The organism is Acinetobacter sp. V89_7, from assembly GCF_029967895.1.
GTDB classification, from domain to species: domain Bacteria; phylum Pseudomonadota; class Gammaproteobacteria; order Pseudomonadales; family Moraxellaceae; genus Acinetobacter; species Acinetobacter soli.
This window is the reverse complement of the sequence record NZ_JASCAJ010000025.1, coordinates 1-57,671: the sequence shown is the minus strand read 5'-3', so window position 1 is coordinate 57,671 and position 57,671 is coordinate 1. Positions and strand designations below refer to the sequence as shown.

Below are 57,671 nucleotides of genomic sequence, written 5' to 3'. Positions count from 1 at the left end.
GCAGTCTGTGCATACCTAGAAACGTGGCACCTCGACATCGAAGAATTCCTAGAGCTTCGTAAGAACACGGGTGATGACCGCCGTCGTACACACGACATGAACACGGCCAACTGGGTACCAGACCTGTTTATGCAGCGTGTGTTTGAAGATGCAGAATGGACGTTGTTTACGCCATCTGAAGTACCAGACCTACACGACTTGACTGGCGAAGCATTTGCAGAGCGTTATGCGCACTATGAAGCGATTGCTAAAGAACAAGAGCTGTTGCACAAAAAAGTCCGTGCGCAAGACTTGTGGCGTAAAATGCTGTCGATGCTGTTTGAAACAGGCCATCCGTGGATTACATTTAAAGATGTATGTAACTTACGTTCGCCACAACAACACGCAGGCGTGGTTCACTCGTCAAACTTGTGTACAGAAATTACGCTCAACACCAGCGAAGATGAAATTGCAGTATGTAACTTAGGTTCGATCAACCTTGTTCAGCACGTACAAGGTGGTTCACTTGACCGTGAGAAACTGGCACGTACCATCAAAACTGCTGTGCGTATGCTCGACAACGTTATCGACATCAACTACTACGCAGTGCCACAAGCGAAAAACTCGAACTTGAAGCACCGCCCTGTGGGCATGGGCATCATGGGCTTCCAAGATGCACTATATGAATTGGGTCTTGCTTACGGTTCTGATGCAGCGGTTGATTTTGCAGATGAATCGATGGAAGTTATCAGCTACTACGCGATTCAAACCTCAAGCGACTTGGCGGTTGAACGTGGTGTGTACTCAACCTTTAAAGGTTCACTCTGGGATCAGGGTATTTTGCCAATCGACTCACTTGATATCGTGGCAAAATCACGTCCGGAGCGTATGTTTGAAGTAGACCGCACCCAACGCCTAGACTGGGATACTCTACGTGCTAAAGTGCAAAAAGACGGTATGCGTAACTCAAATGTGATGGCGATTGCACCAACCGCCACCATCTCGAACATTTGTGGCGTTTCACAGTCGATTGAGCCAACCTTCCAAAACCTGTATGTAAAATCGAACTTGTCGGGTGAATTTACGGTCATCAACCCATACCTTGTACGCGCTTTGAAAGAACGCGACCTGTGGGACACCGTGATGGTTAACGACCTGAAACACTTTGAAGGTTCGGTACAAAAAATTGCGCGTATTCCTGAAGAATTAAAAGCAATTTTTGCTACAGCATTTGAAGTTGAGCCACGCTGGATTGTTGATGCAGCCTCTCGTCGTCAAAAATGGATCGATCAAGCGCAATCGCTGAACTTGTACATTGCAGGTGCAAACGGTAAGAAACTTGACATTACCTATAAAATGGCATGGTTGCGTGGCCTCAAAACGACGTATTACCTCCGTGCATTAGGTGCCACTTCTGCCGAGAAGTCGACTATTAACACTGGCGCATTAAACGCAGTTAAAGCTACCGCGACTGCAGCACCAGTGGCAGCAGTTGCGCCAGAAGTAAAAGCAGAAACCACTGAAGATGGCTTTACACAAGCTGCTCCAGTGCCAATGGCTTGCTCAATCGATAATCCTGACTGCGAAGCGTGTCAGTAAAACATCCCTTCAGGAACGTTTCGGTTTGAGGCGTTCCTGATTGAACATGAGGACAACACAATGTGGCATCTGACTCACAACTATATGCTTGGTTTGGCGGTGCTCATTGTGGCCTCAATTGTGTTCTACACGCCCTTGGTTTACGCGTTTTTGAAAATTCGTGAACAACAGCGTAATCAAAATAAGTCGTAGGGATATTTGTTCTATTCAGTAATTTTAGAGCAGTTATCGATAAAACTTAATTTTGCTTACACAGAATAAGCGTATAGTAAAGATATCTTCCAAAAGATATCGAAAACGATATTAACAACGAAGAGAGAATTGATATGTCTATCCTGAGTTGGGACGATTTAGAAGATGATTCGCAAAAACCGGCTGCACATGAACACCAGTCTGCGCCCGTCGATACGAAAGAAGCGCCAACTACGCCGTTGGTATCTGCTACAGAGCCATCATCGCCGAGTGTGGCAAATGTACAATCCACTGGAACCGATTCCGTGCGATCAACAGATCCAACCGATCCGGTGGCTCGAGCATCTGAATCCCTAAAGCATCTGGACATCAGTGCCGGTTTGCAAGAGATCGAAACAGGTGCAGCGCGTGTACAGGTTGACGACAAGGCAATGATCAACTGCCGTGCAGACTTAAACCAGCTTGTGCCGTTTAAATACGAATGGGCTTGGCAGAAGTACCTAGACGGATGTGCCAATCACTGGATGCCACAAGAAGTTAACATGAACCATGACATCGCGCTTTGGAAGTCTGAAAATGGCTTGACTGAAGACGAGCGTGTGATTGTTAAACGTAACTTGGGCTTCTTTTCGACTGCCGACTCTTTGGTCGCGAATAATCTGGTTTTGGCGATTTACCGTTTGATTACCAACCCAGAGTGCCGTCAGTACATTTTACGTCAGGCGTTTGAAGAAGCTATTCACACTCATGCTTACCAGTACTGTATCGAATCGTTGGGTATGGATGAAGGCGAAATCTTCAACATGTATCACGAGATTCCAAGTGTCGCGCGTAAAGCGGCATGGGGCCTTAAGTATACACAATCGCTTAGCGACCCTACTTTCCAAACAGGTACACCTGAAACCGATCAGCAGTTACTGCGTAACCTGATTGCGTTTTACTGTGTTCTTGAAGGGATTTTCTTCTACTGTGGCTTTACCCAAATTTTGAGTATGGGCCGCCGTAACAAGATGAACGGTGTATCTGAACAGTTCCAGTACATTTTGCGTGACGAATCGATGCACGTAAACTTCGGTATCGACATGATCAACCAGATCAAGATTGAAAACCCAAGTTTATGGACTGCCGAATTCCAGCAAGAAGTGATTCAGATGATTGTGGAAGGTACTTTGCTTGAAATCGAATATGCTCGTGACACGATGCCACGCGGTGTATTGGGCATGAATGCGGCCATGATGGAAGAGTATTTGAAGTTTATCTGTAACCGTCGTTTGGCACAGCTTGGCTTACCAGAGCAATACCCTGGTGTGAACAACCCGTTCCAGTGGATGTCGGAGATGATGGACTTGCGTAAAGAGAAGAACTTCTTTGAAACGCGTGTGACAGATTACCAAACTGGTGGTGCGTTGAGCTGGTAAAGGCTGAATGCAATATCAAAAGTAAACCGCTCATCGTAGCGGTTTATTTTTACTCTTAAAACGTTAACTCAATCTTCCAATACTTCTTACACCCATTTTCACTCCCTTCACAGCGTCAAATCTTTCACTGTTGTACTGCTGCCATTATTTTTAACCGATTCAATGCCTTTATCACGTGAGGCTTCAGAAGCATAAAACTGACTGCTGCCTATAATTTGATGATTGGCTGCTTTTAAATTGAAATAAGGTTTACCATTTTTTGCTTTTAAGCGATCATAGCGTGCATCATCTGGGCTATTTTTTGTACCGATGCAATACCATTTTCTGCCGATGCCTTAGCCTTATAAAGCTCGCTAGTCAAAATAATTTCACCATTGCCTGCTTTAAGCACAAAACGATATTGACCATCATTTGCCTGACTCAGTTCATACCAACCCGCCATATCTCCTTGCCTCGTATTTTTAATTTTGCTTGTTGATTTATTGTTCAATCAATATAAGACACTTCAAGCAACTTGGGTAGATTGTTTTTTATACATTTTATTGCGAAGATTTGTCGGTTTTATTAAAAGCAGACATCAAATATTACGATTAAAATTTACGAAAAATCACCTCTCCACTAAAGTAAATACAGTCTTCTACGCGCTGGCGCTGAACAGCACTCAATTGCTCAAGATCATGGTAAGCAAAATCGGAATGCTCATGACTCAAGATAATGTCGGCTGCGGCATCTAGATGACAACGAAAAATACTTACATGCGCGTTAATTTCAGCATGCAAATAAACACCCGTGAGTGCTTCAACCTCAATCTCGACACCAAGTTCTTCACGGCATTCGCGCTTTAAACCTTCTAAAATGGTTTCATCAGGGTCGATCCCACCACCCGGTAAGCCCCATGCAAAATCGCCATAAGTGGCTTTGAGCAATAACACTTGACCTGTGCGATTGGTAATCACCGCATGTGCCCCCACGCGGTAAACATCTGAAAATGCCATAGATCCTCACTAAAAAAGGGAGTAAAAAATACTCCCTTTTAACATTATGCTTTTTTTACAAACTCGGATTTGAGCTTGATTTGTCCAATACCTTCAATTTTACAATCGATATTATGTCCATCGGACGAGCCTGCAACCAAACGAATATTTTTGACTTTAGTTCCCACTTTGACCACAGATGATGACCCTTTAATTTTTAGATCTTTCATTACTGTGACGAGATCGCCATCTGCCAGAATATTTCCATGCGCATCTTTAATGGTTTCATTTTCATCGGATGGTGCACTTTCCCCTTCTTTCCACTCATAGGCACATTCTGGGCAAATCAATAAGTCATTCTCTTGATAGGTATATTCTGACTGACACTTGGGACAATGCGGTAAAGACATAAAAAAACTCGAAAAGCTGTATTATGCCGTGAATGCACTGTTTTTAAAAATCTGGATGCCTTGTTAAAACGGAATTTTGATATCGACCAGTTTCCAAGACCATCCCGAGCGGTGCAATATAAACTGGACTTCTTTGTCTTGCTGGGTTTGTAGCGTGACTTCAAAAGCATTCCAAGCTTCGTAATGGCCCGAGTAGCGCATAGCAGGTTGTTCTTCAGCAGTGGTCGCTTTGGGGGCATCCGATTCGGGGTTAGAATGCATATCTTGATTCAAATTTTGCTCAAGGTACGAACGCTCAAAGCGTTCTTTCAGTGCTTTGCCTTGTAACAGCAACATCATACCCTCGGGAGTCAGCGCAACTTCGACCAATCGATCCATTAAGCTTGATGCCACCAAGGCACCTAAAGCATTTGCAGGGCCATTTTGTTGATCTTGCAAATCACCCAAACGAATGTGGATGCGTTCTTTTAAATGTGTCTGAACGCTCGGAAAATCGATATAGCGAGATAGCGTCTGTGCATCATTTTTTTGCACAGCATTCTGGATTTGATAAACCACCCAATACGGCGATGCAACCACATACCCCAGAATAACCAGCACCAGAAGTATAAGAAGATATTTAAGCGTTTTCATTGAGTGTGCCAATATCTCCTTTTACTACATGATACTGGTAAAGTCTTATGACTCAGCATAAAACAGAAGCATAGGTTTGAAATACGAATGAACATCCGACTGCTTAATTATGAAGCTGTTCGTCGTCTTCTTCGTATTCGTACAAGTAGCTCATGCAGCCCCAGCCGTCGTAATCGCCGTTAAATTCCTGCCCGATACGCGTAAACCACTGCTCTAGATCTTCAATATCTTCATATTCTGGAATCATGGTGACATGAATGTTGAGCACCCATAAATCTGAGCCTTCAATATGCTGATCTTCTTGAAAAAAAGACACTTTTTGTTCTTGGTGCAACAAATGTATTGCGCATTTTTCAAGATCGGCCTGCTCTTTAAATACAATCGAAAATTCAAACTCGTGTGGCTCTTTCAGGTCATTGCCATCTTCAACCATCTGCCAGAGCACATTGCCATTGTCGTCGTCTGGAAATAATTCGTAATTTCGGCTCATTCTTTTATCCTTGTTGTGATGGTGCAAAAGTCTGTTTTTAGCTTAGCTTACTTTTATGTCAATTTTAGCGTCGGATACGTTTTATTACTCAATTTTATGTCATGGTATCCAGAGCATATACCAGAATTAAAACGGCACAGTCGAACTCAATTCGAGCGCTAAACCTGTGATCGGATGAATCAAACTAAGACGTGTGGCGTGTAGTGCCATACGACCAAGTGCAAAATTCTGCGGTTGCGGATGGTACAGTTTGTCGCCCAGAATCGGATGACCAATATGCATGAGATGCACACGGAGCTGATGCGAACGCCCAGTGACGGGTTCAAGCCGCATACGGCTTTGCTGAGTAGCAGCACAATATTCCAGACGCGCATATAGGGTTTTGGCAGATTTACCCGTTTCAAAATCAATTTTCTGCTTGGGGCGGTTTGGCCAATCGGTGATGAGTGGTGCTTCGATACAGCCTTGGGTGTCTGGGCATCCTTGCACCAACGCAGTGTATTCTTTTTTGATTCGGCGCAATTGAAAGAGTTTGCTGATGGCCACTTCCGCGTCACGATGCTTGGCAAACATGAGTAAGCCGGAGGTGGCCATATCCAGTCGATGTGTCACCCTCGCCTCTGGATACATCGTCAGCACACGTAAATAGGCACTGTCTTGATGCTCAGGCAGACGGCCCATCACCGACAATAATCCCGCAGGTTTATCCACCACAATCAGGTCATGATCTTCAAAGATAATATCGAGTGGATGTTGGGGCGGATTATAAATAAAGCCTGAGCGCATACAGCTGGTGTGTCTTTTACTGGAAACTGGCTGCGCACCATATCAAGCACATTTTTAACTGTCAATTGGGGTGTAAAACTGCTTTTATTTAGAAACAGATGAGACACAAACAATCTGTAAAAGCTGATTTTTTTGATGAAATAGCGCAGAATAGTTAGCATATTTTTATAGAACTCAGGTTAGAAGTTTTATGAGCGATGTCGCTTTTACTGCATTTTCATTGATTGGTGTCGATGCACAAAAATTTTTGCAAGGCCAAGTGTTATTGCATGTCGAACGCTTAGCCGAAAACACCACCCGCTATACCGGAATTTGCGATTTAAAAGGCCGTATTCATTTCGGTCTATGGATCACCAAGTTGAACCCTGAAGAGTTTATTTTGGTCACCACACACGATCAGGGTGAAGAATTTGCCAAGCACATCAAAAAGTACGGTGCATTTTCTAAAATGAAACTGGACACACTCGGCCCGGTTTTCCCTACCATTCAAGACAGCTCGACCGTATTTTCAAATGCCGAGACAGATGTTGCCGCTTGGCAGCTTGCGGCCATTGAGTCGGGTCAAGCATGGATTTCTCAGGCCACCGAGCATGTGTTTCAACCGCAAGAGTTACGCTTGCATCAACGCCTTGGTGTGGACTACGACAAAGGCTGTTATTTAGGTCAGGAAGTGGTTGCCCGCCTCTGGTTTAAAGCCAAACCTAAGCGCTGGTTACACTTGGTGGCAGGTCAAGGTGATGTACCTGCCGCAGGTCAGCAACTGCATGCAGATGTTGAGGTGGTCAACAGTATCGCCACAGCCACAGGCTTTACCGCTCTGGTGGTGGCCAAGCCAGAAGCATTAGAACAAGCAGCACTTGAGCTACATGAATTACCTGCACATTTAAGTGGTGACGTTGCACGCCCACAAAGTTAAAGCAAAGCATAAAGGGCTCAAATACCGGCGTCGGTGTTTGAGTCTTTGTTTTTTATACCTTAGCGCTGCATTAATCACATTTTGTAACCAAAACTACGCCATTATTTCGGCATTATGCTTAAAGCATTTTTGTTTGGAATTTTTATGAAACTTTGGCTTCATACATTGGTTTTAAGTTTAGCGGGCATGGGTTTGGCACATGCCGATGTAAACACGGTACAACAAAATTTAAAAAAGAATTATCCAGATATTGCGGTCAGCTCGGTCACCCCGACGCCCGTCAAAGGTATTTATGAAGTATTGACGCAGGGTCAAATTGTTTATACCAGTGACGATGCTCAGTACTTTTTAGTCGGTAACTTGGTTGATCCGAAAAATCAGCGCAACCTCACCGCAGAGCGTATGCAGCAAGCCAATAAAATCAACGTGGCAGATTTGCCGTTAAATCAGGCCATCAAACATGTCAAAGGCAATGGCAAACGGGTGCTGTATGTTTTTAGCGATCCTGATTGTCCATACTGCAAACGCCTTGAAAAAGAGCTGAGTCAAATCGACAATGTGACCATTTATACCTTTCTTTATCCATTAAAGAGCTTGCATCCAAATGCCGAAAAGATTGCAGCTCAAATCTGGTGCTCAAAAAATCCGTATCAGGCATGGCAAGATTACCTGATTCGCGATCAAGCACCGACTGCCTCTGCACAGTGCGCAACGCCTATCCAGAAGAATCTGGCCTTGGGTGAAAAGCTCAACATTTCAGGCACACCGACAATGTTTTTGAAAAACGGCGAACGTCTTGCCGGTGCGATGGATGCCGCAAGTTTGAATACCGTGCTAGATCAGGCCAAATAAGCAGGTTGCTCAGTTTTGGGGTTATTTCGATAATGGATAATCGTAATCACCCCATTTGCTGGTCTGGATTCCCATACCATGTAAACCTTCAATCAGTTTCACCGCACAACGCACACCATCGATAATCGGAATGCCAATTTCCTGACTCACACGATCGGCCATTTCGGCCATACCACCACAGCCCAGCACAATGGCGCCAATTCCGTCTTGCATTTTGGCCTGCTGACAGCTTTCGAGCAGTTTGATATAGGCATATTCCTTGTCATTTTCTAGGGCGAGAACCGGCAAATCGATACAGCGAATTTTGGCACAGTGCCCTTCAAAGCCATATTGTTGTAATAAATGCTCGGCAATAATTCGGGTACGTGACAAGGTGGTGACAATCGAAAATTTGGTCGCCACCAAAGTCGCCATATGAAACGCCGCTTCGGCAATACCAATTACAGGAGCTTTTGCCAGCTCACGTGCAGCATGTAATGCAGGATCACCGAAACAGGCAATAATGTGCCCATGCACCCCCTGCTCGCGTCCTTCTCGAATTAAATCGAGTACACCAATGGCCGAAATCGCCTCATCGTAGTGACCCTCAATGGACGGCACGCCTGTTTTTGGATTTTGCGCAATAATCTGGGTAGAAGCTGCGGCCACTTGCTCAGCGGCGAGACCAATAGAGTGCGTCATTTCTTCACATGTATTCGGATTAATCACTTGAATGCGTGTATTTATTGCTTCATTTTTGCGCACGATGCTCTTCCATTTTGCTCGAGATATTGCCCGATTCTCGCATGTAAATTTTAAAAGACACAAGACATCCTCAATAAAATCATCACTTTCATTATTTTTGATGATGACACGGTGGAATTGGCGTGAATCCTGCATGACTGGTCTGAACAGTTCATCCGCATGATGTAGCACTATGACAGACAATTCAAATTACAGTCCAAAATTGACCAATGAAGATTTGGCACCCGCTAAACAAAACTGGTCGTGGTATAACATTTTTTCATTCTGGATGGCCGACGTACACAGTATGGGTGGCTATATTGTTGCAGCCAGCCTGTTTGCACTCGGGCTGGCAAGCTGGCAGGTTTTTCTGGCATTAATTGTGGGTATTGTGATCGTTCAGATCTGCGCCAATTTGGTTGCCAAACCAAGCCAAGTGTCAGGCGTACCGTATGCCGTTATTTCCCGACAAGCCTTTGGGGTCTATGGTGCCAATATCCCGGCATTGATTCGAGGGTTAATTGCCATTTCTTGGTACGGTATTCAAACTTGGTTGGCATCGAATGCGCTCATGCTTATTTTGCTCAAATTTTTTCCAAGTCTGCAACCCCTCACGCTCAATAGCTTTGCTGGCTTAAGTAGCATTGGCTGGATCTGTTTTGGCTTTATGTGGGTATTACAGGCCTTAGTATTTTGGAAAGGCATGAATGCCATTCGGGTATTTATCGACTGGGCAGGCCCGCTGGTATACGTGGTAATGTTTATTTTGGCAGCGTATCTGGTCTACAAAGCAGGCTGGAGCAATATCTCATTTAGTTTAAGCGAAAAAAATCTCACGACTGGTCAGCAAATTACCCAAACATTTGTAGCCATTGCGTTGGTGGTTTCTTATTTCTCTGGGCCACTTCTTAATTTTGGTGATTTCGCCCGTTATGGCCAAAACATGCAACAAGTGAAAAAAGGCAATTTCTGGGGTTTGCCATTTAACTTCATTTTCTTCTCTCTGATCACCGTGGTTACTGTCTCGGCGACTTACAGCGTATTTGGCAAAATGGTGACCGATCCGCTGGAAACCGTTGCCATGATTGACAGCACGGTGGCCGTGGTATTGGGCCTGATTACTGTACTTACAGCCACTATTGGCATTAATATTGTGGCGAACTTTGTGTCTGCCGGATTCGATTTTTCTAATATTTTCCCACAAAAACTGAGCTTTCGTGGCGCAGGGATGATTGCCGCCTTAGGCTCGGTACTCATTACTCCATGGAATTTGTTTAACTCACCAGAGCTGATTCATTACACCTTAGATGTGCTGGCCGCATTTATTGGCCCGCTCTTTGGTATCTTGATTGCAGATTTTTATTTTGTAAAAAAACAGCAGGTAATGGTCGATGAGTTATTCAATGACAAGAGCACGGGACAATACTGGTATAAAAAAGGTGTGAATCCAAAAGCAGTTTGTGCGCTGATTCCTGCTGTCGTGATTGGCTTGGTATTTACACTGGTGCCTGCACTGCAACATCTCGCACCGTTTAACTGGTTTATTGGTGCATTTCTTGGCGCAAGCTTCTACCGTTATTTAAGCCGCGAAGAGGTGAAAGCCATTCAACGGGCCATGATCAAACCTTAATACACGCTGCTTTTCTTCATAAGCTCTCCATTTTTGGGGAGCTTTTTACATGGTCTCTCCAGAACGATACGCCTTGTAGCAAAATCCTGTAAATTGTCTCGATTGAACCATTTACATTCGGCATAAATTACTTAATATGAACTAGATCACAAAACACAAATACTCATCAACGGAATGATATGAGTAAGCATTAGGATTTGGTACATGAAAAAACAGCTTCTTGCCCTTGTTGTGGCACTATCGACTACAGTGAGTTTTGCAGCAACCGCACCGCAAGCCCAAGGCAGTAATCCTGCACAAGGCACGCCATTTGAAAAAGCAGAACAGCTTTATAATCAAAAAAATTATCCAGCGGCTTATCAGGAAATTGACCGTCTGGCCAAAACTGGTAATGCGCAGGCCATTTATAATTTAGGCTTTATGACCGAACTGGGCCAAGGGACCAGCAAAGATCCGAAAAAAGCCTTACGCTATTATGAAGAAGCATCGAACAAGGGCTATTCAGTTGCCACTTATCGACTGGCCCAGATTTATTCGATTGGTGATTTGGGCGTAGCGAAGGACGCTCAGAAATCACGCCAGTATCTAGAAAAAGCATCGAATGCTGGCTTTGATGAAGCAACGGTGGAGCTGGCGGTATTGCTCTTTGCAAAGAATAAACCGGCGTCAGATCAGCTTGCTTTGCAAAAACTCAATCCGCTGATCAAGCAAAATAATTATCGTGCCATGCACCTTAAAGCCATCTACGACATCAGTCAGGGCTTTAAAACCAAAAATGAAGCGACCGTTAAATCGGGCTTGAGTACCATCGAAACACTGGCCAAAAAAGGCTATGTTCCGGCCTTGATGGCAGTGGGCAATATGATGGCCAATGGCAACATTGTGCCGCAAAATCTAGATGAAGCCAAAAAAATCTTTACCGCGCTGGCGCAAGAAAATGTGCCTCAAGCTAAAGAATCTCTGGCAGCGGTAAATAAACTGATTGCCGAAAAAGCCAAAGCGCCAGCGGCAAAAAGTAAAAGCTAACAATGCGTGTCACTTTGCCCGATTGTATCGGGCAAATGTGATTCTACCACCACAAGATAATCAGCATACTCACCCCTATAAAGCCAATAACTGTACTGAGCATAAGCGGGGTGAGCGCGCGTTCATTGAGTCCGTAGGCTTGCCCGAATATGCCAAAGGCGATCGGCATGGGCAAAGCGGCCAAAATGGTTCCGGCATGCAGCATTTCTTCACTGACATTAGGCAAAACACTAAGCAAGCTAAAAATAAGCAGTGGCATGAGTAGCACTTTCATACCGACCAAAAGTGCACTTTGCAGGTTTAAGGCTTTAATTCCCATGCCGACCAGACTGCCACCAATTGCAAATAATGCCAGAGGCGACGCCGTTTTTCCAAGTAACTCCAATGATTGATTCAGAAGTGCCGGAAGTCTCAAATCGAGCAAAATACAGCTCATTCCCAAAATAATTGCAATAATGACTGGGTTTTTGAGTAGGCTTTTTGCCGTTTTGATCATCAATGGAAAAATTGCCTGTTTTTCTTGCATCCCCGCTTCGGCCAAGGCCAATACCAAAGCCAGAATCAACAGATTTTCTAAAATCAGGGTAAGCGAAATATAGATGGCAGCATGCGAACCAATCAGCATGGTCAAAACAGCGGTACCAATAAACCCGGTATTTGACATTGAAGCCCCCATGGCCATCACTGCCGTCGGGGTGAGCGAATAAGTAAAAAAGTAACGATAAAAACAAAAAGCCAAGGCAAAAATTACCAAGGAACCACCGCCATAGGCTAAAAAATAAGACGGATGCCAGATGTCGTTTAAGGTTTTGTTCGATAGCGCAAATAACAAAAATGCAGGTAGGGCGATTTTGATAATAAACGCACTGAGTGCCTTGATTTGCTCAGGCGTAATCAGGCGAATGGAGACGCTGATATAGCCTGCGAGTAATAGCAGAAAAATCGGAACAATGACCTGAACAACCACGACGGGATTCCTTGCGTTAAAAACTAAAAAAAGACGCAATTGAATTGCGTCTTTTCAAAGGATTAATGTTGAAACGGTTTAAAAAGCTGCTTAAGACCATGCGGTTGACAACGCAGGTACTGTGGTGAGATTTCAATCTCGGCACCTAAGGCTGCCGCTGCATGCCATGGCCAGCGTGGATCGTACTGAATGGCACGGGCAAGTGCTATGGCATCGGCTTCGCCATTTTGTAAAATGGCTTCGGCCTGATCTGGCTCGGTAATCAAGCCCACCGCAATCACTGGAATTGCAACTTTTTGCTTAATTTGCGCTGCAAAAGGAACCTGATAATTAGCGCCTACATTAATCTGTTGCATACGGTGTAAACCACCGCTTGAGACATGAATATAAGCTGCGCCTAATTGCTCAAGCGCCTCTGACAAACCGACACTGGATTCGATATCCCAGCTCTCGGTAGACATCCAGTCGGTTGCGGAAATGCGCACACCCACTGGATATCCTTCAGGTACCACCGCCTTGACGGCCTGAAGCACCTCAAGTGTCAGACGGATACGGTTTTCAAATGAACCGCCGTATTCATCATCTCGAAAATTAGACAATGGCGACATAAACTGGTGCAACAGATACCCATGTGCTGCATGCAACTCAATCAAATCAAATCCCGCTTCCACCGCACGACGTGCAGCAGCCACAAAATCGTCTTTGATTTGCTGGATTTGCTCGAGTGAAAGAGCTTGAGGCGGCGCATCGTGCTCACCAAAACCAATACTGCTCGGTGCAACCGTTTGCCAGCCGTGTGGATCGTTTTCAGGGATTTGACCACGCCCTTGCCAAGGCTTGTCTGTCGAGGCTTTACGGCCAGCATGCGCCAACTGAATGGCAAACGGCATCGGCGAAAGTTGTTTGACTTTGCTCAGTAAGGTTTTGATCTGATCACGCTGCTCATCATTCCACAGCCCCAGATCGGCATAACTGATTCGTCCTTCGGGCTGCACGGCCGTGGCTTCGATAATGCATAAACCGGCGCCCGATAGCGCATAGTTTGCCCATTGCTGCTCGTGCCAATAGGTCACTTCACCCTGATCGGTTGCAGAGTACTGACACATCGGTGCAATCACGATTTTGTTGCTCAGACTCAATCTTTCAAACTGAATTGCTTCAAATAACTTCGCCATTTTAGTGCTTACTCTCTCAGATTAGAACTGTTTGACTACGCGGATGCCCGCACTCCAGTTACGTCCGTCGGCAGGTTCAAAGTAGCGCCCATTGCCATCGTTTACAATCACAGAGCCGACATAATCTTTGTCGAGTAAATTATCCACTCGTCCAAATACATTGACCTTCCATGCTTGCATATTCCACACGTAACCTGCATAGGCTGCCATAACGGTGTAGCTTGGTGCTGTATCAGAATTTTTATCATCGACATAAATTTTGTCGTTGTACTGTGCATTGAGCCCTGCATAGAAGCCCGTTTGAGGCTTCCACGTGATTCCTACATAGCCCTGATTTTTTGCAATACCCGGAATTTTATTGCCTGATGTAATGGCAGCGACGCTTCCACGTGCTGGTACATCGGCATCGAAGGTCGCATCGAGATAACCATAACTGGCCGTAGCCACCAGATCACGCCAGAGGGCTTTATTCCACGTCAGCTCAATCCCCTCACGTAAGGTTTTATCGGCATTGCGAAAGGTTGCACGGCCGTTGGTACTGCCTGCCGAGACAATATCATCCTTGGTTTTGGTTTGAAATGCAGCCAAAGTAAAATCACCCAGTCTATTTTGCGATTTTAGCCCTGCTTCATAGGTATCGCTGGTCGATGCATTTAAATCAAAGTTAAATCCACCCAAGCCATCCGGGCGATACGCCATCTCGGTAAAGGTAGGTGTTTCAAAGCCTTTGGCATAACTGATATAAGCCAGTAGTTCAGGCTGAATTTGCCAGCTTAAGGCTGCAGATGGCAATACTTTCGAATATTCCGTTTTACCACTGTCATCGCCGTTGACACCTACAATATATTGATCATCTGATTTGTAGTGAACGTTGCTATAACGCAGCCCTGTATCGAGGCGCCAAGTCGGTAAAAACTGCCATGAGGCTTGTAAATATGGGTCGATATTCCAGAGCGTATTGTCTTCATCACGGCGTAACTTTCCTTTTACGCCGTAGCTTGGTTGATTATTGACCGTGATATAGTTTTCATAACCTTTACGGTCTTCATCCATAAAATCCAGCGCCACACCCGCACTCAGCGTGGTGTGAGGAAGCAATTCTTTTCCGGTCCAGCGAAGGTCTGCACCGTAATAATTTCGGTCAAAATCAATTACACCACCAGCATGTCGCGGGTTGTTTTGCGCAGACTGAGGAATCGACTGGTATTGTGTGACTTGACGATTCCCCAGATATCCCATCATATACAATTCATTTTGATCGTTGAGGGGTTTGGTCCACGTGAGGCCGGTTTGGGTTTGCTCAATCTCTTTACGCACGTCATAAAGATTATTGGCATCATTAACCTGTTTTGGATTGGCTTTCCACTGCTCACGTGTCAGACCTTGCGGATCATCGGCATTGATTTTGACATAATTGGTAATCCAGTTAATTTTTGAACCATCATCTAGATTCCAAGTCAGTTTGGCGTTGTTCAATACTTTTCGGGCTGCGCTGTGGTCACGATAACCGTCTGTGTCGAAGTAAGATGAACTGATTACATAACTCGGTTCGTTCGGCGCTTTGGCACCGCCTTGCAAAATAATGCCACTACGGCCTTTATCGTGACTGCCGCCAGAATATCCCAGCTCAATCGAATCTTTGCCCTGACCTTCTTTAGTGGTGGTTAAAATGGTGCCACCTGAAGAATTTCCATATAAAGATGAAAATGGTCCAGTGAGTACTTCAACGTGATCCAAACTGCTTAAATCGATATTGGAAGTTTGCCCCTGACCATCTGGCATAGTGGCCGGAATACCATCAACATATAAACGAATGCCGCGCACACCAAAAGTTGAGCGTGCACCAAAGCCTCGCATTGAGAGCTGCAAATCTTGTGCATAATTTTCACGATTATTAATTTGCAGGCTTGGAATCCCTTTCACCACTTCGGTGAGATTCACTTGTGCAGATTGCTGCTGCGCTGGTGCATCGACACGAAAAATAGATGCAGGTGTTTGCAAATATGTGGTGCCAGTACGGGTAGCTTCAACCTGAATGACTGGGAGTGTCAGCGGGTTGTCTGCGGTATCTTGTGCCCAAACAGAGCCAGTCGCCCCTAAACCTGTTGCTAAAAATATGCAGTGAGAAAGCGTATTGAATCGTAAAAAACGCATTCATTTATCCTTATCTTGAAATCTTTACCCAAAAAGAAAAGTTTTAAAAGCCCAACGAATGTCTGACTATCATATCGATAAAAAACGATTTTATCGATGTCTGATCAGATCTTTATGTAAATACGCCACATTTTGACGTCTATAAAAAATCAGCCTATCTTTAACAGGCTCATAGCATGCGTCCTGCCCTTTACAAGTGACAGGATCGTCCCCATATTAACATCGGTTTGATAAGTTGAGCTGATAATGCCTGAATTACCTGAAGTCGAAACGACAAAAACCAGTTTACTCCCCCTGCTACATCATCGCGTCCAGTCTGTGACAGTACGTGATTCCAGATTACGCTGGGCAGTTCCAGACGATATTTCACGTTTGGTGGGCCAAGAACTTCGTGCGCTCAAGCGTCGTTCGAAATATATCTTGGCTGAGTTTGAAACCGATCAGATGCTTTGGCACTTAGGGATGTCAGGCAGTTTTCGGCTGTGTACGGCTCAAGATGAACTGCGCAAACACGATCACCTGATTTTAACTTTCGATGATGGCACCGAGTTGCGTTATCACGATCCACGGCGTTTTGGCTGTATTTTGTGGCTCAATGATGACCATCAGAAAAAGCTGATTGATACCCTTGGGCCAGAGCCGCTCAGCGATGCTTTTAACGCAGACTATTTATATGAAAAGCTTCGCACCAAACAAGTCGGCATAAAAATTGCAATCATGGATAATCATGTGGTGGTGGGTGTAGGCAACATCTATGCAACCGAAAGCCTGTTTAATCTGGGTATTCATCCGGCACAGCCAGCCAATACCTTATCGAGTGAGCAAATCGCTGGCTTGGTGGTTGAAATTAAACGTATTTTGAGTCATGCGATTCAATTGGGTGGCTCTACACTACGTGACTACACCAATGCCATGGGTGAAAACGGTTATTTTCAGCAAACGCTGCTGGCCTATGGCCGTGCAGGTGAAATGTGTGTGAACTGTGAGACCACATTAGAAAACATGAAGCTTGGACAACGTGCCAGTGTATTTTGTCCCCAGTGTCAGCCGTTAAAGCTAAACAGTACTGCCCCGAAACGATGCAAGAGAGGTTAATTCATGCAAACAGCAATTGTGCGACATATTTTAGTGAAGGACAAAGATCTTGCAGAGCAACTGAAAAAGAAAATTCAGCAAGGTGCAGACTTTCATCACATTGCCAAGCAATACTCGACCTGTAATTCGGCCAAACGCGGCGGAGAGCTTGGCGAAGTCAAAAAGGGTCAGTTAGTTCCCGTAATAGACAAACTGGTATTTAGCGCCGCCGAACGCATTTTGCATGGCCCAATAAAGAGCCAGTTTGGTTTTCATTTGCTGGAAATCAAATTTAGAACCGATTTTCGTTAAACACTGCAACTCGGCCACGTGGTACATATCCGTCATCGTGGCCTTGTTAACATCTGTCAATGTGCAGATTTACGCGCGTTTTGGTTCATCTGGTAGGTCCATGCCTCTAGTTTTTCTCCAGTTTCCAATTGAATCTCGACTTGAACACGCTCATATTGAAAGCCCTCAAATTCGTCTAACCTATCCCAATGCTGGTCTAGCTCATCACTGCTAAACAAAAAACCTGCTACCTGAGGTGCGCCCGAATCCAGAACAATCGCAGGCAAGCCTTGATCTGGCCCCCAATCCAAAGTATGAATCACGCCGCGAACATAAGCCTTTTGCCAGACTCCATCTATATTGGCCATAATGTGTGCGTTTTCTCGGTTTGGGCACAAGGTGCCATAAGCAAAAAGTCTGTTCACTGCCAAAATATCCTCTGGATTTCAAATGATGTGCACGAATCGTTATTTTCTCAAATTCATAAGAAAAATTCATGCCAAATAAAATTGGTACATAAAAAACGGCACTGTTTGTGCCGTTTTTCAAACAGGATGTTGAATTTAAGCTTCTGGACGCTTTCTTAACTCGTCACGAATTTCGCGCAGTAACGCAATATCTTCTGGTGTCGGTGCTGGTGCAGCAGGCGCAGCCTCTTGTTTACGGCGCATACGGTTGATGAGTTTCACCATTAAAAATACAACCCATGCCAAAATCAGGAAGTTGATCAAAATGGTAATAAAATTACCATAGGTGAGCACGTTCACCCCCGCTTTTTGCAAGGCATCTAAAGATTGCAGATTGTCAGGATTGTTCCCGAGCACAATAAACTTCTGGGTGAAGTCGACGCCTCCTCCGGTAATCAATGTGATTAACGGCATGATCACGTCTTTTACCAAAGAATCGACAATCTTACCAAATGCACCACCAATAATGACCCCGACGGCCAGATCAATCATATTGCCCTTAACAGCAAATTCTTTAAATTCTTGAATAATACTCATGAAAAATCTCCAGACAGCACTTGAGTGCTGCGTTGTTTTTTAATGACATTCTTAAAATGAATGCAGCTTTTATGTCAGTTATGGATTTTAATTTACTGTTTTTTACTTCAAAAACAAAAGTTATTTCACATTTCAACTACATAAAACGTTTTTAGCACCGCGTTTTAAACAAAAAAAACTGCCAGACGAGCTGGCAGTTTCTTGCTTGTATCGAGCCGGAGCCGATTACGCGCGGTTACGTTTACGTTCGTTTTCAGTCAAGTAACGCTTACGGATACGAATTGACTTCGGTGTTACTTCAACTAGCTCGTCATCTTCAATGAATTCAAGCGCTTGTTCAAGCGTGTATTCAATTGCAGGTGTAAGTGTCAATGCATCATCTGTACCAGACGCACGTACGTTGGTTAACTGTTTCGCTTTGGTTGGGTTAACCACCATGTCGTCAGAACGTGAGTTGATACCCACGATCATGCCTTCATACACTTCAAGCTGTGGTTTAGCAAACAAACGACCACGGTCTTGCAAGCTGAACAATGCATAGCCCAAGCAAGTTCCCTGAACCATAGAAATCAATACACCGTTTTGACGCTTCGCAACAGTACCTTGTTTCACAGGACCATAATGAGAGAAGCTTGACGTCATGATCCCTGTACCAGAGGTCATGGTCAAGAATTCAGAACGGAAACCAATCAAACCACGTGATGGAACAGTTGCTTCAATACGGATACGGCCTTTACCGTCAACTTCCATATTGGTCATTTCGCCTTTACGATGGCCCATTTGTTCCATCACAGCGCCTTGATGCTGTTCTTCTACGTCAAACGTTACGTTTTCGTAAGGTTCTTGTTTTTCGCCATCAATTTCTTTGATGATTACTTGTGGACGCGATACGCCCAACTCGAAACCTTCACGACGCATGTTTTCAATTAGAACTGAAAGGTGAAGTTCACCACGGCCAGATACTTTGAAACGGTCTGGACTGTCTGTGTCTTCGACACGAAGTGCAACGTTGTGAATCAATTCGCGGTCAAGACGTTCACGAATGTTACGTGAAGTCACGAACTTACCTTCTTTACCAGCAAACGGTGAGTTGTTGACTTGGAAAGTCATCGATACGGTTGGTTCATCAACAGACAATGGTGGAAGCGCTTCAACATTTTTCTGATCACAAATGGTGTCTGAAATGTTGAGTGCATCAATACCGGTAATACATACGATGTCACCTGCAGATGCAGAATCTACATCGACACGCTCAAGACCATGGTAACCCATGATTTTTAAGATACGACCGTTACGTGTGTTGCCTTCTTTATCAATCACAGTAACAGGTGTGTTGGTTTTTACTGAACCGCGCTGAATACGGCCAACACCAATTACACCTACGAAGCTGTTGTAGTCGAGTGATGAAATTTGCATTTGGAACGGACCATCAACATCAACTGCTGGTGGTTCAACGATGTCTACAATCGTTTCAAACAACGGCGTCATGTCTTCAGCCAATTCTTCTGGTGAAGGACCTGCAACACCACGAAGACCAGATGCATAAACAATTGGGAAGTCCAACTGCTCATCAGTTGCACCCAAGTTATCAAACAAGTCAAATACTTGATCGATCACCCAGTCACAACGTGCGCTTGGCTTGTCGACTTTGTTGATAATCACGATTGGCTTCAAACCACGTGCAAACGCTTTTTGAGTTACGAAACGCGTTTGTGGCATTGGGCCTTCTTGAGAGTCAACAAGCAACAATACGCAGTCAACCATCGACATTACACGTTCAACTTCGCCACCGAAGTCGGCGTGTCCCGGGGTGTCTACGATGTTAATACGGTATTCGGTGTCGGTACGTTTGTCGAGCCACTTGATTGCTGTGTTTTTTGCAAGAATGGTAATACCACGCTCGCTCTCAAGCGCATTCGAGTCCATGACACGCTCAATCTCACCCGCGCGATCGCCAAGTGCACCTGATTGTTGAAGAAGTTTATCGACAAGGGTCGTTTTCCCGTGGTCGACGTGTGCAATAATTGCAATATTGCGGAGATTTTTGATATCTGACATGAAAATTCGATAAGCCTAAAACTTGAGGGCAAATTATACAGAAAAATGCTACATAAAAGTAGTGACAGTTTATTGACATAGCCGCGTTTTTTTCGCCTCTTGTCTATTATCTTTTATTATTTCCCTCATCTCGATTAGAATACCGCCACCTTGTCGTAGCTGACCGATGATTTTACATGTCTGATTCTTCCAATTTTCCCTCTAAAAACAACGATCAACTCGACCTTGTGTATGGTTTGAATGATCGGCCTGCACCGTTTGTCTCATTCTTGGCAGCTTTGCAACATTTACTCGCAATTATTGTTCCGATTGTGACACCAGGCTTGCTGATTTGTCTGGCATTGGGGGTTTCACGTGAAGAAACCAACATGATCTTGTCGATGTCATTGGTAATTTCTGGCGTTGCCACATTTTTACAATGTAAAAAAGTCGGCCCTTTAGGGGCTGGTCTTTTAATCGTGCAAGGTACCAGTTTTAACTTTATTGGCCCCATTATTGGGATTGGTAGCGCTATGGTGGCGGCCGGTACGCCTGTCAATCAAGTCATGGCTGCTATTTTTGGTGTGGTGATTGCCGGCTCATTTATTGAAATGGGTGTGTCGCGTATTTTACCTTGGATCAAAACCCTGATTACACCGCTGGTGACTGGTATTGTGGTGTTACTGATCGGACTCACCTTAATCAAAGAAGGCCTGATCAGTATGGGCGGTGGTTATCAGGCCATGCAAGATCAGACCTTTGCCAGCAGCGATAACCTCATTATGTCATGTACGGTGTTGGCAATTATTATTCTTCTCAATCGTATTCAGGTGATCTGGATCAAGAGTTCTGCCATTCTGATTGCTTTAATTGTGGGATATATTCTTGCGGGTTTTATGGGGCATTTAAATTTTTCAGGTTTAAATGAAACACCATTGGTTCAGATTCCCACGCCTATGCATTTTGGGCTAAGCTTTTCATGGAGTCTGTTTATTCCAATGGCGTTTATTTATCTGGTGACTTCACTTGAAGCCATCGGTGACATTACCGCAACCAGTAAAATTTCAAATCAGGCGGTCAATGGCCCACAGTGGATGCAACGAATTAAAGGTGGCGTACTGGTTAATGGCGCCAACTCGCTACTGGCGGGTCTGTTTAATACCTTTCCAAGCTCAGTATTTGCACAAAACAACGGCGTGATTCAGCTCACGGGTGTGGCCAGCCGCTATGTTGGGATTTGGATTGCGGTACTGCTGATTTTACTTGGACTGTTCCCTGCTGTTGCGGGCATTATTCAAGCCGTACCGCAAGCGGTTTTGGGTGGAGCTGTTATGGTCATGTTTGGTGCGGTGGCAGCATCAGGTATTAATATTTTATCTGGTATTCATTTAGATCGACGTGCCCTACTGATTATTGCCATTTCACTGGCACTGGGTTTAGGTGTTGCACAAGTACCGCAAATTCTGGAACACTTACCCGAATTGTTTAAAAATATTTTTAGTTCAGGCGTGGCCACTGGTGGGCTTGCAGCACTGATCCTAAATATTGTTTTGCCTGAACATAAACAATAATTTAGATCGTATTTACATTTTGCCCAGTGAGAACTGGGCTTTGTTCTTCATGAGAGATTAAGATGGATCCACGCAGTGAAGTGGTACTTCGACAGCATCAATATTTTTCTGGCACGGTGCTATTGATCAATCCGCCTGCCGATGGCTTATGCCATGAACTGAATCAGCACGCGCAAGCGTCTGTTTGGACGTGGAATTTTGCCGATCATCAATATTTTGAACAGCAATCGATTGTGACCAGTTTTGGTGTACATTTTCCTTCGGTTACACCCGATCAGGTGATTATTTTTGTTCCCAAATCTAAAGAACTACTGCGCTATATTTTGCACGTGGTGGTCAGTCACCTCACTCAAGGCCAGTCTATTTTTTTGGTCGGTGAAAAAAAAGGGGGGGTAGAACGTGCTGCCAAACAGTTACTCGATTATGGCAAGACCATAAAACTGGACAGTGCACGACATTGCCAGCTTTGGCAGACTAAAATAGACACAACCGAGCAGTTGCGACCACTTGAACAGTGGGTACAACAGTACACGGTTGAAGTTGCACAAAATAGCCTCACGGTCTGTGCGTTGCCAGGTGTATTTAGTCAGCGTCAGCTTGATGTCGGAACAGCCGTACTTTTACCTTATCTTGAACAGATAAAATCGGGTAAACTTGCCGACTTCGGATGTGGTGCAGGCGTATTAAGTGCATCTTTAGCGCAGTTAAATCCGCAAAACAAGATTTACGCCATGGATGTGGATGCATTCGCACTGTGTTCTACAGAGATGACATTTCGTCTAAATGGACTCAATCCGGATCAGTTACAGCTTTGTGCGGTAACGGGCATTCATGATGCACCATCGGATTTGGATGCTATTGTAAGTAATCCACCTTTTCACCAAGGGATTCATACCGACTATGCCGCCAGTGAAGGCCTGTGTACAACAGCCAAAAAACACTTAAAGGCAAACGGTGAATTGTGGATCGTGGCGAATCGTTTTTTAAATTATCCCGTTTTGATTGAACAAGCCTTTGGCCAATGTCAAATAAAAGCAGATCAACAAGGCTTCAAGGTGCTTTATGCCAAAGCAACTTTAGGAAAGTAAGGAATTTTCATGAGCGAAACGACTCAACCTGATCAGCTCCAGCGTAAGCTAGGTGCTCGTCATTTAAATATGATTGCCATTGGTGGCTCAATTGGCACAGGTTTATTCCTTGCATCCGGCTCGACTATTGCCAATGCGGGACCTGGCGGTGCCCTGCTGGCCTACGTGCTCATCGGCGTCATGATTTACTTTTTGATGACCAGTCTAGGCGAACTGGCAACGCATAATCCAACCTCGGGCGCTTTCTTTACCTATGGTAACCGCTATGTAGAAGAAGGCTTCGGTTTCGCGCTGGGCTGGAACTACTGGTATAACTGGGCCATTACCGTAGCTTTTGAGCTGGTGGCAGTACAGTTGATTATGAAATTCTGGTTCCCCGACATTCCAGGATTTTACTGGAGTGCTATTTTCTTGGTGGTGATTTTTGCCATCAATGCCATGACCGTTAAGGGTTTTGGTGAAAGTGAATTCTGGTTTTCAATGGTCAAAGTGGTCGCAATTATTGCCTTTATCATTATTGGGATGGCCATGATTATTAAAATCATGCTGACACCCAATATAGCCACTTTTGGCAACTGGACATACAAAGATGCGCCTTTCGTGGGCGGCTTGCAAGCGATGATTGGTGTGGCCATGATTGCTGGATTTTCATTTCAGGGAACCGAGATGGTCGGCGTTGCGGCAGGTGAATCTAAAGATCCAAAACGTACTATTCCACTTGCAATCAAACAGATTTTCTGGCGAATTCTACTGTTTTATGTGGTCTGTATTTTTATCATTGGCACATTGGTCAGCTACGACGATCCACGTCTGCTTCAAGCAGCGCATAGCTCAGATATTGCATTATCACCTTTTACCTTACTCTATGAAAAAGCAGGATTTGCCTTTGCTGCAAGTCTAATGAATGCAGTGATTTTAACTGCAATTCTTTCGGCTGGAAATTCGGGCATGTACTCCTCTACCCGCATGCTGTGGGATATGGCCAAAGAAGGCCGTGCGCCAAAATGGTTTGCTCGACTTGACCGTCGTGGCGTGCCAATGAATGCACTTTATGCCACTACAGCCATTGCAGCTTTGTGTTTCCTAACCACATTTATTGGACAACAGGAAGTCTTTAACTGGTTACTCAACATGTCAGGCATGTGTGGCTTCATTGTTTGGCTGGGTATTGCGATTTCACATTATCGTTTCCGTAAAGGCTATGTTGCACAAGGTTATAAACTTGAAGATTTAGCCTATCGAGCCAAATTTTTTCCATTTGCACCGTGGTTTGCCTTTATTTTATGTTCGATTATTATTTTAGGACAAAACTATCAAGCCCTGCTGGGTGGCAAAATCGACTGGATGGGATTACTCTCAACATATATTAGTATCCCATTGTTTTTGGCAATCTGGTTAGGCTACAAATGGAAATACAAAACTAAATTGGTGACTTACCAAGAGATGAATGTCAAAGCCGATAAAGATCTGTAATGCTAGTCACTTAACAGAGTAGACAACAGCTCGATTATCCGTCACACTGTCAATGAAACCCAGCAATCGCTGGGTTTTTTATCCTTTGTACGAGGTATTAGTCACTTACACAAATCTTTAATTTCCAATAGGAAGCATGATGAAACTCAAAGCTGCATCTAAAATTCAGGCTAGAAATAAAGTCGCATTATCACCACTGCTTCAAAAAGGCGGCTTACATGAAACTGAACAACCGCGCACACAGCATCGCCGTGATCGTAAACAAAGCAAACAATGGCTAAAACACGGGCATTACAACGAATTTTAAGGTGAATACTATGAATTATTTAATTTCAATCAGACAAAAAAAAAGCAGCTCCGAAGAGCTGCTTTTTTATTTGATCAAACTCAGATTATTGAGCTTGTTGACCAGGCTGAACAGTTACTGTACGGCTACCAGTGATCGTAGCGAATACACGACGGTTCATTGCACGGCCTTCTTTCGTGCTGTTGTCAGCAATCGGTTGATCCCAAGCAAAACCTTGAGTTGTCAAACGAGCTGGATCGATGTTGTATTCGTTAACAAGTGAAGACTTCACAGAGTTTGCACGAGCCAAAGACAAACGTTCGTTCAACTTACGTGGACCAGTGTTGTCTGTGTGACCATCGATACGAGCAGTTGCGTTTGGATATTCAACCAATTTCTCAGCAACTTTCGCGATTTCTGGCTTGTATTGATCTTTGATGTTTGATTTGTTTGTATCAAAGAATACACGAAGTTCCATGTTAAGATCTTCAGTCAACTCTTGTGGTTGAGGTTGAACTGGAGTTGGCTCAACTGGAGCAACTTCTACTACAGGCGCAGCAGGCTTCAAGTGACCGCCAAGAACAACGTTCAAACCAGCAAGTGCTGTGTAGTTCCAGAAGTCTTCATCGATGTTGTAAGTTGCACGCGCTTCAGTACGAAGAGACAATGCATCGTTCAAACGCCAGAACGCACCAACACCTGCATTACCCAAAGTACCTTCTTCAGTTGTACCGCGCGCACCGCGTGGAACACCGTCAAAATCATACTTGTAGTGACCAGCACCTAGTAATACGTATGGCTTGATTTTGCTGTCATAGTTTTTGGTGATCAAATCAGAAGTAACGTAGAAGTTACCGTTGATTTGTTGTTGTTTGTATTCAGCACCTGCTAGAGCACCGTCTACATCACCTTTAACTTGGTTATATTCAGCTTCGAAACCTAACCATGGAGTTAATTCAACACCAAGTGCTGCACCAACAAACAAGTCGTCTTGAAGCTCAGGACCATTCGTTAGGTCACCTTTGTTTCCGCCGTTGTTGTGTTGAGAGTCTTGGAATGTGTAACCAAGTAATAATGGAGTTACTGTAACACCAGCATTAGCAGCAGCTAGTGGAGCAGCAACAAGCATAGTAGCAAGTGCAATACGACTCAATTTCATGGATATCCTCCAGAGATAACAAATTGTTTGTTGTTCAAGCTCAGCCTAAAATTTATTTGGCTTCCTGAGATAAGCTATTTTTGTACCCCAGTTTTATTTTTAAGCTACTCACGTTGAATCATACAAACACTTAAACTGATTTCCAAGTGCTTGATAACTTTAATCAAGTAAATTATTGACAAAATTACTTACAATTTCCGTTGTAATTCGGTAACTTTTTACTCAATTTATTTCTGTGAATAACCAACTCTTCACGCTTTCTTTATTTTAACAGCATTAAAACGCTTAGGTAATAAATATTTCAATTCGTTTATTTTTGCAACACGCTTAAGGTAATCAACTGTTAAAAAAAGAAAAAAACTACAAATGATGGACATTCCTTTACTATGAATAACAATTTTTTAGGTTTTAGTTTAATTGAATTTATCGTTACCCTCACGGTTTTAAGCATTTTAATTGGTGTCGGAGTACCGACTTATCAGCATGTTATGGCGACTCAAGAAGCCAACCATATCCCAAGAACACTCACAATTCACATACAAAAAGCAAAGTCCGATGCGGTGCTGTATCGTCATAACGTTGTGCTTTGCCCGAGTATAGACAAGCAAACCTGTAGCGATGACTGGAGCAAGGGCTTTATTGTATTTTTAGATCAAAACCGTAACCGGCAGCGAGATCTCAATGAAGATCTGCTATCGAGTACAGACTGGAATACCCGTTATGGCATGCTGTCTTGGAAAGGCACTTTGCAATCTAACCATTTGATGTTTCGGGCCGCAAGTGGCTTGCCAATCGGATCAAATGGAAGCTTTTATTATTGTTCGCAAAAAGTCAGTCATAAACGTCTGGTGATCAGCCGCATGGGGCACTTTCGTGTCGAAACCCTTGCCGATTGCCCAACATGAGAACTGGACAGTCTAGCTATCTGATGTCTGCACAAGCAGTATCAGCTTAAATTTTGACTATACTGCTGTCACGATCAAATACAACCGCATAATAACGAACTTGGAGTAAATAACATGACAGACGTCGTGATTGTCAATGGTGCACGTACCGCTATGGGCGGTTTTCAAGGTGCTTTATCTTCAGTTTCTGCGCCAGAGTTGGGTGCTGTAACCATTAAAGAAGCGATCCACCGTGCTGGTTTAGCGCCTCACGATGTTGATGAAGTCATTTTAGGCTGCGTACTCCCTGCTGGTCTTAAACAAGGGCCTGCGCGCCAAGCCATGCGTCAAGCAGGTTTACCCGATCAAACGGGTGCTGTGACCATTAACAAACTTTGTGGTTCAGGCATGAAAGCCGTGATGCAGGCCACCGATGCGATCAAAGCGGGAAGCGCTCAAATTGTAGTAGCCGGTGGTATGGAATCAATGAGCAATGCACCTTACATACTCAGTAAAGCTCGCGCTGGTTATCGTATGGGGCACGGCGAAGTAAAAGATCATATGTTTTTGGATGGTTTGGAAGATGCCGAAACTGGCCGGCTCATGGGTTCTTTTGCTCAAGATAAGTCCAGCCAGCGTCACTACACACGTCAACAAATGGATGATTTCGCAATTCGTTCGCTTCAACGTGCGCAAACTGCTATTCAGGCTGGATATTTTAAGGACGAAATTGTGCCTGTCACGGTCACTTCGCGTAAAGGCGATGTTGTGGTCGAACAAGACGAGCAACCCCTGAACGCCAAACTTGATAAGATTCCCAGTTTAAAGCCTGCTTTTGCCAAAGATGGTACCATTACCGCTGCCAATTCGAGCTCAATTTCAGATGGCGCTTCGGCTCTAGTTTTATGCTCACATGAGCTTGCTATACAGCGCGGACTTGAACCACTGGCCAAGATTGTTGCGACTGCTTCCAACTCTCAGCACCCTTCGGAGTTTACCATTGCCCCTGTAGGTGCGATTGCAAAAGTTTTAGACAAGGCTGGATGGCAAGCAGATGAAGTCGATTTATGGGAAATTAACGAAGCCTTTGCAATGGTGACCATGTGTGCGATTGATGATTTCAAACTGGACACCGAAAAAGTGAATATCCACGGTGGTGCATGTGCGCTCGGCCATCCTGTAGGCTCTACCGGTTCACGAATTATTCTGACGCTGATTCATGCACTGAAACGTACCGGAGGACGCAAAGGTATTGCTGCCTTGTGTATTGGCGGTGGTGAAGCGACCGCGGTGGCCATTGAACTGCTCTGAAACACTAAAAATCTATAGATGATGACTCCCGCCTCAGCGGGAGTTTTTTTGTATTTTCCGATAAAAAATACTGTTTTTTGCTCAAAAGAGACTAAATTAAAAACATTATTATCATCGTTTAGGATCACGCCGATGCAGCTTAATCACTATCTCAACTTTGCTGGTGAAACCGAAGCCGCGTTTATCTTTTATCAATCGGTATTTGGTGGTCATTTTGCACAACTCACTCGATACGGGGATATCCCCGCCGAAGACGGCCAGTCGCTTTCCGATCTGCAACGTCAACAGATTTTGCATGTCTCTTTACCCATTAATGCCTATACCGTGCTGATGGGATCTGATATCAATGAGCAATTCTGTGCAGCAGACTCGCGCGGACTCAGCAAAGGCAATAATCATTATATTTCGATTAATCTGGATCACGATGAGACCGAGGCACGACGTCTTTTTAATTTACTCTCGGCAGGTGGACACATCGAGACGCAACTACAGAAAACTTTTTGGGGTGCCCTTTATGGCGCCTTTACCGATCAGTTCGGGATAAAGTGGATGGTCAATTGCCAGCTTGAATCGGTTTAAATTACTTCATTGGGCTTAATGTGTAGACAGTTTCATAAGAACCAAACCCGAAACAATTAAGACAGCAGCGAGCATTCTCATGGCACTCACTGGCTCGTGCAATAGAAAAATCCCCAATACAAATGAGCCAATCGCACCGATTCCTGTCCAGACGGTATAGGCAGTACCAAGCGGTAGTGTACGCATTGAAATCGAGAGTAAAATAACGCTTAACAGCATAAAAATGATCGTTACAACGCTTGGCACGAGTCGGGTAAAGCCTTCAGAGAGCTTCATCGAGTACGCCCATATCACTTCAAAAAAACCAGCAAGAATCAGAATCAACCAAGCCATGCTTAAATCCTTATTGAATAATCAGGTCGGCCTGATAATTTTCCCACTCTGGGGGAGGTCGTTCCTCCTTAATTTAAATACTTTAATATAGGATGGGTCGTTAAAAAAGCAAAAGCCCACATTATTGGTACATAACAAAATCAATTACTGAATCACAAACGAGGTTTTTTTCTGAAACACTTTGCGGGAACGGTTGAGCAAGAACATCACCATGAGCACTGTCATCACAATATCCGGCCAGTTCGAATTAAGTTGAAGGCACAGCAAACCCGCAATCACCACCGCAAGACTAAATACCACTTCATAAAAACTCAGTAATGTTTTCCAGTTTAAATCCAGTTCGGCCGCGTGGGTCTGTATCAATAACCACATATTCACCAGCATGGTAAGGAGCGCCAGTAACCCCACGAGCACCACCATTTGCGACATGGCGGATTGACGCATCACAATCTGCAAGGCCACACCAAACATCAACAGCAGGCTTAAGCCCAATTGTAAATACACGCCTGCGCGGGTGAGTTTGTATAAGCCGACTTGTTTTTCCTGAATCGCAAAGAGCATCATGGCATAGATCATCACATCGCTCAGTAGAATCAACCCGAGCGCCATCAACGCGGTAGAAGAAGCTATCACTCCAGTGAGGAACGTCACGATCAGCATCACCAGATTAATACTAAGCAACCAGCTAATCATTTGATTACGCCGCTGCATATACGACCAGTCGATTGGCTCAGGGATATAATTGGTCTGGGTTTGCTGAAATACCAATTGAATTCCATTTTGATTTAAATGCGCTTCAATGGGCTGTACGGGGCCATCATGATAAATTGCCAAGTGATGGGTTTGCTGATCAAGCTCGACATAACCCACATGGTCTAAATTATTCAAGCACGTTCTAATTTGCTGCTGAGTCACGGGGGTGAGCTCAGGCAAATAATAAAAACTCATAAACTGACGATTAAGATCGTCATCGACTGGAATATTCAATAATTCTTGAGACATCACAGTACATGGTGATTGAGTGTGCAGCGAATGCAGCAAAGCATCGGTAATCAGATTGGTTTGATACTGCTGTTTTAAATTCATTTATGCACCATGAGCATTACATCGGTGACCGCTGATACGTTGATCAGCGGCTTGTTTCAAAAAACTTACATTAAAACTTAAACGTTACGCCCGCACCATACCACCACGCTCGATCTGAAACGGAAAAAAGTGCTGTGGGATGCTGCTTATAATGATATGCAACATCAATGAATGGCATCACTTTTTTGTTAATTTCATAGCGTGTTTGTAATCCGGTTTTCAGCTCGTTCAAACCGGTTTCAGCAGCTTCTGACGATTGATCCGAGATCACAATATCCGCTTTCAAATACGGTTTTATTACAATCTTCTGCGTCAGCAACACATCTCGTTCGGTTTCGACGCTTAAGCCAGTGTAGCCATGTGCGCCTATAAACAGCGAGAGATCCGTTTCAAAAAAGTATGGCGCCAGTCCATGTAGTGCAATCACGCCATCAAGTGTCTCATCTGCTGATTCCGATGCATCATCACGATACCTTAAGCCCGTTTGAATATCCCAAAAATCAGAAATCATCCGGCTATAGCGCATAGAAATATTACGTGAAGCAGATTCAGATTCTTCTTTCTCAAGTTCTGCCTTGAGATACAGCTTGTTTTCATCTGTTCCCCACCAACTCCGCAGTTCCGATTGTACTGCACCTTTGCCGTGGGTATTTACCATCCACTGAGTATCCACTTGTGTGGCCTGATACCACTGTCCGCCGTGCTGATCGCGATGATGTTGCGCTTCATCGGACTCCTGATATGCAAGATGTGTATCTTTTAGAGTGGTCGTTGGCATTGGCATGATAGCGTGAGAATGGGTATACATCTGCTCATTTGAAGTTTGTGCAATCGTTCCCGTACTGCCTAATGCCATGCAGATACACAAGGTCATTTTAGTGATGCGCATGATGAGCTCCTTGTGATGACGTTGGTACAAGCTCCGCGACAGATGAAGCACTTGATGCTGTATCTGAGTTGTGATCGGTATGCGCAACAATCAGCTTATTCATCATGCCTGCCGACATATGGTAGAGCAAATGACAGTGAATGGCCCACTCGCCCACCTCATCTGCGGTTAAAAGTGCGCTCACAGTTTGCCCTGGAGGAACAATAATGGTGTGCTTGTTGGGAAGATTTTCAGGTGCTTGACCATTTTCAAGTTGTACAAACATGCCATGTAGGTGCATAGGATGCGCCATCATGCTCTCGTTGATAAATTTCAGCCGAACACGCTCGCCATATTTGACCTGAAGCGGCTTGGCCTCTGAAAACTTTTGTCCATTCATCGTCCAGATATAACGCTCCATCGTACCGCCTAAACGAATTTCAATTTCTCGATCTGGAGCACGCAGATCTGTCTGTGGCGTGCGAGCACGTAAATCGGCGTAACTGAGGGCTTTCATACCCTTTGGTGTGGCGGCATTCGACCAGCCCTGCATACGGGTATCATCGTTTTGCATCATGTGCTGCATGTGTAAATCGTGCTGCTGATCCATGGAGGCCATCGGCATGTGTTGCATGTGTGCATGATCTTCTTGCATCGGCATCGAATCATGTTCAGTGGTATGCATGTCTTGTGCCTGTGCAGGTGTACTCATGTGAGCGTGTCCCATGTCTTGCATGGTCAGTACAGTGCGAGGCCGCGCCACAGGTGCAGGAAAAGCTTTAAGATGAGTGGCATTTTTATTGATGAGTGATGCTAAAGCAAATCCGGTTCGGTCAATCGATTCGGCCTGAATCTGATAGGCATCGTGCTGAGGTTGTACTACGACATCATAGGTTTCGGCAGCACCAATTCTAAATTCATCTACCGATGCAGGTTGAACGGGTTGACCATCGGCAGCCACGACCGTCATCTTTAAATTGGGAATCCGTACATCAAAAAATGACATTGCTGCAGCATTGATAAAACGCAACCGAATACGTTCGCCTGGCAGAAATTGGCCGGTCCAGTTTTGGTCTGGTGCTTTGCCATTGACCAGAAAAGTATAACCACTCACATCGGACAAATCCGTTTTCAGCATACGCATCTGATTCCACATTTTGCGATCTTGCCATGTGGCTTTCACGCCTTCATGCTTCACCTGTTGCCACACATCCGACCATGTTTCACGGCGGTTTTGATAATACTCTGCATCTTTCTTCAGATTTTTTAAAATCTGATCGCCACGAGTCGGATGTGAATCTGAAAGCATTACCACATAGTCACGCTGCACAGGAGGCGCTGCATCTTGATGCTGGCTTGGCTTTGGATAAATAATCAATGGCCCATAGAGTCCGTCTTGCTCTTGCCCCTTACTATGAGCGTGATACCAATAGGTGCCATTTTGACGAACACGGAAACGGTAGACGAAATCACCATTCGGATGAATTCCTTGAAATCCGTTGAATCCCGGCACGCCGTCCATCAAGCCGGGTAATAATAATCCATGCCAATGCAGTGCGGTTTGTGCTTTCTTTAAGTTGTTGTGTACATGGATGACGGCCTCATCGCCTTCGTTAAATTCCAGCAACGGCGCTGGAAACTGCCCGTTTACCGTGATTTTACTGACTGATTTTCCATTGAGATTGATGTTGTGTTGATCAATCGTCAGATGATAGGTTTTTACCGCTGCACTGGCCGCGCTGGACAGCACCAGACACATTGCAGCAAACCATAGGGTTGGCAATTTTAATTTCATGACTAACCTCAAAATTTAAAAAACATTAAACGTGAAACGTTAAAGATCTAAATCGAGATTAGGCTCTAGGAGGACGTAAAATATCGGTGAGATAGCCACTCTCAGTATTTGAGCTATAGTCTATGGCTGTACTCGACACCAGCGTGTACGATGTCGGCAAGGCGATTATGGGGATTTCGCCCAACATGACACAACTGATCATCTGACAATGTAATGGTGTACATTTTTGGCAGTCTGCAAAGAATTGACTGGAATGATCATTGATACTGGCACAATCTGATCCGACAGGTTTTTCTGTTGCCTGTGTGGCGTGGCTATGTTTCATCACTGATTGATGACAATCAGACATGACACCATGATCATGCGTCGAATGATTTAAATGTTGCAGCGAGATGCCTTGATTTGAAAGTGATGCGTGTTGTAGCGTTGTCGATGCCATGGCAAAGCTGCTCCAGCTCATGAAGATCATCATGAGCCACACCAACCAGCGATATCGACGAAAACGCACGTTCAAACCCATTGCTCCAAAAAATGGTGATGTCTTTACTATTACACACCCTTATCTAGCATAGCCAAATTCATGCACAGGCTCAATCCTCATTTATATCGCTCAGTTTATAATTGTGCGTATTGCTAGAAGTTTGAGCACTCACTTTAACAACATTTCAACCCAAAAATAAAATGTTATTCAAAACGTTCACTCATAAAAAAAGCACGCATATTGCGTGCTTTTTAAACCAAAACCGATGCGTAAATAAGCAATTGTTTTATGATTGATTATTCTATCACCAGTTTATCCATACACTTATGAACACGGTTATCCATATAGTTATAAACAAACTTATCCACAGGACATGTATAAATTAAAGTGTTTACTCTTATACAGACTGAGTGCCCACTTTGGCTAGCTCTAATCGCATTTCATCAATAACCGCTTTGTAGTCTGGTTTTCCAAAAATGGCTGAACCCGCAACAAACATATCCGCACCTGCTTCAGCAATCTCGCGAATATTGGCTGGGCCAACACCACCATCAACTTCAAGGCGAATATCACGACCGCTGGCATCAATCAATTTGCGTGCCTGACGTAATTTGTCGAGTGTCATTGGAATGAATTTCTGTCCGCCAAACCCCGGGTTGACACTCATGAGTAAAATTTGATCGACTTTATCCATTACATAATCAAGATAATGCAAAGGCGTTGCCGGGTTAAATACCAACCCAGCTTTAGCACCACCTGCTTTAATCAGTTGCAGTGAGCGATCGATATGATCAGATGCTTCTGGATGGAAAGTAATAATGTCTGCACCTGCTTCGATGAAATCCCCAATCATTCGATCGACAGGCGATACCATCAAATGCACATCAATTGGTGCCTGAATGCCATAACTTTTAAGCGCCTTACATACACCCGCACCAAAGGTCAGATTCGGTACATAATGATTATCCATCACATCAAAATGAACGACATCTGCACCCGCCGCCAAAACACGTTCGACATCTTCACCTAAACGGGCAAAATCGGCAGACAAGATAGAAGGAGCAATCAAATACGGCTTGGACATATACGACCTGGCAAACTGAAGAACAAGAGCAACAGTATAACAAAATCAAGTACAGACTGCCTGTTTATCCTACACAGTTTCAGCGCAAGAGATTGCAAAATTGCAACGCAGCATTCTCGTTTGGCCGGTACTATCCCGCTGTAAAATTTGCTAATGTCAGGATCTATACTTGAGGACAGCACAGTGAAAACACAAACAACACTTGATACACAAGACGGTAAACGTATTGCGAAACGCCTAGTCAATCATTGGAAACACAAATTTGAAGTGGCAGAGTCAGAAACAGAATTTCGAATTCTGATGCCGACAGCAACCGTCATTTTAACACCTTCAGATACGGCGCTTGTAGCACGTATTGAAAGTAATCTTGACGATCATAGCCGCCTTGAAGGTGTGGTGATTGAGCACTTGAACCGAATGGCACAACATGAGTTTGATGCAACATGGGATACGCTTTAAAACAAAAAAGTGAAGCATTTCTGCTTCACTTTCAATAGGTTGAATTTATACATTCATCCTTCAAGCTGTACGGCATGAAATTGCAAATGATCTTCAACAAAGCTCTGAATAAAATAATAACCGTGATCATAACCTGCATGTTTTCTTAAGGTGAGAGGCTGCCCCACTGTTTGACATGCACGTTGAAATATATCTGGATTTAACTGATCGTAAAACTGATCATCCATGCCCTGATCAATCAGAATATCTTTAAACAAAGCACCTTTGCTTTCAACCAATACACTTGCATCGTGATCTTGCCATACGGCTTGATCTGCTCCCAAATAATGTGAAAATGCTTTTTGGCCCCACGGACATTGTACAGGCGCACAAATTGGTGCAAATGCAGAAACGGATTTGAATTTTTCGGGATACTTAAACGCTAGCGTCAATGCCCCATGCCCGCCCATCGAATGGCCCATGATACCGATCTGACTTGAATCGACTGGAAATTCTTGTTGCACCAAGGCATATAACTCCTCGGCAATGAAACTTTCCATTTGATAATGGGCTTGCCAGGGCTGCTCAGTGGCATTGACATAAAAACCTGCTCCCTGCCCCAAATCCCAATGATCGCCTTTGGCCACGTCTTCACCTCGCGGCGAGGTATCTGGCATAATCAAAACCAAATCAAGATGTGCAGCCAGACGCTGAGCATGTGCTTTGATTGCAAAGGTTTCTTCGGTACAGGTGAGGCCAGCCAGATAAAACAGCGCCGGACAGCGGTTGCCTTCAAGTGCCGCAGGCGGCAAAAAAATCCCAAATCGAGTAGTCCCGTTTAAATGGGTCGACTCAAATTGATAAATTCGTTGTTCTCCGTCATAACACTTGTTTTTTTGCAGCAGTTCCATGGGTCTTTTCCTCATGTGAAATTACGCTGGCCTGTGGCACAGTTTGTTGTGGGAATAAATGTTGTTCAAGTTGAGGCAGCATCAATTCCATATTTTTACCAATCATCCATTGTGGCTCGGAAGGCTCAAAACCTTGTGCCTGTTCCCATTTTGCGACGGTTTGCTTGGCTTGCAAGAATGCATCTTTCATTGAATGATGATCACGCATGGCCTGATCAAAGAGTGCCCGACCAAAATAGGTATAATCGGCTTCGTTGGTACAGCCAAATGATTGTCGGTCGGCAGCCGATGCCGTAATGATCAGTGTATCTGGTGATTGTAATGCGGGGATAAAGCTGCCCGAGAAACACGAAGACACCACAATGACACGCCAGCGAATACCGGACTTGTCGAGGGCTTCACGTAGCCATTTTGGATCGACTTGCCCTAAATCTAGCGGTGCATTTTCAATTTCAAACTGATCTGGCGCGCCATGCGAGGTCATGTACAAAAACAGCACATCACTTTCACGGTTCATTTGTTGCCCAATCCGGTTTAACGCCATCGCGATACTGGTTTTCGATGCCAACGGAATCTGGGTTCGGGTATCTGGATTATTGACCAGCATCATCGAGCGGCCAATGGTGCCAAAACGCGTATCGAATTGCTCTTTAATGCGCATAATTTCAGATTTAAAGACATCCTGATAACTGGCACCTGCCACCCCTAAAAAGTACCAGTGACTTTGCGCGAACTCACCATACTGAATTTGCTCAAGGGCCTTATTGAGTAGACGACTCTGTGCATAAAAGGCATCTTCGGCGAAGCTAGGAGGAACATCTTCTACTTTCCAGATCGGCTGACTACGCACCGATCCCTGCCACACCACCAGAGTCACCAGCGTTGCAATCATAATGAGTGCACGCTCCCACCATGGCCATTTTAATTCACGGGCAAATACCCATACCACCGCCAGACTTTGCCATACAAACAGCACCATAAAGATGCTCGGCAAATAGTCATACAATGAATAAGGCAAATAGTCGAGCTGGCCCAGATACTGGATCAAACTTTGTAAAAGCGCAATATTGGTGTCCAGTACCAGCCACAAAATTGCAGGTACCAGCATCAGACGGGCATTGTTGGTTCGCTGAGAAAGGAAAATCCCGACAATCAGTGCCAGAAATGGCCATAACGCGTAACTGACCAATCCTTGAGAGTTAAATGCGCCTCCATCGCCTGCCACCAACCAGCTAAATAGCGTATTGGCAGCACCACCCAACACACCCCAAACCAAAAGCTGAAAAATCGAGGGATGGATGACCTGAAGCGAACGTCTCGACCCCAAAAATAACCATAAACCCGCGGTTTGGTTGCTTTTAAAATCATGCCAAAAGTTAATGGACGGTTTGAGGTCGATCATAGAATTGTTCGGGAGGCCGTGAGTTTGGTAAGCACTTTATGAGTTGAATCCGAAGTGCAATTTTCTTGGTGACGCATGTTCACTATATAGCAAAGTTTTGGCAAATATTGAAGCAATGATCACACTTACTCACAGAGAAAGCTGAAAATAAGCATCAAAACGACAGGCATCACCCTGCCATTGATGGTCAGGAGTCTCATCATTTAAAAATACGGCGTGTCTCGGACGTTTCACCACCACACGCTTTGCCATTTGCCGTGCAAGGGCTAACAGTTGATCTCCTAAATCCATCTGCCCATCTTCAGGTAACAACAGATGCAGTAGCTGCATTTGTTTTTTTACCTGAGCCTGCTTCTTGGCTGCTTGCTGATGCTGGTCACGCTGCGGAAACATCGGATCTAAATACACCACATCAGTGATCGCCTGCTGCTCAATTCGCTGCGTCAAGTAGTCGGCAGCATCTGAAAAAATCAAGTGCATACGTGCCATGACAGGCGCTAAATACGCATCCTGTTCGGCCTGTTGTTTTGCAAATTCGAGCAAGGTAAAAAGTATAGGATGACGCTCCACCAAAGTGACCTCTGCACCAAGACTGGCCATGAGCAAACCATCATGTCCCAAGCCCGCAGTGGCATCAATTAAATGCGGCTGCTCACCCAACTGACACGCTCGTGCAATCATTTCAGATTTTAGGCTGGCACGTTTTAATCGAGGAATTTCAGCCATCCAGTCGGGCTGCATTTTCATTCCATTGGCACTAAGCCATAACCCTGCATGATCGACACATAAGGCCAATTCGGGATGCTGTCTTAAGAAACGGGCATTTAATTGCTCAATCTCGATCAGTTCAGTGACCACACCGCGTGTCTGAAGAAGCTGTTGAACCGCTTCTGCCTGATCTTTTACTTCGGCCACAGCATATAATCGCATTGGATTTACCATCAGGTATATCCTTTAAAAATAAACAATAAAAACAAAGGTAATGCAATCACTGTGCTTTGCCTTGCTCGGCAATCTTTTTCCACGCATTGTCACGCAAGTAAACGGGAAGTGCCTGTTCAGCCGGCACCCATTGCTCATTGAGTGCATAGTGTCTTGCAAGTAATGCAATGTGATGTGCATTCGGCTGGACTGCTGCCACCTGTGTCTCTGTGGTCGCGATTAAATGCGCGCCTGAACCAACAACGGTAAACTGAGCTGCTGCCTGAGCATCTGCATAGTTCAGCAAACGTTCTTCGCCATCGAGTTGCATGATGCCGGCATCATCGAGTACATAATTAGCCAAATAAACTTCTTGCATACGTGCATCTAAAACAGCAGTCACCTGTTGTAATTGATGGGTTTGATAAGCGGCCTGCGCCAGTGCCTGCAAAGTAGACACTGCAATCACCGGCAGGTCATTGGCCCATGCCAATGCCTGTGTCACAGCAGCATTGATCCGTACACCACTAAATGATCCTGGGCCTCGACTAAATGCAATTGCTGTGAGTTCATGCAGCTCGGTCTGCGTATCGCGCAAGGCGGCTTCAATCATGGGTAAAATTGTTTGAGTCTGAGCCTTGGCTCGATCATCAAGTTGAAAAAAAAGCTCTTGATGTTGATCGATCAAGGCCACAGAACATTGTTCATTGGCTGTTTCCAATGCAAGCACTTTCATGCAAACCTTACGCTATATAATTAACAAAAACGCTGAATATCATACTCTACTCCCCGCTGTCAGGCGAGTGATTCAACGTAATCGGTTTGCACGAATCCAAGGTTCAAATCGACTCATATTCATCAAAAAAATACGGTTCAAGCTGCACATATTTTTTATAGTGCTCGGCATAATGCATGGCACTCATTTTAAGCTGTGCTGCACCCTGATCATCGAGTGTTTTAACCACTTTGCCCGGCGACCCCATTACTACTGAATTATCGGGAATGACTTTACCCTCAGGAATCAGGGCATTGGCGCCAATAATACAGTTTTTTCCAATAACGGCATGATTCAGAATCACGGCGTTAATACCGATCAGGCTGTTGTCACCAATGGTGCAGCCATGTAGCATGGCCTGATGTCCGATGGTCACATAGTCTCCGACCACCAGCTCAATTCCCGCATCGGTATGCAACACGGCATTTTCTTGTACGTTGGTAAAATCGCCCAGCCGGATTAAACAGTTGTCTGCACGAACGACCGCTCCAAACCAGATACTGACTTCATCACCCAGTTCGACTTGACCAATCACGGTCGCATTACCTGCAATCCACCCCTTCCACGGATGGTGTTTGGTTCTAGGGTGTTGTCCTTGAAAGCTATACATCATCTGAGTTACTCCTTTCTATTGTTCTTTTCAAGTTTTTGCCGAATAAATAGAGGCGAATTTAATAAGAATGGCCACTCCTTTTGATAACCAAGGCCATATTGAAAGAGTGAAATCAACATACGTGCCGTTAAACCCCAGACCACCTCATCTTCGACACGCATACTCGGAAAGTACAACGTTTGCTTGATATATTTCACCTGATGGGGTTCTGGCGGCGCATTGAGTAATTGTTCAAGCGAAGCAAAAAAAATACGATCGATTTCAGTAGGCTGCGGTATCAAATGTACATCGGGTGGAATCAGCCCGACAATCGGTTTCACTAGCATGCCATTTTTGGCACGCTGCATGGGCAGATCTCCCATCAACTCGACATCGAAGGGATTAAGTGCCGTTTCTTCTTGCGCTTCACGTAATGCCACCACGATATTACTGGTATCACCACGGTCACGTTTTCCGCCCGGAAAAGAGACTTCTCCACCATGATTTTTTAAGCGGGTAGAACGCCGCGTCAATAACACCTTCGGATCTTTTTCATCGGTAATCGCAATTAATACTGCAGCTTCTGCAGGTTGAGTACGTCGCGCAAAACGTAGTCGTTGTTGTAACCGATGGGTTAATCCTTGTTCACTCATTTGCGCCTCTCGATTCTTGTTATTTTTCCATCATAGCTCAATTTTTTTGGGGTAGTATACAAATGATGCGAAACAATAAAAATTCAGTTATGCTGAGCTATCTTTAGCCCCGATGATTGTTATGAGTTTTTGTATCGTTTGTGGACATAAAACAGAAGAACAGATCCCGCTAGGTGATCATAAATTGCGCCGTGTTTGTGGCAATTGTGGCCATATTCACTATGAAAATCCAAAACTCATCTGCGGGGCACTGGCAGTTTGGGACAATAAGGTTTTGCTGTGCCGTCGGGCAATCGAACCACGCTACGGATTGTGGACTTTACCCGCAGGCTACATGGAGTTGTTTGAGACCATGGAAGAAGGCGCTGCACGTGAAACGCGTGAAGAAGCCGAGGCCGAGATCGACATTGAACATCTATATTGCATGTACAACATTCCGCGTATCGGACAGATCTACGTGTTGTTCAAAGCCCTGCTCAAAGACGGCGTATTTGGTGCCGGTGAAGAAAGCATCGAATCGCGGTTATTTGAAGAACACGAAATCCCATGGGGAGAACTGGCTTTTCCAAGTGTTGAGCGTACGCTTCGACATTACTTTGAAGACCGTAAACAGCAGCATTTTCCGGTACATTTAGAGACCATCGGCACCCGTCTGGATCACACAGGATAAAATAAAAAAAGGCCACTCATAGTGGCCTTTTTCATGTTGTTGATTATTTATTTTTTACACTATAACAGTTTGGTAGCTCAATGCTCAGCGTACCAGATGTGCGCTTGGCCAGTTCAATCTGTGCAGTTGTCGGTGCGGGTTGAACATTGGAAATATTGTTGTAAACCCGTTGATAAGCCGCATAAATATTGGCCCAGTTTGCCGAGTTGTTGTTAAAGTCAGTAATCGACAGCGCACGAGAATTCGTGCTTTCGTCTAATAAGTTATTCAGATTGATTTTTACACCGCCAGAGCTAAGCTGGGCTGATGATGTTTCTCCACTGACTGCAAGTCCTTGATTTAAACCAAGCAGCACGCCTTCTAAAAGACCAAATCGTGCTTCATTTAAAATCATACGAATGGTGATCGACTTGTCACTTGCCGAGAAATTGGCTGCACCTGTTGTTCCAATCCGATATTGCGTCACACCGAAGTTATCTTGCATGCCATTGGTCAAAATTCCACAATTTCCAGACATATCATTTGTGGTGGCATTGGCCCCAATATCGGTACGGATATCGCCATTTTCATCGATCACGATTCCGAGTTTGACATCTGCCACAGTGGTATCTGTAAACTTAAAGATCAGTGTGGCATTGAGTGGAAATAGATAACGTCCAGAGCTGATGTTATTACTCGACTTAAATACACGTCTGTCGAGATAGGTAATCGGACTAATCTTGGCCAGATCAATCGTCCCATTAAAGGTTTCATTATCGGCAGTTTTGGTCCATCGTCCAAAAACCGAACTGTCTACCGTCGTGGTATTCATGGCACGCTTATACAAATCGTCTGTTGCCACCACCAAATAGTTATCGATTAATTTGCCTTGGAAAATTTTTAAGTCGTCGCTACTGTTCGCACTCAAGCTAAAACGAAACGGTTGCGCTGACGACAGCGATTTGGTCAGTGGATTGAGCCACGTGCTTTGTGTTTGTGCCGTCATTTTGGTTGGTGCAAACTGACTAATTAAGGTGAGATAACCCAAATCACCCGTATTTTTAGGTACGCCCTGCCATTGTAATCCATAGCCCGAGGTTAAGCCTTGTCGGTCAGTCATCAGGTACATATTGGCAATAATTTGTTTATTGGTTGTAGATGAACTGCCGCGAAAACCACTGGTGTACTTTAAAATCGCCAGATCGACCAAGCTGCTTGGGGTAAAGATTTCTGCGTTGTAAATCCCTGCATTTTGTATATTGGCCATTTTTTTGACCACATTCAATGCCTGTGCCTCAGACACCGTCGAGACATCGACCCATCCCACCAGTGCCGCTGCATAGCTGCCGTCTTTAAAATCGCTCACGCTCAAGGAACGAGTAATTTTATAGAGTCCATTTTTGAAATCTTCAGTCATGGCAACAGGCTGAATATCCCCAGCAATATTACTGTTTTGCTGCACACCTAAAGCCTGAAAAATACGTACCAGTGCAGTGGCCACCTTAACGGTATCATCCGATAAATCAAATGTCGCAGGTGCCTTACCCACCATTGCGGTTGCCATATCAAGCAGTGAAAGCGGTTGCTGACCAATATTGATAGGCGAAATGGTTTTTAAGTCTAGACTGCCCAGGTTAATCTGCTTGTCTGCTGTTTGACCCTTGATCGAAAAATTAACGGTATCGCCAAGCTTACATGCGCCTGTAAATGCGTTACCACTTTGCGCCGTCACGAAATGATTCACCTTATCACTGCTACAATCGAAATTCAGACCTGCAATTGGATAAACCATATAGAAACTTTGGCAGTTAGCATCGGTGGTTTTACAACTGGTGCTTGTGGTAACGCCATTATTGGTGTCTTCATTAATATTGCCACTTTCACCACCACAACCTACCAGTGCAGATACAAGCGCAGTCAGCGCGATCGAAATTAAAATTTTCTTTTTCATTGTTGTACCCATCTTTTGGGTTAACGGATTGCCGTTAACTTGATTTGTCCTTGATTGGTCAGTAACTTATCTTCTACGTCCAGAGCGGAAGCCAACGGTGTCATCAAAATATAATGCGCGTTTTCGGGTAAACGAATGATGCCTTCTAATGCTGCATATTTAAGTGCAGTTGCAGGATACTCTTGATTTTTATAGCCGCTCACCCCTTCGAGTACACAGCCTTTCTGATCGAGAAACACCACAAAAGGCCAATAAAATTGGGGATTGGTTTGAGTCGATGCATATGAGGTCAGTTTCATTTGCTTTAATGGCTCAGACAAGCGCACCACATCATAATCAAAGGTATTTTCAAGCGGTTTTCTTGGCCAGACCGAAACTTCTTTTTGCGTGTCGAATACCTTGGCTTTCTTCATTTTTTTACCTTCAAAACAAGTCGTATCCAAACTTTCAGTTACGTCTTGCTTAGGCATAATAAAGTAGGTCGAAGACAATGCGAGTGTCTCAGTCGGAGTTTCACTTGCCTTCGGTTTAAGCACCTGATTCAAAAAAGAACGACTCACCCCTTTTTCACGCTCGACTGGCTGCATACGCACAACACCCGTTTTTGAGTCAATCTCCCCTTGTGGCATCATGTAAAAACGTTTTTTTCCATCCAAGTTAAATTCACGATTTTCTAAATATTCACTGTTGACGTATTCTTCACCGCCAATACTGGAAATATAGGGTGACTGCTTGCTTGATGATGTATCAGTCTTCACCGCAGGCAATGGCGCTGTGTTTTTTGTAGCTGTTACTGCCATCTGATCTGAACGTTTCACGGTGGGTTGCGATACATTCAGCATCGATTGGTCAGCACTCTCTGTAGCCATTTGGTCACTTGGAGGAGATTGCGATGCTACGGCAGCAGTATGAGTGGCTTTAATTACAGGCTTTGAAGTCGATTCATCAAGGGGCATAGCCTGTTGACTCGTCGCTTTTTTTGAACTGATAAATCCAGTGGGTGTTTGGGTTTGGGTACTTGATACTGCGGGAGTCAATGTAGACGCATCAGTTGGCGCAGTTGGATAGGACTTTTGTACTGGATTTGAAGGAGCTTTTGAGCTGGGAGCGGCAGGATGACCTGTTGAACGCTGAGACGTCTGCTTTTGAATCACCAAAGGACGTCCATCAGGCCCAATAATGGTAAAAAATTCAGCTGCATAAAGATTCATGCCAGTAACTAAAAGTGATCCAGCACACATACAAAACCACAGCCGAGTACGTCTGATGCTGTTTTTTTTCATTACCACCGTGTCCTGTAGTTAATCCCCAAAATGGTTACTTTTGTATTGGTTTTGACATCTAAACCTGCATAGGGATTGAGCAAAATATTACTCACGCCAGTTTGGTTGGCTAAAGAGCTGCTGCCTGCCGGAATATTGTCTCTACTGCGTAAAAAGCCCACAGACAAATCGACATCGGTATCTGCGTCAAAACGATAACCAATGCCCAGACCGAATAACTGTGCATTATTGATCGGAATCAGGGTATTACGTTTGTCGTCTGGAATGGCAGAAGAACGTGGCTCATAACCCGCTCTCAGTTTCAAGCGATCAGTTGCAGAATACTCAACCCCAATTCCCCAGCTCCATGGTGAGGTAAAATTAAGTGGCAGCGCCAGACTGGTATTGGAGATATCGCTTGAAAGTAGCTTGGCAATTTGCAACGCCGAAACCTGCCGATCAAATTCAAATCGGAATTTGTCCCAAGCGCTATAGTCTGTCCACCCCACATCGAAATTGATTTGTAAATCGGGAATAATTTTATAGGTAATCCCTGCCTGAAAGTGGGCTGGATATTCAAAATCCATGGCCACCAAACCAGACTCTGTGGCCGGAATACTGGAAGGAAAACCAAGCACACGTGCAAAGACACTCCCCGTCGCAGAGGAATTTAAACCGCGAATCAACTCGCGCGGTGCACGTTCATTATCAATAAAGTATTTACCCTTGAGGCGCATTTTACTCGAGCTTTGGTACACCATACCAAAGCTAAAATCTTCACGCGGTTCCCAAAGCAGACCAAGGTTGTAGCTTGGGCTTAACGCCTGTTCGACCGTGACCTTTAACTGTCCAAAGCGGTTAAACGGATTCATGCCCTCTTGAGCATTACAAATCCCGAGTAAAAGTAAATCGGTGATAAAGTCTTGATTGTCTTTAAATGGCGCACAGACCACTTCATCAACTAAACGCAATACCCCTATTAATTCGTTTGGAAAGCGTAAATCGGTTTTCAATGAAATGGCTTGATAAGACATTCCAACCGACGCCCCCAAGGACAGTTCATCATTGACTTTAAATGCAAATGAAGGCGATAAGTAGGTAATACGCTCTAGCGCAACCTGCTGCCCCATAAAATTTCCTGGGTTACCATTTTCAGCACCAAATCCTGCGACCAAAGGTGCATAGACTGCTGTGGCATAGGTAATTTTAGAACCGGGCGGCTTATACGCGATCCCTGCAGTAGGTGCAGCAAGCGGAACACCTTCACCCAAATCGACCATTTTTTTCAAAATAGGCACGTAAATACTGGCATATTCAACATCGCCGCGAACCGAACCTTTAAAGTCGGTACACAAGTTCGATGCGACTTCTGGCCCATCGTTACACACCAATGGGTCGTCGGAATAACCAAAAACGTTATATCCAGCCGGTGCAGAAAACTCACGCTGAATATCAAAGTTGGCAATTAAGCCCTGTACATCGGTTTGCAAGCCTTCAATACGGGTTAATGCTGCCGGGTTAAAGTGAATCGCGCTGATGCCTGGCGGATCGGCAGTTACCGCATTACCCAGCGCAAGAGAACGCACATCCACAGAAAGGTTTTGTCCAAGCTGTGCAAAAGTGACATTGGAGCAACCCGTCAGAATAATTGCTGATGCTAACGGGCGTAATCTGAGATATCGCATAGCGACTACTCCCCTTAGCTAATTTTTTTGGCAAATCCAGCAATATCCAGTGGGAACGAGATTCCAAGCGAGACATCCGGTGCATCTTCAGTCAGACCAATGCCCAAGGTTCCGTTAATAATGGTTTTAGGAGAGACACGTACACCAAGAGCAATCGCAAAAATAGAGGATGTTTGATCGGCAGGCTTGAACGTTTCACCAGAACTATAGGTAAATTCAGAATTAAAATTGAAACTTTGCTGATACGACATCGTCAATGACACGTCGTAGTTGAATGAATATGCAAAGCCTAGCGAGAAGCCACCACTGATGCCTGGATCAAACTCGGTGATCGTACGTGTACCACGGCGTTGATTAAGATCTGATTCCTTAAATCCGTAGTTGGCAGAAACCGAAGCAAACAGCACAACCGGATCGATATATTTACGCGTACTCGCACCAATACCTGCCGAATAATAGCCCTTACCGGTCGATAAATCCGTGACAGGATTAATTTCGTATGGACTATCGCCCGTTTTGGTCGAAATATTACCAAATAAAATAAGAGGTAAACGCCCTGTCTGGAGTGGGAAAGGTTCCCAACGCGCTCCAAATGCAATATCACCTAAACCGGCAGTGGTGGTATCTTTTAAATTATCCGCTTTGGCCACAAAAGGGATCGATGTGGTTAAGGTTAAGTTATCCCGCAGGCCATATTGCAGGGTAAAAGTATTGGTTAAAGTGTGGTTGGCATCTTCTTCAACTCGAAGCTGATTAACAGTACCGTCTTCAATAGCCAAATCTAAGCGTGTATCGCGATAGTAGGTATAATCAATATCGTAGTAACTTGAGATTTCACCACGTTTGATCAGAGAATATTGGCGCTCGTTGGAGGTGAAAACTTCTTGAAGATTACTTTCCTGTGTGGCATCACCTTCTTGTTTTTGAAGTGCCTCAGCCGCCGAATTTGACGAAACAGCAGGTGCTGGCGTACTTGCTGTTGCTTCAGCGGCAGTCGTGCTATTCGACTCGGTAAACACGCTCCCCTGAGCTGGCGCTTCAGAAGACTGTGTCGCTGTCGCTTGCTCGGCAGACTTTTCTTGTGATGAGGCAGCGGCTACATCATCTGCCGCATAGACACCCCCAATCATGAGCACATTGACACTCAGTGCCAAAAACGTTTTGTTCATCCCTTGCGTTCTCTTCTTCATTCTATCCACCACGTTATTTTTTTTCTTACCCAACTATTTACGCTTATAATACAACCGCATAAATGTATTTACCTTTTCTCCATAGGTCATCGAATCCTTGTTGTTGTCTACACCCCTTCTAACCGTAGATGCTTTGTCTGCGATGCGTTCCATATAAAAAGTCGGATACTGCATGTCAATCAATGCATAACGGTTGACTGTGGCATCCTCGACATGTCGTAAATCACTGTCTTGAAGTGCCAATAGCGTTTTACGCTGGGCTTCGGGCACTTGAATCAAAAACAAAGTGTTATTTTCCCAGACTTCTTTAAAGCGCACTTCATCGAAACTGATATTGCCTAGTGCTGGATCTGCCACATAGACTCGGCCGTCTTTATAACCTTTGTACACCACAAAATGTTTAAAACCAGCATAGGAAATCGGTACGATTGCTGGCTGTCCCTGATTGACCAGATCTGAAAACTCACCTCGATAACCGCCACTTTCGAAACCTAAAGCGGTCACAAAACGTTTCATATCGAGAAGTGAAAAACTTCTGCGCTCGATAATCCGCTGATATTCGCCAAAACGGAGCAGCCCATTCATAGTTTGTTGTTCGGTCAGTTGGGTTCCAACATAGCCATTCAATAATGTGGTCAGTGCAGCCGATCCACAACTATAGTCATAAGCCTGACGCACAATACCGCGAAACTGATCTTCCACAGCGGGCTTGATCACGACTGCTTCACGGTGCATACGTGTAAAAGATGGCTCTCTGGAATCGAGTGTTTCCGTATATTGAACTGTCCCCGGAGCTTTATCTTTAATATCGAAGGCTTGGGTTGCAAAGTAATAGATCAATGCCGACCCTAAGGTAATCTCTAACATAATCTTTTGGTTCTACTTTTGGGGCAGCAATGCCTGATTTTCATTGTATTTTTAGAGCAAATACTCTACATTCCCTGTCTTTTGAAGATACCTTTTTTTTGAAGAAATTGCAGCTTTTTTTTGGTTTTTTTGACGAAATACGTATTTTTTTGTAATAACGTATACAAAAAAACGCGTGTCGATCACGCGTTTTTTTGCAGCAAATAATGGCGTATTAGTGACCACTAATGGTAATGGTCGAATTCCCCATATTCAGTCCAGCAATCTCAAGATCACCAATCGAGCTGGCAGTTTGAGTGCCTAAATGGATGCCTTGCACATAGGTATTGATATTTTGTGTACTGATGTTTTTGATTTCAATTCCCTGAGGATTAACACCAATACTGGCATTTAGTTTTAAATCACCTGAGGGATTGTCGCTATTGCTATTGTCACCACGTACATAGATGTTATCCAGATAAATCTGACCACCACCTTGTGCATCTTTTAGACCCAAATTGGAAATGGTCAAACCACGTTCTAGGGTCGAGTTCAGTACAATCATCGCGCCCTGTGGAGTTGCACCCAATTGAATATTGGCACTCACTTTACCCAAAGACAGCGTTAATCCAGTTAAGATTTCGGTGGGCGTACCTGTTACACCACGAAGGCCTGTTATGGTATTGACTGAATCATTTGAACTTGCGATACCAACTGAACCAATCCCCACATCAATAGCCCCGACTGTGGCTGCAATATTTAAAAATGCCCCTTGAGTTACTCCATTAGCTGTTGTTGCGCCATTAGTGTCAATTTTTAAATCCAGAAGATTATCACCCGAAGTTTGCGTAACGGTCACGCCATTGATGGCAATCGCACCCGCTTTTCCGGTTGCACCCTTAATGCCAGTGTCCGTTTTTAAACCGTCGTTATCATGTAAATATAGCTTATCAATACTGATTCCTTTATTGTCGAGCTTGATCCCAATATTTAAGCCATCCTGACCAGTGGTCGCGCTCATAGAGGCATCATCCATTGCCTGCATAGCCATGGCATTTGCACTTAATAGCATTGAAGAGACTAACGCCAATTTCGTCAACATTTTCATTCCAAACTCTCCCAAGAGCATTTATTTTTATTTCTGACTACTCTCATTCTTACAAAAAGAATATTCCATATCCCTGAGTAGCTGAATTTTGCCTCTTTAAAGTAGCGCTAGTTCACATTTTGCGCAACTAATGTTGCGTAATTTTTATCATTTTGCCGATAAGTGGCAAGCCGGCTTATGTGCATTTAAATTGTGTAGTAAAATTGCGTTTCTGCTTATCTGTTCATTTTTGGGCGATTTTTCCGTGCGCTATATTCAAAAACTTCCTTTACCAGTGCCATCCATTCAGCATATTTTGACACAACTTCATGCATCGACTGGTTTAGTTTTTTTGAATAATCACGATTCGCCTATCATTGCATTTCATCCTGAAGCTTATGCAATTTACCAGCATGATGAATATCGTTTTTATCAACGTGATGCGTTCACAAACTATCACTTAAATCACGATTATAAAAATTTAAACGATTTTATTCAGTTTGATCCCACTGCTTCAGCTTCATCTGATTTAGGCTTTCAAGGCGGTTATATTGGGTTTATCGGTTACGATATTGCAGCTTCTCAGGCTGTATGTGTAAAACATGCAGTACAACCTGCCTTATATATTGGATTGTATCGAACCTATTTATGCCAGCATGCAGATGGCTGGTATTTTTATAGCGATGCAGAACAGCCTGAACAACACTATAACTGGCTGATTGATCAGCTCAGTCAAACACCTGCTTATTCCATTCAGCCACTTCGCCTACATCATTCTTTTCGTCCACGCTGGTTAAAAAGCGAATATTTACACGCCTTTCATAAAATTCAAGATTACATCAAGGCCGGCGATTGTTACCAGATTAATTTAACCCAAGAGTTTCAAACCTGTTGTGAGGGTGAGCTTCTGTCAAAAGCAGATCAATTGTGGACGCTCACCAACGCACCGTATGCAGGATATTTAAAGCTAGATGATTTTGAACTGCTCAGTTGTTCACCCGAACTTTTTATTGAGTTTGAAGCAAATCGGTCTTTGAAGACGCGTCCAATCAAAGGCACCATGCCACGCTATAAAGATCTTGAACAAGATGAAAAATCGAAACAGCAACTAAAGTCTTCAGTCAAAGATCAGGCCGAAAATGTCATGATTGTAGATTTACTCCGTAATGATTTTAGCGTTCACGCCGAAACTGGTTCAGTTAAAACCACCAAATTATTTGAAATTGAAAGTTTTAATCAAGTGCATCACATGGTGAGTGAAATTACGGCTCAATTAAAAAAAGATGCCAACCCATTTGATGTTCTTCGTTCTGCTTTACCAGGAGGCTCCATTACAGGTGCACCCAAAATTCGTGCCATGCAAATTATTGAAGAATTAGAGCAGGCACCACGCGGCGCATATTGCGGATCGCTTGGTTATTTTAATTTGGATGGTACAGGCAGCTGGAATATCCTGATTCGCACAATACAAAAATATCAGGATACGCTCTCTGTCTGGGCAGGCGGCGGTATCACTATTGCATCAGATGCAGAAGCTGAGTATCAAGAATGCTTAGATAAGGTATCTGCCATGCTGAATCTGATCAATACATGGCAGTCCCACACAGACGATTATGCAGAATGAAATAAACGGCTTAAGCTGTCGATCAAACGCTGATTTTGCACATCGGTACCAATCGTAATACGTAAAAACTGATTGATACGTGGCTTGTTAAAATAACGAACAATAATGCCTTGTTCTCGCAGTTGTGTTGCCAGTGTTGCAGCATCATGTGCTGGATGAGTCACAAAGATAAAGTTGGCTTTTGATGGCAAAACTTTAAAACCGAGTGTCTCAAGCTGCGTTACCAAAACCTCACGGCTTTGAATGACTTTCTCACACTGCGCTTCGAAATATGACTGATCTTGAAACGATGCGACTGCTGCAGCGAGTGCAAAGCGATCAATAGGATACGAGTTAAAGCTATTTTTTACTGCTTCCAGTGCAGCAATCAGATGTGCCTGTGCCAACGCAAAACCAACACGTAACCCTGCCAGTGAACGAGATTTTGAAGTGGTTTGACACACCACCAAATTATCGTAACGTTGAATCAGGCTAACCGCCGATTCTGCTCCAAAATCAACATAAGCCTCATCGATCACCACCACACGATCTGGATTATTTTTCAGCACCTGCTCAATTTTACCGAGTGACAATGCAATACTGGTCGGCGCATTCGGATTGGTAATAATAATCCCGCCGTTTGGTTGCTGATAGTCCTCGACATCAATTTCAAAATGCGCGTTGAGAGGGATTTGCTTGGTTTTGACACCAAAAAACTGACTGTATACCGGATAAAAACTATAGGTAATATCCGGATATAAAATCGCATCGTTTTGAATAAAGAATGCTTTAAAAATATGCGCCAATACTTCGTCTGAGCCATTTCCGACAAACACCTGACTCACATCTAGGTGCTGCTGATCGGCGATGGCCTGCTTCAACTGTAGCGCATCTGGGTCTGGATACAAACGTAAGGCATCTGCCTGATTGTGCAAAACCGCTTCGATTGCCGCCACGACGTTAGGTGAAGGTGGATACGGGTTTTCATTGGTATTTAATTTAAGGAGATTCTGAAGTTTAGGTTGCTCGCCAGGCACATACGGCTCAAGCTCACGGACTTCCGGGCTCCAAAATCGCATTTGTTCGTTGCTAATATTCATTGCGCTATTCTCTTGTTGGGGCCAAGCCATAGCCCCTAAAAACGATTGATGGTTTGGTCAACCTTAAATCTTACTGATAACGGTAGCGAGCTGAGCGTGCATGTGCATCCAGATTTTCCTGTTGAGCCAGAATATCTGCTGTCTTTGCGAGGGATTTTACACCTGCTTCTGAACACATGATGAGGCTCGAACGTTTTTGGAAATCGTAAACGCCAAGTGGCGATGAAAAACGTGCTGTTCCCGAAGTGGGTAATACGTGATTCGGACCTGCACAGTAGTCACCAATGGCTTCAGGCGTAAAGCGCCCCATGAAAATGGCACCCGCGTGGCGAATATCCTGACTCATCTGCTCGGCATCATCTACACATAGTTGTAAGTGTTCAGGCGCAACTTGGTTGATCAATTTGATCGCTTCAAGACGATCTTTTACCAACACCAAAGCACCACGATTAGCAATTGAAGTACGTGCAATATCGGCTTTTGGTAAAGCTGCCAAATGTTCTTCAATGGCTTGTGCCACATCATCAAGTAGCTGAGCATCTGGGGTGATTAAAATTGCCTGCGCCACAGTGTCATGTTCGGCTTGTGATAACAAATCCATCGCCAGCCATTTAGCATTGTTCTGCCCTTCGGCATAGACCAAAATTTCAGATGGGCCTGCAATCATGTCGATACCGACCTGACCAAACACTGCACGCTTGGCCGCTGCAACGAAACGATTTCCCGGACCCGTAATTTTATCTACACAAGGTACAGTCTGAGTACCATAAGCCAATGCTGCCACTGCCTGAGCGCCACCGATCGTAAATACTCGATTTACTCCTGCCAGATAAGCAGCTGCCAATACCAGCGGGTTTAGCTCACCTTGCGGTGCAGGTACGACCATGACAATTTCAGGTACGCCCGCGACATGAGCAGGTATCGCATTCATTAAGACAGAAGATGGATAAGATGCCAAACCACCTGGAACGTAAATTCCCACGCGATCTAAAGGCGTTACCTTCTGACCCAGGGTATTACCCAATGCATCGACATAGCTCCAGCCATCTTGCTTTTGCGCTTCGTGAAAACCACGAATACGCTCTGCGGCGAGTTCAAGGGCTTCACGTACATCGGTGCTCAGTGCTTCAAAAGCTGCTTTAAGTTGCTCTTGGGTCAGTTCCAAATCTGAAAATTGATGCGCTGGATGTCGATCGAACTGTTGAGTGAGCTTAAGAACATGTGCGTCACCATGCTGACGTACATCAGCAATAATTTGGTCTACAGTTTTTAAAAGTTCAGGATCATTTACAGTTTCAAACGCCAACAAGTCTGCAAAGACTTGTTTGAAGTTTTGATCTTGAGTCGATAAACGTCGCATCAATTTACCTACACGGTTTTTAGTGAAAATAGGCTTCTAGTGTACTCTTTTTCAGTGCTTTTGTGGAAACTCAAAAACCCAGAATTGGAGTAATGTTTGATTGAAATTCTGGCTCAGCAGGATTTGATTTTCTGATTGATCTTGTCAAAACAATTTATGTTAAAGACCAATCATCTCATGGTTTTAGGTGATCGAGAGCTCTTGTGTTCGATAAAAAAACCGCCACATCGGTGACGGTTGTTTGAAACGATAAACTTTTACTTGACCTGACGTGCTGCAACCGCCTGTTCGACTTGCGCCAGAATTGGATTAAGCAACGCTTGCTTGCGCTTAAAGCTGGCTTTATTCACAATTAAACGTGAAGAAACCTGCATGATTTCTTCAAGTGGTTCCAAACCGTTTGCACGTAGTGTATTGCCTGTATCAACTACATCGACAATATAGTCACCCAATCCCACCAAAGGTGCCAATTCCATTGAACCATACAGCTTAATCACATCGACCTGTTCACCAAGGCTGGCATAGTATTGACGTGTTAAGTTCACATATTTAGTCGCAATTTTAAGGCGGCCTTTAGGTGGTGTAATCCCGACTTTACCAGCAGTCATCAAACGGCAATTGGCAATTTTAAGATCCAGCAACTCATACACATGCTGAGCACCATGCTCCATCAACACATCTTTACCCGCCACACCAAAGTCGGCAGCACCGTTTTCTACATAAGTCGGTACGTCAGATGCACGTAAAATGAGAATACGCACTTTTTGATGTGTGGTTGGAAAAATCAACTTACGCGACTTGTCTGGGTCTTCAAGTAAATTGATGCCAGCCGCTTCAAGCAACGGCAATGTTTCCTTTAAAATTCGGCCCTTACTGAGCGCTAATGTTAAACCATGATCAAAATTTCCCACTACGTTAAAGTTTGGATCATCGTTTCTCATATCATTCATTAACTTACTCGCTTAATCTGCGCGCCTAAACCTTGCAATTTCTCTTCAATATTTTCATAACCGCGATCGATATGATAAATACGATCAATCAGCGTTTCACCCTGCGCAACTAATGCAGCCAAAACCAATGAAAATGATGCACGTAAATCAGTTGCCATCACGGGTGCCGCTTGAAGTGTTTCAACGCCAGTGACAATCGCATCATTGCCTTCAACCTGAATATTGGCACCCATACGTGACAATTCAGGGACATGCATAAAGCGATTTTCAAAGATGGTTTCAGAAATAGTCGCAAATCCACGACCAATCACATTGACCGCCATCAGCTGCGCTTGCATATCTGTTGGGAATTCAGGATGTGGCAGTGTTCTAAAACTGACCGCTTTCGGACGCTTCCCAAGCATATCCAACTCGATCCAGTCATCACCACGAGTGACTTCAGCACCCATTTCTTCAAACTTTTCTAGCACAGATTCAAGTAAGGCAGGGTCGGTATGTGTGGTTTTAACACGTCCACCTGTAATTGCGGCAGCGGCCAAGTAAGAGCCCGTTTCAATACGATCGGCAACGACTGAATATTCACACCCTTGCAGATGTTCAACGCCCGTCACAACCAGCGTACTGGTGTCTAAGCCTTCAATCTTTGCACCCATCTTAATGAGCATTTGGGCCAAATCGGTAATCTCTGGCTCTTGCGCAGCATTTCGAATCGTGGTGACACCTTCAGCCAAAACTGCTGCCATCAAGAGATTTTCCGTACCACCAACCGTGACCATATCAAAGGTGATATCGGCACCCTTTAAACGACCATCCACAGTGGCATGCACGTACCCATTTTCAACTTCAATTTGCGCACCTAATGCTTCAAGCGCTTTAAGATGCTGATCCACCGGACGTGAACCAATTGCACAGCCGCCTGGCAGCGATACCTGCGCCTTGCCATAGCGTGCCAACAATGGGCCAAGAACCAAAATAGAAGCACGCATGGTTTTAACCAACTCATACGGTGCAAATTGGTTATTGAGTGTCGAGGTATCCGCTTTAACCGTATCGCCTTCATAGTCCATGGTAATACCAAGACCAGCAATCAATTTTACTAAGGTATTTACATCTTTAAGATTTGGAACATTACGCAAGGTAATTGGCGTTTCGGCTAAAATCATGGCAGCCAACAAAGGCAATGCTGCATTTTTTGCACCCGAAATACGCACTTCGCCTTCGAGCTTTACTCCACCCGTAATAAGAAATTTATCCATGTAGAATTAAGCTCCGAATAGACTTGCTTTGCGCCATTCGTCTTTGGTCATCGCACGAATTGTGACTGCGTGAACTTCACCACTGGCAATATAAGAGTTCAAAGGCGCATAAACCGCTTGCTGACGTGCAACCGTACGTTTTCCTTCAAATTGATCATCCACGATACGGAGGTCAAATTTTCCAGCTTGTCCACTTACTACTACTTCCGCCGCGGGAAATGCATCTTGTAAAATTTGTGTAAGCTGTTCATTATTCATTGCGAGACCTCTTATACAACCTTGGGTGTAAAAACCCGTCATTCTACTATAAATCATGAAGATAATTCAGTAGTAAACTACATTTTGTTCATAAAAAAAGAGGCTGGAGACCAGCCTCTTACTATTTAAAAAAATCAAACAGGAACAACAACTTGCTGATAAGAGCATTGTATTTTACGATGCTTTTGCAATTGCCGTTTTAATTTTTCTGAGAGTTTTTTTATCGAGGTATACATATCGTCGGCAGAGGCCTGTGCAAAAAGCTCTATACCAGGTAAGCGTACTATCGCTTCAGCGATATGATTCGAACTGCCTTTGTGAGTTCGTTTATCGATTTGATGATCTTTTGAAAGTTTCACCTGCATGCTATTCACTTGATCTAAATGTTTTGTCATTTGACCAAATTTAGATTTAATATCGTTTTCAATGGCAGGTGTGATAGTTAAATGATGTCCACGAATTGTTATCTGCATAATTTTATCCCTCACCTTCTATCAGGATATTCATGTTCGCAAAATGAACTTAAGACAATAAAAGTTTGAAGCACGTCAATAAGTCATTTCAACCATTCCTTAAATAAAAAAGATTCATTGTTTTGCAACAATGAACCAGTAGGATAGTCAGATTTTTTAGATCAGATCAAGACTTTTCTCTCAGACGATGATGCAATATGTAACGATTCACGATATTTCGCCACCGTTCTACGCGCCACATCAATCCCCTCATCTTTGAGTAAATTGGCAATCGCATTATCTGACAAGGGCTTACGTGGATTTTCAGCAGCGACCATTTTTTTAATTCTGGCACGAATCGCAGTTGATGAACATTCGCCTCCAGATGTGGTACCAACATGACTTGAAAAGAAATATTTCAATTCAAACAAACCGCGTGGTGTCAGCATATATTTATTGGTCGTCACTCGTGAAACTGTTGATTCATGTAATTCAACCTCTTCGGCTACATCACGTAAAACCAAAGGTTTCATGCCCTCTGGGCCAATTTCAAAAAAGCTACGCTGATGCTGCACAATACACATCGCCACTTTTAACAGCGTCTTATGACGCTCATCAATGCTTTTAATAAAATTTTTAGCTTCGAGCATCTGATTACGAAGATAAATATTATCGTCGCTTTGATCTGCCCTACGGATCATATTCGAATAAAATGAATTGATGCGTAATTTAGGCATGATGTCTGGATTCAACTGTACTTGCCATGATTGATCTTTTTTACACACCACAACATCCGGAATCTGATAGTCAGACTCTTGCGACTCAAAACTCAAACCTGGATAAGGTTTTAAGGTTTTTAAAAACTCAATCACGGCTTTAACTTGCACCATAGACAAGCCAGTGTATTTCAAAAGCTTATTTAAATCGTTACTGACCAAAAGTTCGTAATATTTTAATAAACATAATCCTTCATTACGTAATGGAGTGTTTGGATCCAAGACATCCAACTGAATTTTAAGACATTCAGCAAGATTTTTAGCGCCGACACCCACCGGATCGAGACGCTGAATATGTTTGAGCACCACAACGACTTCATCCGCTTCGATTTCTTCACTCATACCTGCTTCAGACAGCAGATGTTGTGCCGCTTCAATCACTTCATCAATTTCAGCATCGAGAAATCCCTTTTCATCCAAACAATCTACAATGCAATACGCAATCAAGCGATCAATCGTTGAAAAGTGGAGTAAATTAACTTGCTCTAAAATATGTTCTTTTAAAGTATGTTCGGCTTGTCGATTATCCTCACGCTCTTCGTATTCAGGTGACGCTAGTGCAGTTGACTGATGGGTATAGATATCATCCCAATCGGTATCTACTGGTAAATCGTCAGGTAAATGATCTGCATTAAGATTTTGTGTCAGATCGGTACTTTCTTGATTTTCAGCATGAGAAAGACTTTCTGCAGTGCTCTCTTCTTCTATTTTTTCCAATAAAGGATTACTGTCGAGCTGGATTTGGATTTCTTGTTCGAGTTCCAAGCTTGATAATTGCAGTAGACGTATTGCCTGTTGTAATTGAGGGGTAAGCGATAAAGAATTCGCAACTTTCAATCCAACTGATAACTTCATAAAGCAACATCCCAATAACGAGTTACATAAAGCAAAAAATGTGCCGATATTGAAGTTATAGCATAGGAATTAACTTTATCCTACAAAAAAAAATGTTTGAGAAACAATTAATTTGTAAAAAATAGATGATGAATTATACAAAATGAATAAAAGTTATTCAGATTAACACGCGAACTTAAACTAGTTTATCTCATAAACAATAAAAAATGATCACACACGTTATCTATTCATATTTGGCAAGCACTTATTTTTAGGCATAAAAAAGCCCCCTTAACATATGTTAAGGGGGCTTTCGTATTTAAAAGCTGGCGATGACTTACTCTCACATGGCTAACGCCACACTACCATCAGCGCGAAGAGGTTTCACTTCT

General features: G+C 44.0%; 57 protein-coding genes and 1 pseudogene (1 of these 58 running past the window's edge). 19 read left to right on the top strand and 39 right to left on the bottom strand.

Annotated features, from left to right (window positions below; genetic code table 11):
• The 3 genes from QLG00_RS07025 to QLG00_RS07015 all read left to right on the top strand — a co-directional run.
• A protein-coding gene (locus tag QLG00_RS07025) for a ribonucleoside-diphosphate reductase subunit alpha (protein ID WP_076032977.1) crosses the window boundary here: on the top strand, positions 1 to 1,578 show its 3' portion. It extends 1,245 nt beyond the left edge of the window; only the last 1,578 of its 2,823 coding nucleotides appear in the window; its start codon lies off the left edge, out of view; it ends in the stop codon at positions 1,576 to 1,578.
• Between the two features lie 60 nt (positions 1,579 to 1,638).
• Positions 1,639 to 1,770 (top strand): hypothetical protein, encoded by a 132-nt coding sequence (locus QLG00_RS07020; protein WP_004935008.1) that lies wholly within the window; start codon positions 1,639 to 1,641, stop codon positions 1,768 to 1,770.
• Positions 1,771 to 1,904: 134 nt separating this feature from the next.
• Positions 1,905 to 3,188 (top strand): ribonucleotide-diphosphate reductase subunit beta, encoded by a 1,284-nt coding sequence (locus QLG00_RS07015; protein ID WP_282470708.1) that lies wholly within the window; start codon positions 1,905 to 1,907, stop codon positions 3,186 to 3,188.
• Between the two features lie 107 nt (positions 3,189 to 3,295).
• Here the strand turns inward: QLG00_RS07015 and QLG00_RS07010 are convergent.
• The 6 genes and pseudogenes from QLG00_RS07010 to QLG00_RS06985 form a co-directional block, all read right to left on the bottom strand.
• A pseudogene (locus QLG00_RS07010) lies at positions 3,296 to 3,630 on the bottom strand (YegP family protein).
• A gap of 148 nt (positions 3,631 to 3,778) precedes the next feature.
• Positions 3,779 to 4,183 (bottom strand): NUDIX domain-containing protein, encoded by a 405-nt coding sequence (locus QLG00_RS07005; RefSeq protein ID WP_025096119.1) that lies wholly within the window; start codon positions 4,181 to 4,183, stop codon positions 3,779 to 3,781.
• 44 nt (positions 4,184 to 4,227) lie between these two features.
• A complete protein-coding gene (locus QLG00_RS07000) occupies positions 4,228 to 4,572 on the bottom strand; it encodes a zinc ribbon domain-containing protein YjdM (protein ID WP_055415800.1) in 345 nt (114 codons plus the stop codon).
• A gap of 63 nt (positions 4,573 to 4,635) precedes the next feature.
• On the bottom strand, positions 4,636 to 5,205 hold the full coding sequence (locus QLG00_RS06995) for a DUF2939 domain-containing protein (RefSeq protein ID WP_119025400.1): 570 nt from the start codon (positions 5,203 to 5,205) through the stop codon (positions 4,636 to 4,638).
• 103 nt (positions 5,206 to 5,308) lie between these two features.
• Complete coding sequence (locus QLG00_RS06990) at positions 5,309 to 5,695, bottom strand: ribonuclease E inhibitor RraB (RefSeq protein WP_119025401.1); 387 nt, start codon at positions 5,693 to 5,695, stop codon at positions 5,309 to 5,311.
• Between the two features lie 126 nt (positions 5,696 to 5,821).
• Positions 5,822 to 6,481 (bottom strand): pseudouridine synthase, encoded by a 660-nt coding sequence (locus QLG00_RS06985; protein ID WP_151675867.1) that lies wholly within the window; start codon positions 6,479 to 6,481, stop codon positions 5,822 to 5,824.
• Between the two features lie 190 nt (positions 6,482 to 6,671).
• Here QLG00_RS06985 and QLG00_RS06980 point away from each other — a divergent pair, with 190 nt between their 5' ends.
• Together QLG00_RS06980 and QLG00_RS06975 are read left to right on the top strand one after the other, a co-directional pair.
• Positions 6,672 to 7,397: a folate-binding Fe/S cluster repair protein gene (locus QLG00_RS06980; protein ID WP_282470707.1), complete on the top strand. Its 726-nt coding sequence runs from the start codon at positions 6,672 to 6,674 to the stop codon at positions 7,395 to 7,397.
• Between the two features lie 144 nt (positions 7,398 to 7,541).
• Positions 7,542 to 8,249, top strand: a complete 708-nt coding sequence (locus QLG00_RS06975) for a DsbC family protein (RefSeq protein WP_104124704.1) — start codon at positions 7,542 to 7,544, stop codon at positions 8,247 to 8,249.
• A gap of 21 nt (positions 8,250 to 8,270) precedes the next feature.
• Here QLG00_RS06975 and QLG00_RS06970 read toward each other — a convergent pair whose 3' ends face one another.
• Complete coding sequence (locus QLG00_RS06970) at positions 8,271 to 8,993, bottom strand: aspartate/glutamate racemase family protein (protein ID WP_282470706.1); 723 nt, start codon at positions 8,991 to 8,993, stop codon at positions 8,271 to 8,273.
• A 172-nt stretch (positions 8,994 to 9,165) separates the two neighbouring features.
• Between QLG00_RS06970 and QLG00_RS06965 the strand changes: the two genes are divergently transcribed.
• Complete coding sequence (locus QLG00_RS06965) at positions 9,166 to 10,602, top strand: NCS1 family nucleobase:cation symporter-1 (RefSeq protein ID WP_004934974.1); 1,437 nt, start codon at positions 9,166 to 9,168, stop codon at positions 10,600 to 10,602.
• 204 nt (positions 10,603 to 10,806) lie between these two features.
• A complete protein-coding gene (locus QLG00_RS06960) occupies positions 10,807 to 11,628 on the top strand; it encodes a tetratricopeptide repeat protein (RefSeq protein WP_282470705.1) in 822 nt (273 codons plus the stop codon).
• Between the two features lie 43 nt (positions 11,629 to 11,671).
• On the opposite strand, the gene QLG00_RS06955 is transcribed toward QLG00_RS06960, so the two are convergent.
• From QLG00_RS06955 to QLG00_RS06945, 3 genes are all read right to left on the bottom strand, one after another.
• The gene (locus QLG00_RS06955; protein ID WP_119025404.1) at positions 11,672 to 12,595 is read right to left on the bottom strand and encodes an AEC family transporter; all 924 of its coding nucleotides are present in this window, start codon (positions 12,593 to 12,595) and stop codon (positions 11,672 to 11,674) included.
• A 62-nt stretch (positions 12,596 to 12,657) separates the two neighbouring features.
• Positions 12,658 to 13,770 carry an NADH:flavin oxidoreductase/NADH oxidase gene (locus QLG00_RS06950; protein ID WP_151869156.1) on the bottom strand — a complete coding sequence of 371 codons (1,113 nt, stop codon included), beginning with the start codon at positions 13,768 to 13,770 and terminating at the stop codon, positions 12,658 to 12,660.
• Between the two features lie 21 nt (positions 13,771 to 13,791).
• Complete coding sequence (locus QLG00_RS06945) at positions 13,792 to 15,924, bottom strand: TonB-dependent receptor (RefSeq protein WP_282470704.1); 2,133 nt, start codon at positions 15,922 to 15,924, stop codon at positions 13,792 to 13,794.
• 246 nt (positions 15,925 to 16,170) lie between these two features.
• Between QLG00_RS06945 and mutM the strand changes: the two genes are divergently transcribed.
• Together mutM and QLG00_RS06935 are read left to right on the top strand one after the other, a co-directional pair.
• Complete coding sequence (gene mutM / locus QLG00_RS06940) at positions 16,171 to 17,019, top strand: bifunctional DNA-formamidopyrimidine glycosylase/DNA-(apurinic or apyrimidinic site) lyase (protein ID WP_282470703.1); 849 nt, start codon at positions 16,171 to 16,173, stop codon at positions 17,017 to 17,019.
• 3 nt (positions 17,020 to 17,022) lie between these two features.
• Positions 17,023 to 17,310 carry a peptidylprolyl isomerase gene (locus QLG00_RS06935; protein WP_004934954.1) on the top strand — a complete coding sequence of 96 codons (288 nt, stop codon included), beginning with the start codon at positions 17,023 to 17,025 and terminating at the stop codon, positions 17,308 to 17,310.
• 56 nt (positions 17,311 to 17,366) lie between these two features.
• Here QLG00_RS06935 and QLG00_RS06930 read toward each other — a convergent pair whose 3' ends face one another.
• The 3 genes from QLG00_RS06930 to typA all read right to left on the bottom strand — a co-directional run bounded on the left by QLG00_RS06930 (position 17,367) and on the right by typA (position 20,351).
• On the bottom strand, positions 17,367 to 17,714 hold the full coding sequence (locus QLG00_RS06930) for a gamma-glutamylcyclotransferase family protein (RefSeq protein WP_004945525.1): 348 nt from the start codon (positions 17,712 to 17,714) through the stop codon (positions 17,367 to 17,369).
• 138 nt (positions 17,715 to 17,852) lie between these two features.
• Positions 17,853 to 18,293, bottom strand: coding sequence for a large conductance mechanosensitive channel protein MscL (gene mscL / locus QLG00_RS06925; protein WP_004934947.1), 441 nt, complete (start codon positions 18,291 to 18,293; stop codon positions 17,853 to 17,855).
• Positions 18,294 to 18,518: 225 nt separating this feature from the next.
• Entirely contained in the window at positions 18,519 to 20,351 is a 1,833-nt protein-coding gene (typA, locus tag QLG00_RS06920) for a translational GTPase TypA (RefSeq protein ID WP_004934944.1), read from the bottom strand.
• 176 nt (positions 20,352 to 20,527) lie between these two features.
• On the opposite strand from typA, the gene QLG00_RS06915 reads away from it, so the two are divergent.
• From QLG00_RS06915 to QLG00_RS06900, 4 genes are all read left to right on the top strand, one after another.
• On the top strand, positions 20,528 to 21,901 hold the full coding sequence (locus QLG00_RS06915; RefSeq protein WP_004934942.1) for a uracil-xanthine permease family protein: 1,374 nt from the start codon (positions 20,528 to 20,530) through the stop codon (positions 21,899 to 21,901).
• Between the two features lie 62 nt (positions 21,902 to 21,963).
• The gene (locus QLG00_RS06910; protein WP_149930138.1) at positions 21,964 to 22,989 is read left to right on the top strand and encodes a class I SAM-dependent methyltransferase; all 1,026 of its coding nucleotides are present in this window, start codon (positions 21,964 to 21,966) and stop codon (positions 22,987 to 22,989) included.
• A 9-nt stretch (positions 22,990 to 22,998) separates the two neighbouring features.
• Positions 22,999 to 24,462, top strand: a complete 1,464-nt coding sequence (locus QLG00_RS06905) for an amino acid permease (RefSeq protein ID WP_004945517.1) — start codon at positions 22,999 to 23,001, stop codon at positions 24,460 to 24,462.
• Positions 24,463 to 24,601: 139 nt separating this feature from the next.
• Positions 24,602 to 24,769: a hypothetical protein gene (locus QLG00_RS06900; protein WP_004934934.1), complete on the top strand. Its 168-nt coding sequence runs from the start codon at positions 24,602 to 24,604 to the stop codon at positions 24,767 to 24,769.
• Between the two features lie 85 nt (positions 24,770 to 24,854).
• On the opposite strand, the gene omp38 is transcribed toward QLG00_RS06900, so the two are convergent.
• Positions 24,855 to 25,907 carry an outer membrane protein Omp38 gene (omp38, locus tag QLG00_RS06895; RefSeq protein ID WP_004934932.1) on the bottom strand — a complete coding sequence of 351 codons (1,053 nt, stop codon included), beginning with the start codon at positions 25,905 to 25,907 and terminating at the stop codon, positions 24,855 to 24,857.
• Between the two features lie 386 nt (positions 25,908 to 26,293).
• Between omp38 and QLG00_RS06890 the strand changes: the two genes are divergently transcribed.
• The 3 genes from QLG00_RS06890 to QLG00_RS06880 all read left to right on the top strand — a co-directional run bounded on the left by QLG00_RS06890 (position 26,294) and on the right by QLG00_RS06880 (position 28,681).
• Positions 26,294 to 26,812, top strand: a complete 519-nt coding sequence (locus tag QLG00_RS06890) for a GspH/FimT family pseudopilin (RefSeq protein ID WP_055415808.1) — start codon at positions 26,294 to 26,296, stop codon at positions 26,810 to 26,812.
• A 114-nt stretch (positions 26,813 to 26,926) separates the two neighbouring features.
• Positions 26,927 to 28,102: an acetyl-CoA C-acyltransferase gene (locus QLG00_RS06885; protein ID WP_282470702.1), complete on the top strand. Its 1,176-nt coding sequence runs from the start codon at positions 26,927 to 26,929 to the stop codon at positions 28,100 to 28,102.
• Positions 28,103 to 28,234: 132 nt separating this feature from the next.
• Positions 28,235 to 28,681, top strand: coding sequence for a VOC family protein (locus QLG00_RS06880; RefSeq protein WP_004934924.1), 447 nt, complete (start codon positions 28,235 to 28,237; stop codon positions 28,679 to 28,681).
• Between the two features lie 15 nt (positions 28,682 to 28,696).
• On the opposite strand, the gene QLG00_RS06875 is transcribed toward QLG00_RS06880, so the two are convergent.
• The 6 genes from QLG00_RS06875 to rpe form a co-directional block, all read right to left on the bottom strand.
• Positions 28,697 to 29,014, bottom strand: coding sequence for a multidrug efflux SMR transporter (locus QLG00_RS06875; protein WP_004934921.1), 318 nt, complete (start codon positions 29,012 to 29,014; stop codon positions 28,697 to 28,699).
• 144 nt (positions 29,015 to 29,158) lie between these two features.
• Positions 29,159 to 30,100, bottom strand: coding sequence for a hypothetical protein (locus QLG00_RS06870; protein WP_004934920.1), 942 nt, complete (start codon positions 30,098 to 30,100; stop codon positions 29,159 to 29,161).
• Positions 30,101 to 30,170: 70 nt separating this feature from the next.
• A complete protein-coding gene (locus QLG00_RS06865) occupies positions 30,171 to 30,989 on the bottom strand; it encodes a copper resistance protein B (protein ID WP_282470701.1) in 819 nt (272 codons plus the stop codon).
• Complete coding sequence (locus QLG00_RS06860) at positions 30,976 to 32,763, bottom strand: copper resistance system multicopper oxidase (protein ID WP_282470700.1); 1,788 nt, start codon at positions 32,761 to 32,763, stop codon at positions 30,976 to 30,978. Before QLG00_RS06860 ends, QLG00_RS06865 begins: the two co-directional genes overlap by 14 nt.
• Positions 32,764 to 32,821: 58 nt before the next feature.
• The gene (locus QLG00_RS06855; protein ID WP_252511634.1) at positions 32,822 to 33,271 is read right to left on the bottom strand and encodes a hypothetical protein; all 450 of its coding nucleotides are present in this window, start codon (positions 33,269 to 33,271) and stop codon (positions 32,822 to 32,824) included.
• A 370-nt stretch (positions 33,272 to 33,641) separates the two neighbouring features.
• Positions 33,642 to 34,328 (bottom strand): ribulose-phosphate 3-epimerase, encoded by a 687-nt coding sequence (gene rpe / locus QLG00_RS06850; protein WP_025096140.1) that lies wholly within the window; start codon positions 34,326 to 34,328, stop codon positions 33,642 to 33,644.
• A 183-nt stretch (positions 34,329 to 34,511) separates the two neighbouring features.
• Between rpe and QLG00_RS06845 the strand changes: the two genes are divergently transcribed.
• Positions 34,512 to 34,787, top strand: coding sequence for a DUF2218 domain-containing protein (locus QLG00_RS06845; protein WP_282470699.1), 276 nt, complete (start codon positions 34,512 to 34,514; stop codon positions 34,785 to 34,787).
• A gap of 53 nt (positions 34,788 to 34,840) precedes the next feature.
• Here QLG00_RS06845 and fghA read toward each other — a convergent pair whose 3' ends face one another.
• The 6 genes from fghA to QLG00_RS06815 form a co-directional block, all read right to left on the bottom strand.
• Positions 34,841 to 35,677, bottom strand: coding sequence for an S-formylglutathione hydrolase (gene fghA, locus QLG00_RS06840; protein ID WP_151746851.1), 837 nt, complete (start codon positions 35,675 to 35,677; stop codon positions 34,841 to 34,843).
• Entirely contained in the window at positions 35,646 to 37,079 is a 1,434-nt protein-coding gene (locus QLG00_RS06835; protein ID WP_004934899.1) for a C13 family peptidase, read from the bottom strand. Before QLG00_RS06835 ends, fghA begins: the two co-directional genes overlap by 32 nt.
• Before the next feature lie 129 nt (positions 37,080 to 37,208).
• Positions 37,209 to 38,021, bottom strand: coding sequence for a class I SAM-dependent methyltransferase (locus QLG00_RS06830; protein ID WP_004934896.1), 813 nt, complete (start codon positions 38,019 to 38,021; stop codon positions 37,209 to 37,211).
• A gap of 46 nt (positions 38,022 to 38,067) precedes the next feature.
• On the bottom strand, positions 38,068 to 38,736 hold the full coding sequence (gene tsaB, locus QLG00_RS06825; RefSeq protein WP_048763473.1) for a tRNA (adenosine(37)-N6)-threonylcarbamoyltransferase complex dimerization subunit type 1 TsaB: 669 nt from the start codon (positions 38,734 to 38,736) through the stop codon (positions 38,068 to 38,070).
• Positions 38,737 to 38,839: 103 nt separating this feature from the next.
• Positions 38,840 to 39,385 carry a gamma carbonic anhydrase family protein gene (locus QLG00_RS06820; RefSeq protein WP_171494912.1) on the bottom strand — a complete coding sequence of 182 codons (546 nt, stop codon included), beginning with the start codon at positions 39,383 to 39,385 and terminating at the stop codon, positions 38,840 to 38,842.
• 8 nt (positions 39,386 to 39,393) lie between these two features.
• Positions 39,394 to 40,020, bottom strand: a complete 627-nt coding sequence (locus tag QLG00_RS06815) for a CoA pyrophosphatase (protein WP_004934887.1) — start codon at positions 40,018 to 40,020, stop codon at positions 39,394 to 39,396.
• 121 nt (positions 40,021 to 40,141) lie between these two features.
• On the opposite strand from QLG00_RS06815, the gene QLG00_RS06810 reads away from it, so the two are divergent.
• Entirely contained in the window at positions 40,142 to 40,690 is a 549-nt protein-coding gene (locus QLG00_RS06810; protein WP_025096147.1) for an NUDIX hydrolase, read from the top strand.
• A 43-nt stretch (positions 40,691 to 40,733) separates the two neighbouring features.
• Here QLG00_RS06810 and QLG00_RS06805 read toward each other — a convergent pair whose 3' ends face one another.
• From QLG00_RS06805 to QLG00_RS06780, 6 genes are all read right to left on the bottom strand, one after another.
• On the bottom strand, positions 40,734 to 42,620 hold the full coding sequence (locus tag QLG00_RS06805; RefSeq protein WP_282470698.1) for a hypothetical protein: 1,887 nt from the start codon (positions 42,618 to 42,620) through the stop codon (positions 40,734 to 40,736).
• A gap of 20 nt (positions 42,621 to 42,640) precedes the next feature.
• Positions 42,641 to 43,861: a putative pilus assembly protein FilE gene (filE, locus tag QLG00_RS06800; protein WP_282470756.1), complete on the bottom strand. Its 1,221-nt coding sequence runs from the start codon at positions 43,859 to 43,861 to the stop codon at positions 42,641 to 42,643.
• A 41-nt stretch (positions 43,862 to 43,902) separates the two neighbouring features.
• A complete protein-coding gene (locus tag QLG00_RS06795; protein WP_004934875.1) occupies positions 43,903 to 45,567 on the bottom strand; it encodes an outer membrane protein transport protein in 1,665 nt (554 codons plus the stop codon).
• A gap of 14 nt (positions 45,568 to 45,581) precedes the next feature.
• Positions 45,582 to 46,757 carry a hypothetical protein gene (locus QLG00_RS06790; protein ID WP_282470697.1) on the bottom strand — a complete coding sequence of 392 codons (1,176 nt, stop codon included), beginning with the start codon at positions 46,755 to 46,757 and terminating at the stop codon, positions 45,582 to 45,584.
• Positions 46,758 to 46,790: 33 nt separating this feature from the next.
• A complete protein-coding gene (locus QLG00_RS06785; protein WP_282470696.1) occupies positions 46,791 to 47,624 on the bottom strand; it encodes a C39 family peptidase in 834 nt (277 codons plus the stop codon).
• 214 nt (positions 47,625 to 47,838) lie between these two features.
• Positions 47,839 to 48,711 carry a DUF6160 family protein gene (locus QLG00_RS06780; RefSeq protein WP_282470695.1) on the bottom strand — a complete coding sequence of 291 codons (873 nt, stop codon included), beginning with the start codon at positions 48,709 to 48,711 and terminating at the stop codon, positions 47,839 to 47,841.
• 130 nt (positions 48,712 to 48,841) lie between these two features.
• Between QLG00_RS06780 and pabB the strand changes: the two genes are divergently transcribed.
• Positions 48,842 to 50,314: an aminodeoxychorismate synthase component I gene (gene pabB / locus QLG00_RS06775; RefSeq protein WP_282470694.1), complete on the top strand. Its 1,473-nt coding sequence runs from the start codon at positions 48,842 to 48,844 to the stop codon at positions 50,312 to 50,314.
• On the opposite strand, the gene hisC is transcribed toward pabB, so the two are convergent.
• The 7 genes from hisC to QLG00_RS06740 all read right to left on the bottom strand — a co-directional run bounded on the left by hisC (position 50,302) and on the right by QLG00_RS06740 (position 57,300).
• Positions 50,302 to 51,393 (bottom strand): histidinol-phosphate transaminase, encoded by a 1,092-nt coding sequence (gene hisC, locus QLG00_RS06770; RefSeq protein WP_004945456.1) that lies wholly within the window; start codon positions 51,391 to 51,393, stop codon positions 50,302 to 50,304. The two genes, pabB and hisC, sit on opposite strands and share 13 nt — an antisense overlap.
• A 70-nt stretch (positions 51,394 to 51,463) precedes the next feature.
• Positions 51,464 to 52,753: a histidinol dehydrogenase gene (gene hisD / locus QLG00_RS06765; protein WP_282470693.1), complete on the bottom strand. Its 1,290-nt coding sequence runs from the start codon at positions 52,751 to 52,753 to the stop codon at positions 51,464 to 51,466.
• A gap of 257 nt (positions 52,754 to 53,010) precedes the next feature.
• Positions 53,011 to 53,703 carry an ATP phosphoribosyltransferase gene (gene hisG, locus QLG00_RS06760; RefSeq protein ID WP_282470692.1) on the bottom strand — a complete coding sequence of 231 codons (693 nt, stop codon included), beginning with the start codon at positions 53,701 to 53,703 and terminating at the stop codon, positions 53,011 to 53,013.
• Entirely contained in the window at positions 53,703 to 54,959 is a 1,257-nt protein-coding gene (gene murA, locus QLG00_RS06755) for a UDP-N-acetylglucosamine 1-carboxyvinyltransferase (protein ID WP_004945443.1), read from the bottom strand. Before murA ends, hisG begins: the two co-directional genes overlap by 1 nt.
• Positions 54,960 to 54,965: 6 nt before the next feature.
• The gene (ibaG, locus tag QLG00_RS06750; RefSeq protein ID WP_004934849.1) at positions 54,966 to 55,217 is read right to left on the bottom strand and encodes a BolA family iron metabolism protein IbaG; all 252 of its coding nucleotides are present in this window, start codon (positions 55,215 to 55,217) and stop codon (positions 54,966 to 54,968) included.
• 134 nt (positions 55,218 to 55,351) lie between these two features.
• Positions 55,352 to 55,690 (bottom strand): ribosome-associated translation inhibitor RaiA, encoded by a 339-nt coding sequence (gene raiA / locus QLG00_RS06745; RefSeq protein ID WP_004934846.1) that lies wholly within the window; start codon positions 55,688 to 55,690, stop codon positions 55,352 to 55,354.
• 161 nt (positions 55,691 to 55,851) lie between these two features.
• Positions 55,852 to 57,300 carry an RNA polymerase factor sigma-54 gene (locus QLG00_RS06740; protein ID WP_004934842.1) on the bottom strand — a complete coding sequence of 483 codons (1,449 nt, stop codon included), beginning with the start codon at positions 57,298 to 57,300 and terminating at the stop codon, positions 55,852 to 55,854.
• Positions 57,301 to 57,671 lie beyond the last annotated feature (371 nt).

What these genes read in the sequence shown, in the direction of transcription:
- QLG00_RS07020 (WP_004935008.1), top strand. Translation starts at nt 1,639, where the DNA reads ATGTGGCATCTGACTCACAACTATATGCTTGGTTTGGCGGTGCTCATT.
- QLG00_RS07015 (WP_282470708.1), top strand. Translation starts at nt 1,905, where the DNA reads ATGTCTATCCTGAGTTGGGACGATTTAGAAGATGATTCGCAAAAACCG.
- QLG00_RS07005 (WP_025096119.1), bottom strand. Translation starts at nt 4,183, where the DNA reads ATGGCATTTTCAGATGTTTACCGCGTGGGGGCACATGCGGTGATTACC.
- QLG00_RS07000 (WP_055415800.1), bottom strand. Translation starts at nt 4,572, where the DNA reads ATGTCTTTACCGCATTGTCCCAAGTGTCAGTCAGAATATACCTATCAA.
- QLG00_RS06995 (WP_119025400.1), bottom strand. Translation starts at nt 5,205, where the DNA reads ATGAAAACGCTTAAATATCTTCTTATACTTCTGGTGCTGGTTATTCTG.
- QLG00_RS06990 (WP_119025401.1), bottom strand. Translation starts at nt 5,695, where the DNA reads ATGAGCCGAAATTACGAATTATTTCCAGACGACGACAATGGCAATGTG.
- QLG00_RS06985 (WP_151675867.1), bottom strand. Translation starts at nt 6,481, where the DNA reads ATGCGCTCAGGCTTTATTTATAATCCGCCCCAACATCCACTCGATATT.
- QLG00_RS06980 (WP_282470707.1), top strand. Translation starts at nt 6,672, where the DNA reads ATGAGCGATGTCGCTTTTACTGCATTTTCATTGATTGGTGTCGATGCA.
- QLG00_RS06975 (WP_104124704.1), top strand. Translation starts at nt 7,542, where the DNA reads ATGAAACTTTGGCTTCATACATTGGTTTTAAGTTTAGCGGGCATGGGT.
- QLG00_RS06965 (WP_004934974.1), top strand. Translation starts at nt 9,166, where the DNA reads ATGACAGACAATTCAAATTACAGTCCAAAATTGACCAATGAAGATTTG.
- QLG00_RS06960 (WP_282470705.1), top strand. Translation starts at nt 10,807, where the DNA reads ATGAAAAAACAGCTTCTTGCCCTTGTTGTGGCACTATCGACTACAGTG.
- QLG00_RS06950 (WP_151869156.1), bottom strand. Translation starts at nt 13,770, where the DNA reads ATGGCGAAGTTATTTGAAGCAATTCAGTTTGAAAGATTGAGTCTGAGC.
- QLG00_RS06945 (WP_282470704.1), bottom strand. Translation starts at nt 15,924, where the DNA reads ATGCGTTTTTTACGATTCAATACGCTTTCTCACTGCATATTTTTAGCA.
- mutM (WP_282470703.1), top strand. Translation starts at nt 16,171, where the DNA reads ATGCCTGAATTACCTGAAGTCGAAACGACAAAAACCAGTTTACTCCCC.
- QLG00_RS06935 (WP_004934954.1), top strand. Translation starts at nt 17,023, where the DNA reads ATGCAAACAGCAATTGTGCGACATATTTTAGTGAAGGACAAAGATCTT.
- mscL (WP_004934947.1), bottom strand. Translation starts at nt 18,293, where the DNA reads ATGAGTATTATTCAAGAATTTAAAGAATTTGCTGTTAAGGGCAATATG.
- typA (WP_004934944.1), bottom strand. Translation starts at nt 20,351, where the DNA reads ATGTCAGATATCAAAAATCTCCGCAATATTGCAATTATTGCACACGTC.
- QLG00_RS06915 (WP_004934942.1), top strand. Translation starts at nt 20,528, where the DNA reads ATGTCTGATTCTTCCAATTTTCCCTCTAAAAACAACGATCAACTCGAC.
- QLG00_RS06910 (WP_149930138.1), top strand. Translation starts at nt 21,964, where the DNA reads ATGGATCCACGCAGTGAAGTGGTACTTCGACAGCATCAATATTTTTCT.
- QLG00_RS06905 (WP_004945517.1), top strand. Translation starts at nt 22,999, where the DNA reads ATGAGCGAAACGACTCAACCTGATCAGCTCCAGCGTAAGCTAGGTGCT.
- QLG00_RS06900 (WP_004934934.1), top strand. Translation starts at nt 24,602, where the DNA reads ATGAAACTCAAAGCTGCATCTAAAATTCAGGCTAGAAATAAAGTCGCA.
- omp38 (WP_004934932.1), bottom strand. Translation starts at nt 25,907, where the DNA reads ATGAAATTGAGTCGTATTGCACTTGCTACTATGCTTGTTGCTGCTCCA.
- QLG00_RS06890 (WP_055415808.1), top strand. Translation starts at nt 26,294, where the DNA reads ATGAATAACAATTTTTTAGGTTTTAGTTTAATTGAATTTATCGTTACC.
- QLG00_RS06885 (WP_282470702.1), top strand. Translation starts at nt 26,927, where the DNA reads ATGACAGACGTCGTGATTGTCAATGGTGCACGTACCGCTATGGGCGGT.
- QLG00_RS06880 (WP_004934924.1), top strand. Translation starts at nt 28,235, where the DNA reads ATGCAGCTTAATCACTATCTCAACTTTGCTGGTGAAACCGAAGCCGCG.
- QLG00_RS06875 (WP_004934921.1), bottom strand. Translation starts at nt 29,014, where the DNA reads ATGGCTTGGTTGATTCTGATTCTTGCTGGTTTTTTTGAAGTGATATGG.
- QLG00_RS06870 (WP_004934920.1), bottom strand. Translation starts at nt 30,100, where the DNA reads ATGAATTTAAAACAGCAGTATCAAACCAATCTGATTACCGATGCTTTG.
- QLG00_RS06865 (WP_282470701.1), bottom strand. Translation starts at nt 30,989, where the DNA reads ATGCGCATCACTAAAATGACCTTGTGTATCTGCATGGCATTAGGCAGT.
- QLG00_RS06860 (WP_282470700.1), bottom strand. Translation starts at nt 32,763, where the DNA reads ATGAAATTAAAATTGCCAACCCTATGGTTTGCTGCAATGTGTCTGGTG.
- rpe (WP_025096140.1), bottom strand. Translation starts at nt 34,328, where the DNA reads ATGTCCAAGCCGTATTTGATTGCTCCTTCTATCTTGTCTGCCGATTTT.
- fghA (WP_151746851.1), bottom strand. Translation starts at nt 35,677, where the DNA reads ATGGAACTGCTGCAAAAAAACAAGTGTTATGACGGAGAACAACGAATT.
- QLG00_RS06835 (WP_004934899.1), bottom strand. Translation starts at nt 37,079, where the DNA reads ATGATCGACCTCAAACCGTCCATTAACTTTTGGCATGATTTTAAAAGC.
- QLG00_RS06830 (WP_004934896.1), bottom strand. Translation starts at nt 38,021, where the DNA reads ATGGTAAATCCAATGCGATTATATGCTGTGGCCGAAGTAAAAGATCAG.
- tsaB (WP_048763473.1), bottom strand. Translation starts at nt 38,736, where the DNA reads ATGAAAGTGCTTGCATTGGAAACAGCCAATGAACAATGTTCTGTGGCC.
- QLG00_RS06820 (WP_171494912.1), bottom strand. Translation starts at nt 39,385, where the DNA reads ATGTATAGCTTTCAAGGACAACACCCTAGAACCAAACACCATCCGTGG.
- QLG00_RS06815 (WP_004934887.1), bottom strand. Translation starts at nt 40,020, where the DNA reads ATGAGTGAACAAGGATTAACCCATCGGTTACAACAACGACTACGTTTT.
- QLG00_RS06810 (WP_025096147.1), top strand. Translation starts at nt 40,142, where the DNA reads ATGAGTTTTTGTATCGTTTGTGGACATAAAACAGAAGAACAGATCCCG.
- QLG00_RS06805 (WP_282470698.1), bottom strand. Translation starts at nt 42,620, where the DNA reads ATGAAAAAGAAAATTTTAATTTCGATCGCGCTGACTGCGCTTGTATCT.
- filE (WP_282470756.1), bottom strand. Translation starts at nt 43,861, where the DNA reads ATGTGTGCTGGATCACTTTTAGTTACTGGCATGAATCTTTATGCAGCT.
- QLG00_RS06795 (WP_004934875.1), bottom strand. Translation starts at nt 45,567, where the DNA reads ATGCGATATCTCAGATTACGCCCGTTAGCATCAGCAATTATTCTGACG.
- QLG00_RS06790 (WP_282470697.1), bottom strand. Translation starts at nt 46,757, where the DNA reads ATGAAGAAGAGAACGCAAGGGATGAACAAAACGTTTTTGGCACTGAGT.
- QLG00_RS06785 (WP_282470696.1), bottom strand. Translation starts at nt 47,624, where the DNA reads ATGTTAGAGATTACCTTAGGGTCGGCATTGATCTATTACTTTGCAACC.
- QLG00_RS06780 (WP_282470695.1), bottom strand. Translation starts at nt 48,711, where the DNA reads ATGAAAATGTTGACGAAATTGGCGTTAGTCTCTTCAATGCTATTAAGT.
- pabB (WP_282470694.1), top strand. Translation starts at nt 48,842, where the DNA reads ATGTTGCGTAATTTTTATCATTTTGCCGATAAGTGGCAAGCCGGCTTA.
- hisC (WP_004945456.1), bottom strand. Translation starts at nt 51,393, where the DNA reads ATGAATATTAGCAACGAACAAATGCGATTTTGGAGCCCGGAAGTCCGT.
- hisD (WP_282470693.1), bottom strand. Translation starts at nt 52,753, where the DNA reads ATGCGACGTTTATCGACTCAAGATCAAAACTTCAAACAAGTCTTTGCA.
- hisG (WP_282470692.1), bottom strand. Translation starts at nt 53,703, where the DNA reads ATGAATGATATGAGAAACGATGATCCAAACTTTAACGTAGTGGGAAAT.
- murA (WP_004945443.1), bottom strand. Translation starts at nt 54,959, where the DNA reads ATGGATAAATTTCTTATTACGGGTGGAGTAAAGCTCGAAGGCGAAGTG.
- ibaG (WP_004934849.1), bottom strand. Translation starts at nt 55,217, where the DNA reads ATGAATAATGAACAGCTTACACAAATTTTACAAGATGCATTTCCCGCG.
- raiA (WP_004934846.1), bottom strand. Translation starts at nt 55,690, where the DNA reads ATGCAGATAACAATTCGTGGACATCATTTAACTATCACACCTGCCATT.
- QLG00_RS06740 (WP_004934842.1), bottom strand. Translation starts at nt 57,300, where the DNA reads ATGAAGTTATCAGTTGGATTGAAAGTTGCGAATTCTTTATCGCTTACC.